Annotated in this window: 53 protein-coding genes and 1 riboswitch; of the genes, 27 read left to right on the top strand and 26 right to left on the bottom strand. The window is 64.2% G+C overall.

Annotated elements, in window-relative coordinates; translation table 11 throughout:
* Positions 1–73: 73 nt before the first annotated feature.
* The 6 genes from N5A93_RS11210 (at position 74) to N5A93_RS11185 (ending at position 6,164) form a co-directional block, all read left to right on the top strand.
* Positions 74–964, top strand: coding sequence for a 5-bromo-4-chloroindolyl phosphate hydrolysis family protein (locus N5A93_RS11210; RefSeq protein ID WP_268955182.1), 891 nt, complete (start codon positions 74–76; stop codon positions 962–964).
* A gap of 10 nt (positions 965–974) precedes the next feature.
* Positions 975–2,174, top strand: a complete 1,200-nt coding sequence (locus N5A93_RS11205; protein ID WP_268955181.1) for a toxic anion resistance protein — start codon at positions 975–977, stop codon at positions 2,172–2,174.
* A gap of 8 nt (positions 2,175–2,182) precedes the next feature.
* The gene (locus N5A93_RS11200) at positions 2,183–3,142 is read left to right on the top strand and encodes a DUF2927 domain-containing protein (RefSeq protein ID WP_268955180.1); all 960 of its coding nucleotides are present in this window, start codon (positions 2,183–2,185) and stop codon (positions 3,140–3,142) included.
* Between the two features lie 20 nt (positions 3,143–3,162).
* Entirely contained in the window at positions 3,163–4,281 is a 1,119-nt protein-coding gene (locus N5A93_RS11195) for an SPFH domain-containing protein (RefSeq protein ID WP_268955179.1), read from the top strand.
* 90 nt (positions 4,282–4,371) lie between these two features.
* Positions 4,372–5,490, top strand: coding sequence for a TFIIB-type zinc finger domain-containing protein (locus N5A93_RS11190; RefSeq protein WP_268955178.1), 1,119 nt, complete (start codon positions 4,372–4,374; stop codon positions 5,488–5,490).
* Positions 5,490–6,164, top strand: coding sequence for a nitroreductase (locus N5A93_RS11185; RefSeq protein WP_268955177.1), 675 nt, complete (start codon positions 5,490–5,492; stop codon positions 6,162–6,164). The genes N5A93_RS11190 and N5A93_RS11185 overlap by 1 nt, the downstream gene beginning before the upstream one ends.
* 8 nt (positions 6,165–6,172) lie before the next feature.
* On the opposite strand, the gene N5A93_RS11180 is transcribed toward N5A93_RS11185, so the two are convergent.
* Complete coding sequence (locus N5A93_RS11180) at positions 6,173–6,589, bottom strand: Hsp20/alpha crystallin family protein (protein WP_268955176.1); 417 nt, start codon at positions 6,587–6,589, stop codon at positions 6,173–6,175.
* 144 nt (positions 6,590–6,733) lie between these two features.
* Here N5A93_RS11180 and dtd point away from each other — a divergent pair, with 144 nt between their 5' ends.
* Positions 6,734–7,171 carry a D-aminoacyl-tRNA deacylase gene (dtd, locus tag N5A93_RS11175; RefSeq protein ID WP_268955175.1) on the top strand — a complete coding sequence of 146 codons (438 nt, stop codon included), beginning with the start codon at positions 6,734–6,736 and terminating at the stop codon, positions 7,169–7,171.
* Positions 7,172–7,180: 9 nt separating this feature from the next.
* Here dtd and N5A93_RS11170 read toward each other — a convergent pair whose 3' ends face one another.
* The 5 genes from N5A93_RS11170 to N5A93_RS11150 all read right to left on the bottom strand — a co-directional run bounded on the left by N5A93_RS11170 (position 7,181) and on the right by N5A93_RS11150 (position 16,594).
* On the bottom strand, positions 7,181–8,437 hold the full coding sequence (locus N5A93_RS11170) for a M24 family metallopeptidase (RefSeq protein ID WP_268955174.1): 1,257 nt from the start codon (positions 8,435–8,437) through the stop codon (positions 7,181–7,183).
* 78 nt (positions 8,438–8,515) lie between these two features.
* Positions 8,516–9,709 carry an HlyD family type I secretion periplasmic adaptor subunit gene (locus N5A93_RS11165; protein WP_268955173.1) on the bottom strand — a complete coding sequence of 398 codons (1,194 nt, stop codon included), beginning with the start codon at positions 9,707–9,709 and terminating at the stop codon, positions 8,516–8,518.
* 3 nt (positions 9,710–9,712) lie between these two features.
* The gene (locus N5A93_RS11160; protein ID WP_372921292.1) at positions 9,713–11,908 is read right to left on the bottom strand and encodes an ATP-binding cassette domain-containing protein; all 2,196 of its coding nucleotides are present in this window, start codon (positions 11,906–11,908) and stop codon (positions 9,713–9,715) included.
* Between the two features lie 23 nt (positions 11,909–11,931).
* The gene (locus N5A93_RS11155) at positions 11,932–13,200 is read right to left on the bottom strand and encodes a TolC family protein (protein ID WP_268955171.1); all 1,269 of its coding nucleotides are present in this window, start codon (positions 13,198–13,200) and stop codon (positions 11,932–11,934) included.
* Positions 13,201–13,318: 118 nt separating this feature from the next.
* Positions 13,319–16,594, bottom strand: a complete 3,276-nt coding sequence (locus tag N5A93_RS11150; protein ID WP_268955170.1) for an Ig-like domain-containing protein — start codon at positions 16,592–16,594, stop codon at positions 13,319–13,321.
* A gap of 319 nt (positions 16,595–16,913) precedes the next feature.
* Here N5A93_RS11150 and argE point away from each other — a divergent pair, with 319 nt between their 5' ends.
* Positions 16,914–18,077 (top strand): acetylornithine deacetylase, encoded by a 1,164-nt coding sequence (gene argE / locus N5A93_RS11145; RefSeq protein ID WP_268955169.1) that lies wholly within the window; start codon positions 16,914–16,916, stop codon positions 18,075–18,077.
* A 27-nt stretch (positions 18,078–18,104) separates the two neighbouring features.
* On the opposite strand, the gene trmB is transcribed toward argE, so the two are convergent.
* From trmB to miaB, 9 genes are all read right to left on the bottom strand, one after another.
* On the bottom strand, positions 18,105–18,818 hold the full coding sequence (gene trmB / locus N5A93_RS11140) for a tRNA (guanine(46)-N(7))-methyltransferase TrmB (protein WP_268955168.1): 714 nt from the start codon (positions 18,816–18,818) through the stop codon (positions 18,105–18,107).
* A 106-nt stretch (positions 18,819–18,924) separates the two neighbouring features.
* Positions 18,925–20,091, bottom strand: coding sequence for a methionine adenosyltransferase (metK, locus tag N5A93_RS11135; protein WP_268955167.1), 1,167 nt, complete (start codon positions 20,089–20,091; stop codon positions 18,925–18,927).
* An 8-nt stretch (positions 20,092–20,099) separates the two neighbouring features.
* Positions 20,100–20,147, bottom strand: a riboswitch (SAM-SAH riboswitch).
* Positions 20,148–20,186: 39 nt separating this feature from the next.
* A complete protein-coding gene (gene lnt, locus N5A93_RS11130) occupies positions 20,187–21,722 on the bottom strand; it encodes an apolipoprotein N-acyltransferase (protein ID WP_268955166.1) in 1,536 nt (511 codons plus the stop codon).
* The gene (locus N5A93_RS11125; RefSeq protein WP_268955165.1) at positions 21,715–22,605 is read right to left on the bottom strand and encodes a transporter associated domain-containing protein; all 891 of its coding nucleotides are present in this window, start codon (positions 22,603–22,605) and stop codon (positions 21,715–21,717) included. The genes lnt and N5A93_RS11125 overlap by 8 nt, the downstream gene beginning before the upstream one ends.
* A gap of 47 nt (positions 22,606–22,652) precedes the next feature.
* On the bottom strand, positions 22,653–23,153 hold the full coding sequence (gene ybeY / locus N5A93_RS11120) for an rRNA maturation RNase YbeY (protein ID WP_268955164.1): 501 nt from the start codon (positions 23,151–23,153) through the stop codon (positions 22,653–22,655).
* Between the two features lie 85 nt (positions 23,154–23,238).
* Positions 23,239–24,252, bottom strand: a complete 1,014-nt coding sequence (locus N5A93_RS11115) for a PhoH family protein (protein ID WP_268955163.1) — start codon at positions 24,250–24,252, stop codon at positions 23,239–23,241.
* Between the two features lie 148 nt (positions 24,253–24,400).
* Positions 24,401–24,697 (bottom strand): hypothetical protein, encoded by a 297-nt coding sequence (locus N5A93_RS11110; protein WP_268955162.1) that lies wholly within the window; start codon positions 24,695–24,697, stop codon positions 24,401–24,403.
* 13 nt (positions 24,698–24,710) lie between these two features.
* Positions 24,711–25,283, bottom strand: coding sequence for an OmpA family protein (locus N5A93_RS11105; protein ID WP_372922591.1), 573 nt, complete (start codon positions 25,281–25,283; stop codon positions 24,711–24,713).
* A 222-nt stretch (positions 25,284–25,505) separates the two neighbouring features.
* A complete protein-coding gene (gene miaB / locus N5A93_RS11100; protein ID WP_268955161.1) occupies positions 25,506–26,846 on the bottom strand; it encodes a tRNA (N6-isopentenyl adenosine(37)-C2)-methylthiotransferase MiaB in 1,341 nt (446 codons plus the stop codon).
* A 106-nt stretch (positions 26,847–26,952) separates the two neighbouring features.
* Between miaB and N5A93_RS11095 the strand changes: the two genes are divergently transcribed.
* Positions 26,953–27,822, top strand: a complete 870-nt coding sequence (locus tag N5A93_RS11095) for a glycosyltransferase family protein (RefSeq protein ID WP_268955160.1) — start codon at positions 26,953–26,955, stop codon at positions 27,820–27,822.
* Between the two features lie 378 nt (positions 27,823–28,200).
* On the opposite strand, the gene N5A93_RS11090 is transcribed toward N5A93_RS11095, so the two are convergent.
* Positions 28,201–29,310 carry a Hint domain-containing protein gene (locus N5A93_RS11090; protein ID WP_268955159.1) on the bottom strand — a complete coding sequence of 370 codons (1,110 nt, stop codon included), beginning with the start codon at positions 29,308–29,310 and terminating at the stop codon, positions 28,201–28,203.
* A gap of 369 nt (positions 29,311–29,679) precedes the next feature.
* Entirely contained in the window at positions 29,680–31,245 is a 1,566-nt protein-coding gene (locus N5A93_RS11085; protein WP_268955158.1) for a Hint domain-containing protein, read from the bottom strand.
* A 236-nt stretch (positions 31,246–31,481) separates the two neighbouring features.
* Here N5A93_RS11085 and N5A93_RS11080 point away from each other — a divergent pair, with 236 nt between their 5' ends.
* Both N5A93_RS11080 and N5A93_RS11075 read left to right on the top strand, forming a co-directional pair.
* Positions 31,482–31,847 (top strand): hypothetical protein, encoded by a 366-nt coding sequence (locus N5A93_RS11080; protein ID WP_268955285.1) that lies wholly within the window; start codon positions 31,482–31,484, stop codon positions 31,845–31,847.
* 124 nt (positions 31,848–31,971) lie between these two features.
* The gene (locus N5A93_RS11075) at positions 31,972–32,301 is read left to right on the top strand and encodes an arsenate reductase family protein (RefSeq protein WP_268955157.1); all 330 of its coding nucleotides are present in this window, start codon (positions 31,972–31,974) and stop codon (positions 32,299–32,301) included.
* A 66-nt stretch (positions 32,302–32,367) separates the two neighbouring features.
* On the opposite strand, the gene N5A93_RS11070 is transcribed toward N5A93_RS11075, so the two are convergent.
* Entirely contained in the window at positions 32,368–33,333 is a 966-nt protein-coding gene (locus tag N5A93_RS11070; RefSeq protein ID WP_268955156.1) for a LysR family transcriptional regulator, read from the bottom strand.
* 100 nt (positions 33,334–33,433) lie between these two features.
* Between N5A93_RS11070 and N5A93_RS11065 the strand changes: the two genes are divergently transcribed.
* On the top strand, positions 33,434–34,099 hold the full coding sequence (locus N5A93_RS11065) for a sulfotransferase family protein (RefSeq protein ID WP_268955155.1): 666 nt from the start codon (positions 33,434–33,436) through the stop codon (positions 34,097–34,099).
* Between the two features lie 181 nt (positions 34,100–34,280).
* Positions 34,281–34,673 (top strand): hypothetical protein, encoded by a 393-nt coding sequence (locus N5A93_RS11060; protein WP_268955154.1) that lies wholly within the window; start codon positions 34,281–34,283, stop codon positions 34,671–34,673.
* Positions 34,674–34,846: 173 nt separating this feature from the next.
* Here N5A93_RS11060 and N5A93_RS11055 read toward each other — a convergent pair whose 3' ends face one another.
* The gene (locus tag N5A93_RS11055; RefSeq protein ID WP_268955153.1) at positions 34,847–35,479 is read right to left on the bottom strand and encodes a tyrosine-type recombinase/integrase; all 633 of its coding nucleotides are present in this window, start codon (positions 35,477–35,479) and stop codon (positions 34,847–34,849) included.
* Between the two features lie 213 nt (positions 35,480–35,692).
* Between N5A93_RS11055 and N5A93_RS11050 the strand changes: the two genes are divergently transcribed.
* Positions 35,693–36,475, top strand: coding sequence for a methyltransferase domain-containing protein (locus N5A93_RS11050; RefSeq protein WP_268955152.1), 783 nt, complete (start codon positions 35,693–35,695; stop codon positions 36,473–36,475).
* Positions 36,476–36,923: 448 nt separating this feature from the next.
* Here N5A93_RS11050 and N5A93_RS11045 read toward each other — a convergent pair whose 3' ends face one another.
* The 4 genes from N5A93_RS11045 to fabA all read right to left on the bottom strand — a co-directional run bounded on the left by N5A93_RS11045 (position 36,924) and on the right by fabA (position 39,995).
* A complete protein-coding gene (locus N5A93_RS11045; protein WP_268955151.1) occupies positions 36,924–37,232 on the bottom strand; it encodes a hypothetical protein in 309 nt (102 codons plus the stop codon).
* Positions 37,233–37,427: 195 nt separating this feature from the next.
* Positions 37,428–38,219: an enoyl-ACP reductase FabI gene (locus tag N5A93_RS11040; RefSeq protein WP_268955150.1), complete on the bottom strand. Its 792-nt coding sequence runs from the start codon at positions 38,217–38,219 to the stop codon at positions 37,428–37,430.
* A 6-nt stretch (positions 38,220–38,225) separates the two neighbouring features.
* Positions 38,226–39,455: a beta-ketoacyl-ACP synthase I gene (fabB, locus tag N5A93_RS11035; RefSeq protein ID WP_268955149.1), complete on the bottom strand. Its 1,230-nt coding sequence runs from the start codon at positions 39,453–39,455 to the stop codon at positions 38,226–38,228.
* 30 nt (positions 39,456–39,485) lie between these two features.
* The gene (gene fabA / locus N5A93_RS11030) at positions 39,486–39,995 is read right to left on the bottom strand and encodes a bifunctional 3-hydroxydecanoyl-ACP dehydratase/trans-2-decenoyl-ACP isomerase (protein ID WP_085816153.1); all 510 of its coding nucleotides are present in this window, start codon (positions 39,993–39,995) and stop codon (positions 39,486–39,488) included.
* 177 nt (positions 39,996–40,172) lie between these two features.
* Here fabA and irrA point away from each other — a divergent pair, with 177 nt between their 5' ends.
* The 3 genes from irrA to N5A93_RS11015 all read left to right on the top strand — a co-directional run bounded on the left by irrA (position 40,173) and on the right by N5A93_RS11015 (position 42,848).
* Positions 40,173–40,589: an iron response transcriptional regulator IrrA gene (irrA, locus tag N5A93_RS11025; protein WP_268955280.1), complete on the top strand. Its 417-nt coding sequence runs from the start codon at positions 40,173–40,175 to the stop codon at positions 40,587–40,589.
* Between the two features lie 79 nt (positions 40,590–40,668).
* Positions 40,669–41,658 (top strand): NADPH:quinone reductase, encoded by a 990-nt coding sequence (locus N5A93_RS11020; protein WP_268955148.1) that lies wholly within the window; start codon positions 40,669–40,671, stop codon positions 41,656–41,658.
* Between the two features lie 158 nt (positions 41,659–41,816).
* Positions 41,817–42,848, top strand: a complete 1,032-nt coding sequence (locus N5A93_RS11015; protein ID WP_268955147.1) for a hypothetical protein — start codon at positions 41,817–41,819, stop codon at positions 42,846–42,848.
* Positions 42,849–42,873: 25 nt separating this feature from the next.
* Here the strand turns inward: N5A93_RS11015 and N5A93_RS11010 are convergent, their stop codons facing one another.
* Both N5A93_RS11010 and N5A93_RS11005 read right to left on the bottom strand, forming a co-directional pair.
* Positions 42,874–43,485, bottom strand: a complete 612-nt coding sequence (locus N5A93_RS11010; RefSeq protein WP_268955146.1) for a hypothetical protein — start codon at positions 43,483–43,485, stop codon at positions 42,874–42,876.
* Positions 43,486–43,656: 171 nt separating this feature from the next.
* Positions 43,657–44,085, bottom strand: a complete 429-nt coding sequence (locus N5A93_RS11005) for an FKBP-type peptidyl-prolyl cis-trans isomerase (protein WP_268955145.1) — start codon at positions 44,083–44,085, stop codon at positions 43,657–43,659.
* Between the two features lie 235 nt (positions 44,086–44,320).
* Between N5A93_RS11005 and N5A93_RS11000 the strand changes: the two genes are divergently transcribed.
* From N5A93_RS11000 to adh, 6 genes are all read left to right on the top strand, one after another.
* Positions 44,321–45,007 (top strand): haloacid dehalogenase type II, encoded by a 687-nt coding sequence (locus tag N5A93_RS11000; RefSeq protein ID WP_268955143.1) that lies wholly within the window; start codon positions 44,321–44,323, stop codon positions 45,005–45,007.
* Between the two features lie 2 nt (positions 45,008–45,009).
* A complete protein-coding gene (locus N5A93_RS10995; protein WP_268955142.1) occupies positions 45,010–45,846 on the top strand; it encodes an alpha/beta fold hydrolase in 837 nt (278 codons plus the stop codon).
* Positions 45,843–46,823 (top strand): threonine ammonia-lyase, encoded by a 981-nt coding sequence (locus N5A93_RS10990; RefSeq protein WP_268955141.1) that lies wholly within the window; start codon positions 45,843–45,845, stop codon positions 46,821–46,823. The genes N5A93_RS10995 and N5A93_RS10990 overlap by 4 nt, the downstream gene beginning before the upstream one ends.
* A gap of 212 nt (positions 46,824–47,035) precedes the next feature.
* Positions 47,036–48,205 carry a 4-hydroxybenzoate 3-monooxygenase gene (gene pobA, locus N5A93_RS10985; RefSeq protein ID WP_268955140.1) on the top strand — a complete coding sequence of 390 codons (1,170 nt, stop codon included), beginning with the start codon at positions 47,036–47,038 and terminating at the stop codon, positions 48,203–48,205.
* 162 nt (positions 48,206–48,367) lie between these two features.
* Entirely contained in the window at positions 48,368–49,318 is a 951-nt protein-coding gene (locus N5A93_RS10980; protein ID WP_328406430.1) for a GAF domain-containing protein, read from the top strand.
* Between the two features lie 103 nt (positions 49,319–49,421).
* Positions 49,422–50,942 carry an aldehyde dehydrogenase gene (gene adh / locus N5A93_RS10975; RefSeq protein WP_268955139.1) on the top strand — a complete coding sequence of 507 codons (1,521 nt, stop codon included), beginning with the start codon at positions 49,422–49,424 and terminating at the stop codon, positions 50,940–50,942.
* A 92-nt stretch (positions 50,943–51,034) separates the two neighbouring features.
* Here adh and N5A93_RS10970 read toward each other — a convergent pair whose 3' ends face one another.
* Positions 51,035–51,868: a helix-turn-helix transcriptional regulator gene (locus N5A93_RS10970; RefSeq protein ID WP_268955138.1), complete on the bottom strand. Its 834-nt coding sequence runs from the start codon at positions 51,866–51,868 to the stop codon at positions 51,035–51,037.
* Between the two features lie 124 nt (positions 51,869–51,992).
* On the opposite strand from N5A93_RS10970, the gene N5A93_RS10965 reads away from it, so the two are divergent.
* The 4 genes from N5A93_RS10965 to N5A93_RS10950 all read left to right on the top strand — a co-directional run bounded on the left by N5A93_RS10965 (position 51,993) and on the right by N5A93_RS10950 (position 55,652).
* The gene (locus N5A93_RS10965; RefSeq protein WP_268955137.1) at positions 51,993–52,889 is read left to right on the top strand and encodes a DMT family transporter; all 897 of its coding nucleotides are present in this window, start codon (positions 51,993–51,995) and stop codon (positions 52,887–52,889) included.
* Between the two features lie 54 nt (positions 52,890–52,943).
* On the top strand, positions 52,944–53,735 hold the full coding sequence (gene pcaD, locus N5A93_RS10960) for a 3-oxoadipate enol-lactonase (protein WP_268955136.1): 792 nt from the start codon (positions 52,944–52,946) through the stop codon (positions 53,733–53,735).
* On the top strand, positions 53,728–54,438 hold the full coding sequence (locus N5A93_RS10955; RefSeq protein ID WP_268955135.1) for an alpha/beta fold hydrolase: 711 nt from the start codon (positions 53,728–53,730) through the stop codon (positions 54,436–54,438). The genes pcaD and N5A93_RS10955 overlap by 8 nt, the downstream gene beginning before the upstream one ends.
* A gap of 128 nt (positions 54,439–54,566) precedes the next feature.
* Entirely contained in the window at positions 54,567–55,652 is a 1,086-nt protein-coding gene (locus N5A93_RS10950) for a zinc-binding dehydrogenase (protein WP_268955134.1), read from the top strand.
* The last annotated feature ends 121 nt before the right edge of the window (positions 55,653–55,773 follow it).

The raw sequence follows: 55,773 nt of genomic DNA, 5'->3' as shown, positions 1-55,773 counted from the left end.
CCGGTTTGCAAAAACTGGCCTTCTTCCTGCTGGTCCTGCTGATCCTCTATGTCTCGTTGACGGGGGGCGGCTGATGGCGCAGCGCTATGGCGGGAAGTTCAGCCCCGAACCGCCATCGTCAGGAACGGGCGATGGCAGTTTCAGGGGCGCGCGGCGCACCCGCGCGGGCGGGCGCGTGAACCTTCTGTTCCTGGCGCCGCTGCCGCTGATCTGGGCGGCGTTCACCGCCGGTCCGGTGGGGTTGGCGCTCAATCTTGGCGCGCTCGGCATCCTGCTGCTGGCGGCGTGGCTCACGCGCGAGGGTATCCTGGCCCAGGAAGCCTATGAGGGGCGCAAGATCGCCCGCCGTCCCGGATTTCCGCGCAAGATCGCCGCATCGGCACTGACCGGGCTGGGGCTGGCCCTGGCCGGGTTCGCGAGCGGCGGCGGGATTGTCGCGCCGCTCATCTATGCGGTGCTGGGCGCGGTGCTGCATTCCTTTGCCTTCGGGCTTGATCCCATAAAGGACAAGGGGATGGAGGGAGTGGATCTGTTCCAGACCGATCGCGTGGCGCGCGCCGTGGACGAGGCCGAAAAGCATCTTGCGGTCATGACCGAGGCGATCAGGCACGCCGGAGACCGGCAGCTGGAAGCACGGGTCGAGCAGTTTGCCGCCACCGCCCGCAAGCTATTTCGCACGGTCGAGGAAGACCCGCGCGATCTGACGGCGGCGCGCAAGTACCTGTCGGTCTACCTGATGGGCGCGCGCGACGCGACGGTGAAATTCGCCGATATCAGCGCGCGCGACCGCGACAGCAGGGCGAAGGCCGATTACACGGCGCTGCTTGACGATCTGGAGGGCAATTTCGCCGCCCGCACCGAAGCACTTCTGCGCGACGACCGGGTCGATCTCGATATCGAGATCGAGGTTCTGCGCGCGCGCCTGCAACGCGAGGGCATCCGCCCGTCCACAACAAGTGAGTAAGGGGACCACCATGTCAGATACCACCCGTCAGAAAGCCGAGGCCGCGCTGGCCGAGGTCGAGCAAGTGAGCCGCACGATCCTGCCCGAACCCGCGAAGGCCGACGAGGTCGTGACACTGGACAAGGCCGATGACGCGATCGGCGGCGAGATCCGCCGCCGCATGGACGAGATCGACATGGGCGACACCAATTCGATCGTGGCCTTCGGGTCGGGCGCGCAGGCCGAATTGCAGAACATCAGCCAGGCCATGCTGAATGGCGTGCGCAACAAGGATGTCGGCCCGGCGGGCGACAGCCTGCGCGGGATCGTCACCACGATCCGCGGCTTTTCGGTCAGTGAGCTGGATGTGCGCCGCCAGCGCAGCTGGTGGGAAAAACTGATCGGGCGCGCCGCGCCTTTCGCCAAGTTCACCGCCCGTTTCGAGACGGTGCAGGCGCAGATCGACAAGGTGACAGACGATCTGCTGCATCACGAGCACAGCCTGCTCAAGGACATCAAGTCGCTTGACCTGCTTTATGAAAAGACGCTGCAATTCTATGATGAGCTGGCACTTTACATCGCCGCGGGCGAGGAGAAGCTGCGCGAGCTCGACAACAGCACCATTCCCGCCAAGGAGGCGGAAATGCAGGCTGCCCCCGAGGCCGATCAGGTGATCCGCGCGCAGGAATTGCGCGATCTGCGCGCCGCGCGCGACGATCTGGAACGCCGGGTGCATGACCTCAAGCTGACGCGCCAGGTGACGATGCAGTCGCTGCCCTCGATCCGGCTGGTACAGGAAAACGACAAGAGCCTGGTGACCAAGATCAACTCGACGCTGGTCAATACCGTGCCGCTGTGGGAAACCCAGCTGGCGCAGGCGGTCACGATCCAGCGTTCCTCGGAGGCGGCGGCGGCGGTGCGCGACGCCAATGACCTGACCAATGACCTGCTGACAGCCAATGCGGCCAATCTGCGCGAGAGCAACAAGATGATCCGCGAGGAAATGGAACGCGGGGTGTTCGACATCGAGGCCATCAAGAAGGCCAATGCCGACCTTGTCGGGACGATCGAGGAAAGCCTTCAGATCGCCGACGAGGGCAAGGCGCGGCGCGCCGCGGCCGAAGAGGATCTCAAGAAGATGGAGGCCGATCTGCGCGACACGCTGGCCTCGGCCAAGGCCCGGCGTGACGGCGTGGGCGACAATGCCGGCACCGCCGTGCCGCAAAGCTGAGGGTAAACGTGCGCTGGACGGGACTGACAAAGGGTGTGGCAGGAGGGCTGGCGGCGCTGGCTCTCGCCGCATGCGATCTGCCCGGCGGCGCGCCCGCCCCGAGGCCCGCCGAGCGCCCGCCCGGTCTTGCCCCGCAAGATCCGGCGCCCGCGCCCGGCCCCTCGGATGCCAGCCGTGCCTTGCAGCGATATTACGCGGCCGTGCAGGCGGATCTGCTCTCGCAGGGGCTTTTGCGCACCGATGGCGGGGGACCCGACACGCCCTATACGGACAATACGCTGATGCGCAATTTCGAGCGGATCGCGTTCTATGACGAATACGAGCGCGACGCGGGGCTGAAACGCTCGGACGGCGAGGCGGTGGGGCTGCGCAAATGGACGCGCCCGGTGCGCATGTCGGTCGAGTTCGGCGACTCCGTGCCCGAGGATCAGCGCGCGGTCGATGAGGGCATGGTGCGCGATTACGCCGCGCGGCTGGGGCGGATCACCGGGCATCCGGTGTCGGTGGTGCGCGGCAATCCCAATTTCCACGTGCTCTACATGGGCGAGGACGACCGCGATCAGGCAGTGGCGCGCATCAAGGAGGTGGTGCCCAATGTGAGCCCCTCGACGCTGCGCCTGTTTCGCACGCTGCCGCGCACGATCCATTGCCTTGTCATCGCCTTTTCGGAATCGCAGAACGAAAACAGCTACGGGCGCGCCATTGCCTTCATCCGCGCCGAGCATCCCGAGCTGATGCGTCGCTCCTGCGTGCATGAGGAACTGGCGCAGGGGCTGGGGCTGGCCAATGACAGCCCCTATGCGCGCCCCTCGATCTTCAACGATGACGACGAATTCGCGCTGCTGACCACGCATGACGAGATCCTGTTGCGGCTTCTCTATCACCCCGACCTGACCCCCGGCATGACACCCGATCAGGCCCGTCCCATCGTCGCGCGCATCCTGGCGCGGCGCGACGGGCCGGTCTGACGGAATAGGAGACCTGAACCATGGGCATTTTCGACTTTCTGACCGGCGAGTTCATCGATGTCATCCACTGGACCGACGACAGCCGGGACACGATGGTCTGGCGCTTCGAGCGCGAGGGCCACGAGATCAAATACGGCGCCAAGCTGACCGTGCGCGAGGGCCAGGCGGCGGTGTTCATCCACGAGGGCCAGCTGGCCGATGTGTTCACCCCCGGCCTTTACATGCTGGAAACCAACAACATGCCGGTGCTGACCACGCTCAACCACTGGGATCACGGCTTCCGCTCGCCGTTCAAGTCCGAGATATATTTCGTCAACACCACCCGCTTCAGCAACCTGAAATGGGGCACCAAGAACCCGGTCATGCTGCGCGACCCGGAATTCGGCCCGACCCGTCTGCGCGCCTTTGGCACCTATACGGTCAGGGTCGCGGATCCGGCACGGTTCCTTGCCGAAATCGTCGGCACTGACGGCGAATTCACCATGGACGAGATCAGCTATCAGATCCGCAACATCATCGTGCAGGCGTTTTCGCGGATCATCGCGGGCGCGGGCATCCCGGTGCTGGACATGGCCGCCAACACGGCCGATCTGGGCAAGCTGGTGGCGTCCGAGATTTCAGTGGTGGTCGCGGAATACGGGCTGACCATCCCGGAATTCTATATCGAGAATATCTCACTGCCCCCCGCCGTCGAGGCGGCGCTGGACAAGCGCACCTCGATGGGGCTGGCGGGCGATCTGGGCAAGTTCACCCAGTATTCCGCCGCCGAGGCGATGACTGCCGCGTCAAAGAACCCTTCGGGGGGTGCCGGGATCGGCGCCGGGCTTGGCATGGGAATGGGCATGGCGATGGCGCAGCAGCTGCATCCGCAAGGCCCCCGGGGCACGGCCCCCGCATCCAGCGAGGCCGCAGCACCCCCGCCACCGCCACCCGTCGAGCATGTCTGGCACATCGCCGAGAAGGGCGAGACCCATGGCCCCTATTCCAGGGCCGCGATGGGGCGCATGGCCGCCGATGGCACGCTGAGCCGCACCGCGCATGTATGGACCGCCGGGCAGGATGGGTGGCAGCGGGCCGAGGACGTGGCCGAACTGGCGCAGCTGTTCACCGTTCTGCCCCCGCCCCCGCCCGAGGATTGATGGTGCGAACAGAGGCGCGCCATCATGCGCGCGCCCTGCTCCGCCCGATCCCGAGGCGACCGATTTTCATGCATTCCTGACGGCCGGTTCATGCCCCTTTCCGACGCAGCATCCCCGATCGAAGAGCACCGCTTTCCCTGCGATCAATGCGGGGCGGATTACCGGTTCGATCCGGGTTCGGGGCGGCTGGTCTGCGACCATTGCGGCCATAGCGAAGAGGCGGCGCAGCCCGGCCCCTGGGAAAGCACCATCCGCGAACTGGATTTCCGCCAGGCGCTGAACAGCCAGCTTCCGGGCGACGAGATCGAGGAGACCCGCGTCACCAGCTGCACCAATTGCGGCGCGCAGGTGGAGTTCGACGAGACCATCCACGCCGCCGAATGCCCGTTCTGCGCAACACCCCTGGTGACGGATACCGGCACGCATCGCCATATCAAGCCGCGCGGGCTGTTGCCCTTTGCACTGGATGAAGAGGCGGCACGCGGGGCGATGAACGACTGGCTGGGGCGGCTGTGGTTCGCGCCGGGCGGCTTGCAGGACTATGCCCGCAAGGGGCGCAGGATGCAGGGTATCTATGTGCCCTACTGGACCTTTGACGCCGACACGAAGTCGGCCTATCGCGGCGAGCGCGGCACGGTCTATTACGAAAGTCGTACGGTCATGCGCAACGGCAAGCGCGAGACGGTGCGTGTCGCCAAGGTACGTTGGCGGCCGGTCTCGGGACGGGTGGCACGGTTCTTTGACGATGTGCTGGTGCTGGCCTCGCGCAGCCTGCCCAAGAGGTTCACAGACGGGCTGGAGCCCTGGGACCTGTCGGCGCTGGAACCCTATGCGCCGCAATATCTGGCGGGTTTTCGCGCCGAGGGCTATGCGGTGGAACTGGAGGAAGGGTTCACCGAGGCGCGCCAGATCATGGACCGGGCGATCGCGCGCGATGTGCGTTTCGATATCGGCGGCGATCGCCAGCGCATCCATGACATCCGGACGCAGATCAGCGACGTCACCTTCAAGCATGTTTTGCTGCCGGTCTGGCTGGCGGCCTATAAGTACCGCGGCGAGACCTATCGTTTCGTCGTCAACGGGCGCACCGGGCGGGTGCAGGGCGAGCGGCCCTGGTCGGCATGGAAAATCGCGCTGGCGGTGATCGCGGGGCTGTTGGTGGCAGGCGCCGTCGGCTATGTGGTCGCCATGGAACAGGGGGCGCTGTGATGAGCGAGGCCTATGATGCACTGGACGGGCTTTTGCGGGCGCGCCATTCCTGCCGCGCCTTCAAGCCCGGGCAACTGCCCGAGGACACCATTGCGCGCATCGTCTCGGCGGCCGCGCAGACGCCGTCGTGGTGCAATGCGCAGCCATGGCAGGTGACGGTGACACGCGGCGCAGCGACAGAGAGGTTTCGCGCGGCGCTGATAAAGGCGGCGGCGTCTGACACGCCCTGCCCCGATTTGCCCTGGCCCGAGGGCTTTCCGGGTGTCTATGGCGAGCGGCGGCGCGCCTGCGGCTATCAGCTTTACGAGGCGGTCGGCATCGCGCGCGACGACCGCGCGGCGCGGGCCGAGCAATCCATGCTGAATTTCCACCTGTTCGGCGCGCCGCATGTGGCCATCGTGCATTCGGAGTCCGCACTTGGGGCTTACGGGGCGATGGATACCGGCGGGTTCGTCAGCAACTTCATGCTCGCGGCAAAGGCGCTTGGGGTGGACACGATCGCGCAGGCCTCGGTTGCGGGTCATGCGCCGATGATCCGGGCGCATTTCGGCCTGCCCGAAAACCGGATGATCCTGTGCGCGATTTCCTTCGGGATCGGCGACGCGGACCAACCGGTGAACAGCTTTCGCACCGCGCGGGCCGATCTATCGGAGATCCTCGACCCGCGCGACTGATTGGCCGTTCAGCCCTTGTTGATGGCGATCTTGCGCGCCGTGCTTTCATCGGGACCGCGTTTGGGCACCGAGAGGGACAGCACGCCGTCCTTGAGGCTGGCCGAGACCGACTCGGCATCGGCATCGGCGGGCAGGCGGAAAGTGCGGCTGAAGGCGCCGTATTGGCGTTCGGAGAAGAACCAGGTATCGCCCTTTTCCTCGCGTTCCTGGGATTTCTCGCCGCGCACCGTCACCACCCCGTCATGCACCGAGATGTCGATATCGTCCTCGGTGACGCCCGGCAGTTCCATGGTGATGCGATAATTGGCGTCATCGGCCGAGGCATCCGAGGCGGGCGAGAGCCAGTCGGCGACGCGCTGCCCGAGATGGCGGAAGGGTTCGTAAAACGAAGGCCACAAATTTGAGGATTGGGATTTTTCAACCATATCGGCAACTCCTTTGGTCAAAATGCAAGATGCAGTCTCGCGCGATCCGGGCGCGCGCGCCTTGATGCGCATCAAGGCGATGCTTGCATCATGGCGCGGTTTTGCGCATTGCAAAGGCGGGCAATGCAAGACGGGATATAGGCGATGCGCGCAGTCCTGCAACGGGTGAGCGAGGCCAGGGTCAGCGTCGCGGGCGAGGTGATCGGGCGGACGGGTCCGGGCCTGATGGTGCTGGTCTGCGCCATGCAGGGCGACAGCGAGGCCGAGGCCGACCGGCTGGCCGCGCGTATCGCCAAGCTGCGCATCTTCAAGGACGATGCGGGCAGGATGAACCGATCGCTGCGCGACACGGGCGGCGGAGCGCTGGTGGTGAGCCAGTTCACGCTGGCGGCCGATACCAGCCGCGGCAACCGCCCCGGTTTTTCAAGCGCCGCACCGCCCGAGGAGGGCAAGCGCCTTTATGAGCATTTCGCCGCCGCGCTGGCGGCTGAGGGTGTGGCGGTGGAGACCGGCGCCTTCGGGGCCGATATGCAGGTGGACCTGACCAATGACGGGCCGGTGACGATCTGGATCGAGAGCTGAGCGAGGGGGTCAGCGCAAGAGGTCATCCTCGAAGGGGAAATGCGACAGCAGTTCGATCCCCTTGTCGGTCACCAGCACCTGCTGTTCGAGCTTCACGCCCTCGCGCCCGCCTTCCGCGCCGATATAGCTTTCGACGCAGAGGGTCATGCCGGGCAGGATTTCGCCGTCATAGCCCGCATCGGGAAAATCGCCGCGATGGTAGAGATAGGGATACTCCCCGGTCATGCCGCAGCCATGGGCGCTGAGGTAATAGCGGTTGGCGTGATAGCGCGCGGGGATGTCCCAGGCGGCCTCGGCATAGTCGCGAAATGACATGTGGGGGCGCAGGATATCCATGTTGTGATGCACCTGCTCATGCGCGATCCTGTAAAGCTCGCGCTGCAAGGGGGTGGGCGCACCGGGGCCGGAATGGAAGCTGCGCGAGAAATCGGCGTAATAGCCGTGACAGCCCACCACATCGGTATCGAGAGCGATCAGTTCGTTGGGGCCGATCACATTGTCCGAGGTTTCCTGAAACCAGGGATTCGTGCGCGCGCCCGCATTGAGCAGCCGGGTTTCGACGTAATCGCCGTTCTGGGCGATCACCGACTGGTGAAGCACCGACCAGAGCTGCGCCTCGGTGAGGCCGGGGCGGATGGCGTCGCGCAGGCGGGCGACACCGATCTCGGTGGCGCGCAGCGAGGCGATGACGCATTTCATTTCCTCGTCGGACTTGATCGCGCGGGCCATTTCAACGGGTTCCTGCGCATCGACGATGCGCAGCCCCTGCCCCTGAAGCGCGATGGCGCTGCCCGCATTGAGGCGTTCAAGCCCCACTGTCGCGCCGCTGCCCACGAGTTCATGAATGAGATCGGCCATTTCCGCGGCCCATGCCTGTTCGCGCGCGGCGATATGTGGGCCTGCGGCGACGAAGCTGGCGGTGCGGGCGGGGCGCACCTCGTCAATCGTTTCAAAGCCTTCGGCCAGATGAAGGCAGCCGGTGAACTCGAACAGGATCGCGCGCGATTGCGTCAGCAGCAGGTAGCGCGAGGGCGCGTTACGCATGGAGAACACCTGCATGTTGCGGGTGCCGGTTGCGTAGCGGATGTTGACCGGGTCCGAGAGAATCACCGCATCGACCCCGCGCGCGGCCATTTCAAGGCGCACCCGGCCCTGCCGGTAAAGGCGCACGGCGGCAAGGTCGATGCCCTCGTCCTCGGGTGCGCGGTCCAGCTGGGCCAGGCCCGCAAGGTCGCCGCGTTCGGCATGCCAGTCGAATTCGGCCATCGGTCGCGCCCTTTGTGGTTCCGTTCCGAATGTCTTGCAGATTCCGCAGTCAGCGGAAAGATCGGAAATGCCGCGCGCTCAGGGCTCGTGCATCGCCTCGCGCGATTTGAAGAGCGGCTTGAGCAGATATTGCAGCACGGTCTTTTCGCCAGTGTGCAATTCGACCTGCGCCTGCATGCCGGGGCGCAGCTCGATCGCGGACTGGCGCGGCGTCAGCGCCGACATATCCAGCTTGACCGTCACCTTGTAATGAGGGTCGCCATCGGGGTCGCGGGCGTTTTCATCCTTGAAGGTATCCGCCGAGATCACCTCGACCTGGCCCTTCAGGGTGCCGTGGATGGTGTAATCATAGGCACTGAGCTTGACCGTCGCGGCCTGACCGGGGCGGATATTGGCGATGTTCTGTGGCGCGACGCGGGCCTCGACCAGAAGTTCCTCGTCAAGGGGGATGATTTCCATGATCTGTTCGCCGGGACGCACCACGCCGCCGATGGTGGTGACGTTGAGATTGTTCACGATGCCGCGCATCGGGCTGGACAGCACGGTGCGATCCAGCTGGTCGCGGCTGGCGGAGAGGTTCTGGCGCAGGGTGGCCAGTTCCTTGAGCGTGTCGGAATATTCCTGCGCGCGCTCCAGTTCGGTTTGCGTGACGATCTCGTCATAGCGTTTCTGCGCGTCAGCGTGATCCTTGCGCGCGCGCGTCACCTCGATCAGCGCGACGACATTCTTTGCAAGCAGATCCTCGAGCAGACGGCGTTCCTCGGCGGCCTGTGCCAGCACCTTGCGGGCGCCTTCGCTGCGTTTGACGAAATCCTCCTGACGGGCCTTCAGAAGCACCTTTTCCGAGGCCGCCATTTCGGGACTGCGGGCGGCGAGCGGCGCGGGAATGTCGAAATCGAACTGCCCGGCCAGTTCGGCCTCGAGGCGCAGACGGCGGATGTCATGGGCGGTGATCTGGTCGCGCAGGTCTTCGACCGAGGATTTGAACTGCATGCTGTGCAGCCGCGCCAGAAGGTCGCCGCGCACCACGATATCGCCTTCCTGCACCAGGAGTTCGGACAGGATGCCGCCTTCGAGGTTCTGGATGATCTGGGGGCGCGAAGAGGAGATGATTTCGCCATCGGCGCGCACGATCTCGTCCAGCCATGCGAAGGCCGACCAGAGCAGGAACAGCGCCACCACTGCCGCGCAAAGCCTGATCATCAGGCTGGAGCCGCGCAGCCGGGCATTGAGTTGGGCAGAAAGGTTGGTGGCGGATGCTGCTGCGGCCATGACCTATCCCTTTGCCCCGCTTGATCCACCGGCCTGCGCCAGATGCGCCAGCACCTGATCGCGCGGCCCGTCCACGGCAAGGCGGCCGCCTTGCAGGATCATGGTGCGGTCGGTCAGTCGCAGGATCGGCACCCGGTGGGTCGCGATGACGGCGGTGCGCCCGTCAAGCCAGGTTTCGAGACGGCTGACAAGGGTGCGCTCCAGCGTCTGATCAAGCGCCGCGGTCGGTTCGTCCAGAAGACAGATGGCAGGGTCCTGGAGCCAGAGCCGCGCCCAGCCGATCGACTGGCGCTGACCCTGGCTCAGTCCCTGCCCGCCATCGCGGATTTCAAGGTCCAGCCCCTTGGGGTGGGATTTGACGAAGGGGCCGAGACCCGCGAAATCCAGCGCGTCCAGAAGCCGGTCGTCTTCGCCTTCAAGCAGCGTCAGGTTGAGGTTGTCGCGCAGGGTGCCGCTGAACAGGCGCACATCCTGCCCGAGATAGCCGATGAAGCGGCGCAGGTCGCGCGGGGCGATATGGGTCATGTCGGTGCCATCCACCATCACCCGCCCCTGCGTGGCCGCATAAAGGCCCGAGAGCAGCTTGAGGAAGGTTGATTTGCCCGAGCCGTTGGCACCAAGGACCGCCAGTTTCTGCCCCGGCTGGATGGTGAGGGCCGGAATGTCCAGCACCGGCGGCAGATCCGGGTCATAGGTGAAACGGACCTCGCGCAGGTCGAACCCGCCTTGCAGCGCGTCGCGGCGCAGATAGCTGCGCTCGGGTACGGTGTCCTGCTGGGCGGTGGCGATGGAATCGAGCCCGTTGAGCGCGGATTTAACATTGCTCCAGCGGGCCATGGTGCCCGCCAGTTGCGTCAGCGGCGCCAATGTCCGGCTGGTCAGGATGCTGACCGCGATGATCGAGCCGACAGTGAATTCGCCCGCGAAGACAAGATAGGTGCCCATGATGATCGCGCCGATATAGGTCGCCTGCTGGATGCCCTGGCTCCAGAATGTCAGCGCGGATGCCAGGCGGCGCTGTGCGCTGGTGGTGAGCGACTGAAGGGTTGTCAGTTCGATCCAGAGGCGGCGGAAACGGTCCTCGGCGCGCTGCGTCTTGAGGGTGTCGAGTTCGAAGATCGATTCATGAAGCAGGCGCGAGGCCTTGGCGGATGCGCCCTGCGCGCTTTGCGTGAGGGCAACCATGCGGCGTTGCAAGAAGATGCCGGGCAGCACCATCAGCACCGCGCCCAGAACAAGCAGCCACACGACATTGCCCGCGATCAGCGCCACCAGCAGCAGAAAGACGAAGATGAAGGGCACATCGGCAAGGCTGCCGATGGTGGCCGAGGTGAAGAATTCGCGCACCGAGCCGAATTCGCGCATCGCGCTGAAGAGCTGACTGGGCGCGCGCCCGGCCAGTTCCGAGCGCATGCCCAGCACCCGGTTCATCAGCAGGGTCTGCACGTTGAGCTCGATTTGCTGGCCCGCACCGTCCATCAGCCGCGCGCGCGCCAGTTTGAGAGCGGCCTCCATCAGGAGCGCCAGCCCCGCGCCGCCCGCCAGCACCCAAAGCGTCGCCTGAGACTGGTGCGGGATGACGCGGTCATAGACCTGGAGCGCGAAAAGCGCCACGGCCACCGCCAGGAGATTGGCGACGAAAGAGCCGAGCACCACCTCGCCAAAGGCCCGGCGGAAGCCTGCGAACTCGCCCCAGAACCAATGCGTTGCGGCGCCCTGCGCGCCATGCACGCCCGAAAGCTGGCCCAAGGGAACTTCGGCGCGGATGGTCTCGCCGCTGAAGAAAGGTGCGAAGTCGGCCAGTGGCACGGTGGCGCGGTTGTCGGGGCATGTGCGGTCATAGATCACCAGCCCCGCATCGCCCTGTTCGAGCACGAGGATGGTCTGTCCGTTGGTCATGCGCGCCAGTGCGGGCCAGGCCTCGCGCTGGCAGGTCACGTCGCGCTGAACCTCGCTCAGAAATCCGGCGTCCTTCAGGGCCTCGGCAAGGGCGACGGGCGTGGGGGCGTCGGAGAGGCGAACGAGGGTTTCGGCGATGTCGCGGGATGGGACACTCTGGCCCAGCACACGGGCATAGACCGCCGCCAGCGCCGCAAGACGCTCGTTGCGGGTATGGGTGGGGGGCGCATTGCGCACCGCCGGCGGCGGGGCGTCACGGTTCGATACCGCGCGAAGGCGGCCGCCCGGGGCGGCGGGCATCCCGGTGGCGCCACCGGGCAGCCTCATATCCGGCTTCCTTGAGCCAACAGCCCCAGGTGACGCGCGATTTCAAGCTGGGTGAGTGCGCGTTCGTATTTCAGGTCGATCTTCGCGGCCTGACGCGTGGCGAAGGTTTCATAGACGCCGACCACATCCATGACCTGGCGCTGCCCGGCCTTGTACTGGCGCTGGAAGATATCGAGATTGGCCCTGGCGCGCCCTGCGAGGTCTTGCGCCTCCTGTTCCTGACGGCTGAGCGCGGCAAGCTGGCTTTGCAGGCGGCGCAGGCGGCGGGCGGAATCCTCTTCGGCCTGCGAAACGCGGCGCGCGGCGGCGTCACGCGCGGCCTCGGTGGCATTGAGGCTGTCGCCGGTACCAAGGCCCAGAAGGCGATCCGAGGAGAGGTTCAACCCGATGCCCGAGCCGTTGTCGCCCAGCGTGCCGCCCGCGGTCAGCCCCGGCAGAAGGCCCGCGCGCTCCATCCGCGCACTGGCGATGTCCCGCTCTTTCTCGGCCTCGGCGCGCAGCACGTCGAGCGGGCGCGCGGCGGGATCGCCAAGCGACAGATCGGCCAGCCCCGTGACATCGTCAAGCGGGCGGTCGGACATGGCGTTGAGTTCGGCAAAGGCGGTGGCTTCGGCCTCGTGCTGGGTGGCGAGGGTGGAGCGGATTTCGGCGAGTTTCTGGCGCAGGACGTTGAGGTCGGAGCTGTCTGAGACACCACCGCGCACACGCTCGGCCATGATCCATTCGAATTGCTCCATATCCGCCAGCGTGCGGGATTCGACCGCAGCGCGCTCACGCGCCTTCATCGCATCAAGGTAAAGCCCGAGCGCTGTGAGGATGCGCTCGTTGGTGTCCTCGACCATGGTCACGGCCGCGATTTCCACATCGGCGCGCGTGAAGGCGCGTTCGGCCTTGCGGTGGCCATTGTCAAAGAGCACCTGCTCGACCACCAACTGCGAGACGATCTCGCTCAGGCTGTTGAGGCTGATATCAGGGCCGACCTTGGGCAGCCAGTTCTTGGAAGCGGCCTCGGCCCGCAGGCGCGCGGCGCGCAATTCGGCCTCGGCGGGCCGGCTGGCGGCGGCCAGAACCGGAGCGCTGATACGCGCATAGGGGCTGTCGGGCGGCAGGATGCTGCGGCGCGCCTGAAGATCGGCGATGATGGTTGATTGCGTCTGGTTGTCGGTCGGCCCGATATTGAAGCGCGACACCTGGCCGGGGTCGCGATCAAGCGACATGCAGCCGCTCAATGCCAGTGCCGCCAGAACCCATATGCCGCGTTGCATTGATCCGCCCTTCTGCCTCGTGATCGCCTCTTGGGAGGCTTGTTGTTGTGTCCGCCGCGCGCGGGGCGGCCCTCCCCCCACCCGCGCACGGCGATTGTCATTCGTCAGCCGCCCAGCTTCAGGTGACCACCTCGATATCCTCATCGACGATGATCGTTGCATCTTCGCCCAGCGTGTAGATGTCGTAACCGTCGGGTTCGTCGGCCCCGCCATCGACCTTCTGCGCGCCGGTGGCGATCAGCGTGTCATCGGTGCCCCCTTCGACAACCAGCGTATCGGAGCTGTCCGACAGGGCGCGAATCTGGTCTTCGGTGACGGTCAGTTCGGCGTGGTCGGCAAAATGCAGGTCGATCGTTTCGATCTCGAGGCCCGCAAGATCGGGGTTATCGAGGCTCACCGAGGAGGTCGTCACCTCGTCGGGCACGAGATAGGTGCTGGAGCTGTTCCCCGCCGTATCGGTGCTGGTGACCACCAGGTGCGAGCCGTCCGGGATCGACGCCGGGTTGCCCTGCTCATCGAGGAAGATGTGATCGGTTTCGCCCAGGAAGACGTTGTCTTCAGAATGGATCGACAACGCGTTCACCGAGCCATCCGTTGCGACTTCCTGCACGGCAATCGTATCATCCGACATTTCCGTGGTGACATAGCGATAGCCGCCCCCTTCGCGGAAGTAGCCGACGATGTCGGGCTGATCGGGCGCCACGAAATCGAAGCTGAGCGATCCGGGGATGCTTTCGAAATTCCCTGCCGTGTCGGTCACGTTGATGGTCACGCCGACATCGCCCTCCTGTGCGGGCAGGTCTTCCTGAGGGACGGTGACGGACCAGTTGCCGTCTTCGTCGCTGGTCGTGAGATAGCGCCGGTTGAACAGCACCATTTCGACGGTCGAACCCGGCTCGGCTGTGCCGTTCATTTCCAACCCGCCCTGCGCGGCGGCGAGGTTGGCGACCCCGTTGAAGGATCCTGTCACCTCGCCCTGCGAGACGTCCTGCACCTCTGTGTCGATGAAGATCGTCTGTTCGAGCGTCGAGAGATTGCCAACCGGGTCCATGACTTCGATAAGAAGATCGGCATCACCCTGCCCGCCCGGGATCGCGCCCGGCTCGAAGGTGACCTGCCATTGTCCGTCATCGCCCGCCGTGAACTGACGGGTCACATCGTCGATGGAAACCCACACCACGGAATGCGGTTCAACCGTGCCGCTTATCTGGAAGCCGTTGTCGACCGAGTCGCGGTTGATCACCGTGCGCCCCTCGGTGGTGGTCGGAAGCTGCAGCGGCGCAAGCGAAAGGTCGTCCACCTGCGTATCGACAAAGAGCGTGCTGCTGACGGTTTCGCTGTTGCCATAAGGGTCGGTGATCGTGGCCGAGACGACCGGGTCATGCATGCCGGGCGTCAGGTCCTGAGTGGAGTAGAACTGCTGCCAGTTGCCGTTGCCATCGGCGCGAACGGTATATTCGACATCATCGAGACTGACATCGACCCAGGCATAGGGATCGGCGGTGCCCCGCACCATGACGCCGTCTTGATAGACATCGTGGTTGATCACGCCCTGATTGCCGATGGACCCGGCATCGAGGGTCAGCTCCCCGGCCTCGGTATCGACATTTATCATACGCGTGAGGGTCTTTGTGTTCTGCGCGGAATCCGTGGCAGTGATGGTCACCAGCTCGTTATAGGTTCCGGGGGGAAGCTGGCTTCCCGAAACAGTGGCGGTCCATGTTCCGTCCGCGAGATACTGCACCGGTATGGATTGATTGCGGAACTCCATGGAAACGGTCGACCCCGGCTCGACCGTGCCCGAAAGCGTGAAGCCGTCGCCGATCTCGTCGCCGTTGATGAAACCGTCATCGCCGCCCGGCTGCCCGGCCTGGGTAAAGTCGTTCACCTCGAGATCGATCCGGACATCTTCGGAGGCGGTGCTGACATTGCCCGCCGCATCCTGCGTATACGCGCTTATGCTGGCATCGAATTCGGTTTCGGGGAACTGGGCGGGGTCGAATGCGACCTCCCAGGTTCCGTCATCGCCAACAAGCATCTCGCGCTGCTGCCCGGCCATTTCCACGAATACGCGTACACCGGGTTCGGCCGTGCCGGTGACGACCAGCCCGTCAGGCTGCACGTCATCCCAGTTGATCAGCCCGTTCGCGCCCAGGGCGTTGGCGTTGATGGTCAGTTGCGGATGGATCGTGTCGACCGAGACCTTTTCGGTAATCGTGCTGGTGTTGCCCATGGCATCACCCGTCACAATGGTCACGTCGGAATCGTAATCGCCATCGGGCAGTTCGCCGGGAAGGAAGCTGACGGACCAGCTGCCATCCTCGCGCACGCCGGTTTCATGCGTGACATCCTGAATGGTGACGCTGACCCAGGCATCCGGTTCGCCGGTCCCCGAGATCACGACACCCTCGTCGTGATATTCGTCGTGATTGACGATATCACCTGCGGAAACGGTGCCGCCGGTCACGTCGATCTCAGGCGCTGTCGTGTCGATCACGATCTGCGGGCCGTCGAGCTCCGTCTCGGTTCCGTCGGGTTCGGTGACGGTGACCTCGACGGTATGGTCGCCATCCTCGGGGAAATCATCGCCTTCGAACACCACCTCCCAGTCGCCGTTCTCGTCGGCGGTGGTCTCGAGCTCCTCGTCGCCGATGCTGACCGTCACGTCAGAGCCCGGTTCGGCCGTGCCGGTGATGGTGATGGAATCCTGCTGATTGTCGTCGCCGCCGATAGCGATCTGACCACTTTCATTGACGCTGGGCGCGATCCCGTCATCCTTGTCGCCCTGCCCGTCGGCATCAGCGCCGCCATCGGGCGTGACGGGCGGCACGAAACCGGCAGCAGGATTGCTGCCGCCGCCAACGGCCTGCATCAGGGCGGAGGAGGCCACGAGGCCGGCCGCGCCGGCGCCCGCCGCTCCGAACAGGCCTGTGCCGCCCAATATGCCGGCGCCCAGCATCGAAACTGTTTCGTCGCCCTCGGCCTCGCCCGCGGCAACGGGCGTGATGAGCTCTGAGTTGTCAAGAAAGATCAGGTCATCCGACGGGCTCCATTTGCCCCACATCTCGGTCGGGCCGTATTGGGCATAGACGGCACCCTCTTCGCCTTCGATCAGCGTGACCTCGTTCAGATAGCCATCGGCGCTGATGAACAGGCGCGACTGAGGGGTGCCATCGGCGCCGAAATAATCCTGCAACACGACGACACGACCGTCGGCAAGGGTGATCTGAAGATCATTCCCGCTCCGGTTATACCTGTCGATTTCGAACTGTCTGAGATTGATCGAGATTTCCTGACCACCACCGGCCGAAATCCCTGTCGTTGCGTTCTCGTCTGAAATCGCCCCGCGAACGACACCGCCCGCCTCGGCGCGAGCCACATACTCGATACCCATATTCCCACCACTTGCTACCTCGTAGGTGGCGCATCAATAGGCGTCACCATTGTTATATGATCTGCATAGCGCGAGCGCGATTCAACTTCTAGTAATTTTTTGGTGCAAACCGCTAAATGCGGCATCACCCGCCAGATATCGTGGACTTTTCGCGGATTCCGGCCGGATGTGAGTCATCCGCGCAACAGTTTTGGCCATGGTCGCACGATCCTCTGGCCCGAACGCCGTGCAGGCGTGGGCCGGGGCCGTTTATGGGTTGACGCAAAGCGGGAGTGGCAACACAGTCGCTCAGGTTTTCCGACAGTTCGAAGAGGACGTAGTGACGACACAACTTTCCGATACAGTTGCGCTTCTTGGTGATCTGATCGCGTTCCCGACCGTGTCCGAGGTCAGCAATCTGGATATGATCGCCTATCTTGCCCACCGGCTCGAGAACGAAGGCGCGCGCGTCGATATCTTCCATGACGAGATCGGTCACAAGGCCAATCTTTTCGCCACGATCGGGCCGGATACCGATGGTGGGATCGTGTTGTCGGGTCATTCGGACGTGGTTCCGGTGGACGAGCAGGACTGGGCCAGCTACCCGTTCGAGATGACCGAGCACCAGGGGCTACTCTATGGGCGCGGGGCCTGCGACATGAAGGGGTTCATCGCCGCCGCCGTGGCCATGGCACCCTATTTCCGCGAGAAGGTGCGCGACCGGCCGGTGCATTTCGCCTTTACCTATGACGAGGAGGTCGGCTGTCTTGGCGGGCAGGCGCTGGTGGAAAGCCTGAAGGAACAGGGCATCCGGCCCGGCGTTGCGATCATCGGCGAGCCGACCATGATGCGCATCATCGAAGGGCATAAGGGCTGTTACGAATATACGACGCATTTTCATGGACTTGCGGGGCATGGCTCATCCCCCGACCGCGGTGTTAACGCCGTGGAATACGCGGTGCGCTATGTCAATCGCCTGCTGGAACTGAAGGACAGGTTGCGCGCCCGTGCCCCGGCGAGCAGCCGGTTCGACCCGCCCTGGACCACGATCAACACCGGCAGTCTGTCGGGCGGGGTGGCGCATAACGTGATCGCCTCGATCGCCACGCTGGAATGGGAAATGCGCCCGGTGCAGGCGTCGGATGCGCAACTCGTGAAGGACGATCTGCGCCACTATTGCGAGGATGTGCTGTTGCCGGCGATGCGGGCGGTGTGCCCGGATGCGGATATCACCACCGAGGTGATCGGCGAAGTCGAGGGGCTGGAACCGGCGGCCGCCAACGAAGCCAAGGAAATCCTTATGGAATTAACGGGTTTGCGCAGTTGCGAGCTGGTGCCGTTCGGGACCGAGGCGGGGCTTTTCCAGCAATACGGGATGTCGGCGGTGGTGTGTGGGCCGGGGTCGATCGAGCAGGCGCATAAGCCGGATGAATATGTTTCACTGGACCAGTTGCAGCAATGCGTCGATATGCTGGGCCGGTTGGGTGACAAGCTGGCGGCCTGAAATCCATTACAAAACAGGAACTTGAATTCAGGTCTTGATGAAAGTCAGGTAATGTGGCCTGCGCCCTTCGCGCAGGGCCTTTTCCTCGTAACGTGTTGAAATCCAATCATTCCAGGGCTCGCGCCAATCGGCGGGGCGCTCGGCCAGCCATTCGAAACCGTGGCGCGGAACCTGTTCGAGCGTCTGGCGCACGTAATCGGGAATATCCGTCGCCACACGGAAAATAGCACCTTTTTTCAATACCTTGGACAGGGGTTCGAGGTGCTCGGGCGTCACGAAACGGCGGCGGTGATGGCGTTTCTTGGGCCAGGGATCGGGATAGAGCAGGAAGGCGCGCGAGATGCTGCCAGCGGGCAGGACATCGAACATGTCGCGGACATCGCCGGGGTGAACCGCTATATTTTGTGCGCCGGAGTCGCGGATCTTGCCCAGGAGCATAGCGACGCCATTGATATAGGGCTCGCAGCCGATGATCCCGACATCGGGATTGGTGACGGCCTGATGGACCATGTGCTCGCCGCCGCCGAAACCGATCTCGAGCCAGACATCGCGACCCCCAAAAAGAGAAGCAAGATCAATCTCTTGGCGCTCGGGGTTCACGTCCCAACCGACAGGGCCGGGCGAGAGCTTGACGAGGTCTTCGTCAAGATAGGCCTGCTGCGAGGGGCGCAGGCCCTTGCCCTTGAAACGGCCATAGAAATTGCGCCACGGGGCGCCGGATGGGTGCTTGTCCTGGGTCATGATAACTGTACGAAACGTCCGATTTGTACATGGGTTCTGTACATAAACCCAAGGGTGTGGGCGGAATTTCGTACAAGATGAACGAAATTCCGCAAGTGCCACAAGGTCAGACGGATTTTTTCAGCGTCTCGACAAGGTCGGTTTTCTCCCAGCTGAAGCCGCCATCGGCCTCAGGCTCGCGCCCGAAATGGCCATAGGCCGCGGTGCGCTGGTAGATCGGTTTGTTGAGCTCGAGCGCCTCGCGGATACCGCGCGGGGTGAGGTCCATCGAGGCGCGGATGGCTTTCTCGATCGCCTCTTCGCCGACTTCGCCGGTGCCGTGGGTGTCGACATAGATCGACAGCGGCCTGGCGACGCCGATGGCATAGCTGAGCTGAAGGGTGCAGCGTTCGGCCATGCCGGCGGCGACCACGTTCTTGGCGAGGTAGCGCGCGGCGTAGGCGGCCGAGCGGTCGACCTTGGTCGGATCCTTGCCCGAGAAGGCCCCGCCGCCATGCGGCGCGGAGCCGCCATAGGTATCGACGATGATCTTGCGCCCGGTCAGGCCCGCGTCGCCATCGGGGCCGCCGATGACGAAGGTACCGGTCGGGTTGACCCACCATTCGGTCTTGTCGGTGATCCACTCGGCGGGCAGGACTTCGCGGATATAGGGTTCGACGATGGCGCGGATGTCGTCGCTGGTCTGGTTCTCGTCCTCGTGCTGGGTCGAGAGCACGATCTGCATGACCTCGACCGGCTTGCCACCTTCGTAACGCAGCGATAGCTGGCTTTTCGCATCGGGGCGCAGGGTCGGTTCGGCGCCGGATTTGCGGGCCTCGGCCAGACGGCGCAGGATCGCGTGGCTGAACTGGATCGGGGCGGGCATGAGCGCATCGGTTTCATTGGTGGCGTAGCCGAACATGATCCCCTGATCCCCTGCCCCGTCGCGATCGACCCCTTGGGCGATATGGGCGGATTGTTCATGCAGGAAGTTCAGCACGTGACAGGTGTTCCAGTGGAATTTCTCCTGCTCGTAGCCGATGTCGCGGATGCAGTCGCGCGCGATCTGCTGAATGCGGCCCATGTAGTTGCGCAGGATTTCCTGATCCGAGAGGCCGACCTCGCCGCCGATCACGACCATGCCGGAGGTGGCGAAGGTTTCGGCGGCAACGCGGGCGTTGGGTTCCTCGGCGATGAAGGCATCGAGGATCGCGTCCGAAATCCGGTCGCAGACCTTATCCGGGTGGCCCTCCGAAACGGATTCGGAGGTGAAGATATAGTTTTGGCGGGACATATGTGAGTTGCTCCATTGGGTTTTGCCGTCACGCCAGGAAGCCGTTGTGACGGATTGATGTCGTGGTTACGCCCCGCCCGCGGGCGCGTCAATCGCTATCTCGGTCGCAAGGCGCGCCGGTGTTGCAGGAATGACAGCCCAAGGAGGAAAGCCGCGAAAAGAAGAGCGGGCGCATCGCCCATGCGCGCATAGATTGTTTGCGCCAGCGGCGCGGGCAGTCTGACGTCGCGCCAGCCCGCCTGCCCCAGCGGGATCGAGTCCACCACCCGGCCCGCCGGGTCGATCAGGGCCGAGACCCCGGTATTGGCGACGCGGATCATCGGCAGCCCCTGTTCGGCGCTGCGCAGGCGCGCCTGCGCGAGGTGCTGATAAGGTCCGGATACCTGCCCGAACCAGGCGTCATTGGTGATGAGCAGCAGCATGTCGGGGCGCGAGCGCGCCGCGCGCACATCCTGCGGAAAGACGCCTTCGTAGCAGATCAGCGGCAGCGCCTGCCCCAGATCGCCAAGATCGACCAGCCGCGCCCCCGGCCCCGGCGAATAGCCATTGCCCGCCTGCGCGGCAAAGGCCGTGATGCCGAAGCGCTGGAGCGTGTCGCCAAAGGGGATGTATTCGCCGAAGGGCACCAGGTGATGCTTGTCGTAAAGCGCCCCGACCTGCCCGGAGGCGTCAAGCAGCACCAGCGAATTGTAAAAGCGCAGCCCCTCGGTGCGCTGCATGCCCAGCACCACCGGCACATCGCCAGCGGCATCCGAGATGGCGGCGAGCGTGGGGTCGGCGCGCTCGAGCAGCACCGGCACCGCCGTTTCCGGCCAGACGATGAGCGACGGGGGCGCGCCCGGTGTTTCGGGGGGTGCGGCGGTGAAATCGATCTGGCGCGCGAAGAAGACCGGGATCTTTTCGGGGTCCCATTTTTCATGCTGGGGGGCGTTGGGCTGAATGATGCGCACGGTGGGTGCACTGGCGCCGGCACCGGGCGCGGGTGTGAGCAGGAGCCCTGCCCCATGCAGCGCGGCGAAGGCGGTCAGCGTCAGGGCGGCAGGCAGGCGCGGGCCGGCCAGAATGTGCCAGAGGGCGGTGGCCGCGCCCGCCACAAGCGCGCTCAGCAGGAGCGCGCCACCAAGCGAGGCCCAATGCAGAAAGGGCGTGGCGATGAGCGCATGGCCCGTCTGCGCCCATGGAAAGCCGGTCAGAAGATAGGTGCGCGCAGCCTCGCCAAGCACGAGGGCGGCGACAAAGGCGGGGGCACGCCCGCCCGCAAGCCGCGCCAGCGCGAAAGCGGCGCCCCAGAAGAGGGCCAGCCCCACAGAAAGCCCGATCAGCGCGAAAGGCGCCATCCAGCAGTGGCGCGCGGCATCCACGAGGAAAGGTTCGACGATCCAGTTGAGCGAGAGGGCGAAATAGCCCGCGCCCCCGGCGAGGCCGGTCATGAAGGCCGACTTCCAGCCCGGTGCGGCAATGCGCAGGATCGCATAGAGCAGCGCAAGGCCCGCGATGGTGAGCGGCCAGATCCCCCAGGGCGCCTGCCCGAGCGCCGCCAGCGCCCCGAGAAGCCCCGAGAGGATCAGGCGGCTGCGCGGCCGCAGCCCCGCGATCCAGGCGGCAAACCGGCTGGCCGTGCTCTCAGCCATCCGTATGATCGGGCAGGCGGACGCGCAGGCGCTTGATGCGGCGCGGGTCGGCGTCGATCACCTCGATCGAGACACCGGAGGGGTGTTCGACCACCTCGCCACGCACCGGCACACGCCCGAGCAACATGAAGACAAGGCCGCCAAGGGTGTCGATCTCTTCCTCGTCGACCTCTTCGGTTTCGGTCAGCGACAGGCCGATTTCGGTTTCGAACTCCTCGAGCGGGGTCTTGGCCGCGGCGAGGTAACTGCCCGGGCTTTCACGGGTGAAATACTGATCGTCGTCGATATCGTGCTCGTCCTCGATCTCGCCGACGACCTGTTCGATCAGGTCCTCGATGGTCACGAGCCCGTCAACGCCGCCATATTCGTCGATCACCAGCGCCATGTGGCGCCGTTCGGCCTGCATCTTCTGCAGGAGGACGCCGATGGGCATCGAGGGGGGCACGAAAAGAAGCGGGCGCAGCATGTCCTTGAGCGAGAAGCGCCCGCCCTTGCCGTTGAAGCCGTGGCGCAGGGCGAAATCCTTGAGGTGGACCATGCCGATGGGACTGTCGAGCGTGCCGTCATAGACCGGCAGACGGGTCATGCCGCTGTCGCGGAACATCTCGACCAGCTCGTCGCGGGTGATGCTGGAGGGAACCGAGACGATCTCGGCCTTGGGGATGGCCACGTCCTCGACGGCCATGTCGCGCAGGTTGCGCAGGCCGGGCATGCCGACCAGCGGCGCGCCGCCGCCTGAACCCGCTTGCGCCTCGCTGTCGTCGCCGGGGCTGAGCGCCCCGATGATGCGGCGGAAGAAACCGCCATTGTCCTCGTTACTGTCCTGCCCTTCGGGCTGCGCGCCTTGCGCCGCGTTAGAGGAGTCGTCGATACTGTCGCCCATCGTCTCTTTTTTCCGTTGGCGGGGCGCGGCGCGCCCCCTGAAGTTACTCAATATGGGTCACTGACCCCCAGTTTGCCAAGTATGGCGGCTTCGGTTCGTTCCATCAAAGTGGCATCCGGGTCACGGATGTGATCATAACCCAGCAGATGCAGCACGCCATGGACGACCAGATGCGTCACATGGTCCGGCAGGGATTTGCCGCTGGCGGCGGCCTCGTGCTGGCAGGTGTCGAAGGCGATGGCGATGTCGCCAAGCGCGTTATCACCGTCCTGGCCGCTTTCTGGCGCTGGCGGGACGGGGCGCGCGCCGGGGGCCGGTGGCGCGATGTCGAGGGCGGGCCAGGAGAGGACATTGGTGGGCGCCGGACGGTCGCGGAAATCGGCGTTGAGCGCGGCGATGCGGGCATCGTCGCAGCCAAGCAGCGCGATTTCCCAGGCGTCGGGATCAAGCCCGAGATGGTCGAGCGCGGCGCGCGACGCGGTCTCGGCAAGCGTGGCGAGATCCACCGCCTGCCAGCGCTCGTCCTCGAGAATGGTATCGGTCAGCATGTGGCAGATCTCCGGGGGCGCCGCCCCCGGACCCCCGGGATATTTCAAAACAGAAGAAGACCCATCGCGCGCGGGCGCGGGGCCGTCAAGAGGGGGTGTCGGCTTCATAGGCCTCGATGATGGCCGCGACGAGCGGGTGGCGCACCACGTCGCGGGAGGTGAAGTAGTTGAAGGCGATGCCGGGAATGTCGCCGAGCAGGCGTTCGGCGTCATGCAGGCCACTGGTCACGCCGCGCGGCAGGTCGATCTGGGAGCGGTCCCCGGTGATGACCATGCGCGAACCTTCGCCGAGGCGGGTCAGGAACATCTTCATCTGCATGGAGGTGGCGTTCTGCGCCTCGTCGAGGACGACGAAGGCATTGGCCAGCGTGCGCCCGCGCATGAAGGCGAGCGGTGCGATCTCGATGCGCTTTTCCTCGATCAGCTTGGCGAGCTGCTTGCCGGGCAGGAAATCGTTGAGCGCGTCGTAGAGCGGCTGCATGTAGGGGTCGACCTTTTCCTTCATGTCGCCGGGCAGGTAGCCGAGTTTCTCGCCCGCCTCGACGGCGGGGCGGCTGAGGATGATCCGGTCCACATGGCCTTCGATGAACATCGACACGCCCACCGCCACGGCGAGATAGGTCTTGCCGGTGCCCGCCGGGCCGATGCCGAAAGCCAGTTCGCTGGCGAAGAGCGATTTCACATAGGCCTTCTGCGCGTCGGTGCGCGGTTCGACCAGTTTCTTGCGGGTCTTGATCTCGACCCGGCCGCCGCGGAACATTTCGAGCTGGTCGCCATCGCGGGTGCCGGTCTGGTCGGCGTCCGCGCCCATGCGCAATTCGCGGTCCACGTCGCCCGATTCGACCGACTTGCCGGTTTCGAGCCGTTGGTAGAGCGCCTGGAGCACCTCGATCGCGTCGCGCGCGGCGCTTTCCTCGCCGACGACGGCGAGCTGATTGCCGCGCCGCAGTATCTGCACGCCGAGATTCTGCTCTATATCCGCGAGGTTACGGTCATATTCGCCGCACAGGTCGATCAGCAACCGGTTGTCAGGGAACTCTACCAGCGCTTCGTGAAGCGCGTCGGGGCCGGGAGGCGATGGCAGTTCGGTCGTGACCAAGCAAATCTCCTGTGAAAGCGTGTCTGGAGATGATCGTGCCAAGCGGCGCGCGAAGGTGCAAGCGTGTTGGTTGAAATGTCATCGTTTCGTAACGAAAAAAGCCGCAGGCGGGTGCCCGCGGCCATTTCTTTGCGCATCCGGAAGGATGTCAGCGCGGGTCAGGCAGAGACGACCCGGACTTGAACGGACCGGTCGCCACGGTCGGCGGGGCGACGCCCGAGCAGACCGGCTTGCCGTATCTGTCGGTACGGGCCGAAAGATAGCCTTCGAGACCGTCGTCGATGATCCAGTGATCGCAGCCGTTGGGATCGACCCAGATGCCGGCCTGAAGCTGGCTGAGATGTTTGGAATCGATGCCCCGATCACGGCTTTTGTCTTCGGGGACGGCGCAGGCCGAGAGCAGGCCGATGGCGGGAAGGATCAACGCGATTTTAAAGCTTTTCATGGTTACAACCCCTTCAGCGCCAGCACATGATTTCGACACGACGGTTCTGCGCCATGCCTTCGGCAGTATCGTTCGATGCCTTGGGCATCCGTTCGCCATAGCCGCGCACCGAGGCGATCCGGGCACCCATGGAGCGGGCCACGCTGGCGACCGCATCGGCGCGGCGCTGCGAAAGGCGCATGTTGTATTCATCCGATGCGCGGCTGTCGGTATGGCCGACGATCGAGTAGGAGACCGCGTTGGCGCTGCGGAAGAACTGTTGCAGATGGGCGCGCCCCGACGCGCCGATATGGGCGCTGTCGGTCGCGAAATACTGATCGGTGTCGATGGTGCCGCAGAGATTGACCTCATGGCAGACCGGGCGGCCATCGCGGGTTACATGCGGCGACATGTAGCCTTCGGCGCCGTCATCCATGACCCAGTGTTCGCAGCCGTCGGGATCGATCCAGATGGTGGGGATATACTGCTCGCCCTTGACGGTGCGCTGCTGCGCGATCCCGGCATCGGCTGTTACCGCAAGTCCCAGGGCAATGGCGGCCAGCCCCCCCAGAACACCTCGTACGCTTTCAAAATACTCTCTCGCCACGGCCAGTGCCCCTTCTACCTTTGCAGTCGCTGCGCCGTGAGCGGGGCCATACACGCCCCGCGGCGGCAGCTGTTTCCAGTTTTATCAACCGTCGCGGCAAAGTGAAGGTTTATTATCGGGATATTGTCATTCTTGTGGCAACAATGCCCTGCAATTGCCACAATTGGGGTCAATCCGGCATCAACGCGGTTCCGCCGCGGTGGGCGCCCGTGCCAGCCCGGGTCAGCCCGTGGCGGCACCGGTCAGCCGCCCGGCCAGCGAATTGGGGCCGCTTGCGGTGATCTCGACCTCGGCAAGGTCACCGGGCGAGAGGTCGCATGCGTCCACATGGACCGCGTGCAGGTAATCGGACTTGCCCACCATCTGCCCGTCAAAGCGGCCGGGTTTTTCGAACAGCACGCCGACGCGGCGCCCGACCATGGAGTCCTGGGCGGCGCGCTGGTGATGGGTGATGCGCGCCTGAAGGCGCTGGAGGCGGTCGGATTTCACATCCTCGGAGAGCTGTTCGCGCTCGGCCGCCGGGGTGCCGGGGCGGGTGGAATACTTGAACGAGAAGGCGTAGCCGTATTTCACCTCTTCGATCAGGTCGAGCGTGGCCTGGAAATCGGCCTCGGTCTCTTCGGGGAAGCCGACGATGAAATCGCCCGACATGAGGATATCGGGGCGCGCGGCGCGGATGCATTCGATCAGGCGCAGGTAGCTTTCGGCGGTATGCTGGCGGTTCATCCGCCTGAGGATGCGGTCGGAGCCCGATTGCACCGGCAAGTGCAGGTAGGGCATCAGTTTGTCGCATGCGCCATGCGCCTCGATCAGGTCGTCGCTCATGTCGTTGGGATGCGAGGTGGTGAAGCGGATGCGCGCCAGACCGTCGATGCCGTCGAGCGCGTGGATGAGGCGCGCGAGCGACCAGTCGGCGCCGTCCGGCCCGGTGCCGTGATAGGCGTTGACGTTCTGCCCCAGAAGGGTGATTTCGCGCACGCCGCGATCCACCAGTTCGCGCGCTTCATCCAGGATGCGGGCGGCGGGGCGGCTGGCTTCGGCGCCGCGCGTATAGGGGACGACGCAGAAGGCGCAGAACTTGTCGCAGCCTTCCTGCACGGTCAGAAAGGCGGTGGGGCCGCGGCGGGCCTTTGGGCCGCGGGATTTCAGGGCCTCGAACTTGTCATCGGGCGGGAAATCGGTGTCGAGCGCCTTTTCGCCGCCACGGGTGCGGGCCTCCATCTGGGGCAGGCGGTGATAGGATTGCGGGCCGACCACGAGATCCACCAGCGGCTGGCGGCGCATGATCTCTTCGCCCTCGGCCTGGGCGACGCAACCGGCAACGCCGATCTTGAGGTCGGGATTGCCATCCTTGAGGGCGCGCAGGCGGCCAAGTTCGGAATAGACCTTTTCGGCGGCTTTCTCGCGGATATGGCAGGTGTTGAGCAGGATCATGTCGGCATCATCGGGGCGATCGGTTTCGACATAGCCCGCGCCGCCCATGGCCTCGGCCATGCGTTCGCTGTCATAGACATTCATCTGGCAGCCATAGGTCTTGATGTAGAGTTTCTTCGCCTCGGCCATGAGGGCGGCTCCTGCGTTTGAGTCAGGGGGTTGGATTACATCAGATCAGGGGTGTCTTGCAATGCGTGACGAATTGACCGAGTCTGCGCCAAAACGGATGAGTGCGATGCGGTATTCGAGCCTGGACGATTTTCTGAAATACGGTGGCGAGGCGCTGGCCAGGGGGCCGGTGGCGGTGGTGCTGGTGGAGGATGAGGTCGAGCTGGGATCGACCATGCGGCATCATCTGGATTGCGGGTTCCGCGAGATTCTGGCGCTGATGCCCGAGGCCTTCGCACTGCCCGAGGATGTGGCGCCCAAGATACGGCGGATCGACCATGACGTGACCGTGCGGGGCGATGGCATCGCCGCCATCAACCGGCTGATCGGGGCGGCACCGGGTATCTGGATGTATTACTGCTACAATGCGGAATACCTGTTCTATCCGTTCTGTGAGACGCGCACGGTGGGCGAGATGCTGGGCTTTCACACCGAAGAGAGGCGCGATGCGATGCTGACCTATGTGGTCGATCTTTATGCCGGAGACCTTGCGCGCCATCCCGGCGCGGTGTCGCTGGAGGATGCGCATCTGGACAGGTCGGGCTATTACGCGCTGGCGCGCAATGACACGGGCCAGCACAACCATCCGAAGGAACGCCAGCTCGATTTCTATGGCGGGCTGCGCTGGCGCTATGAGGAGCATATCCCCGCGCCGCGCCGCAAGATCGACCGGATCGCGCTGTTTAGGGCGCGCGAGGGGCTGACCCTGCGGGAGAACCACACGTTTTCGGACGAGGAATACAATACCTATGCCTGCCCCTGGCATCATAACCTGACGGCGGCGATCGTGTCGTTCCGCACCGCCAAGGCGCTGAAGCGAAACCCGGGATCGACCTTCGATATCGACACGTTCAAGTGGCACAACTCGACCCCTTTCGAGTGGCATTCGCGCCAGTTGCTGGACCTGGGGCTGATGGAGCCGGGGCAGTGGTTCTGAGGCAATGGCGGGCCGGTGGTCGGTTGATCATCCGCCAAGGTCCCGGTGCCAATGTGCGGATTTCCACCTGCGGCTGAACCGGCGGCAGAGCGCAGCGAAAAAGGCTCACCCCGGGAGGTGAGCCTTTCTTCAGGAGGCGGCGGGCCGTCATTCCTGGGTCGTCTCGAGGGCTTTGGGCTCACGCAAAACCCGGCGCGCGTGTTGAAAACGGCAGCAAGCGAATGACTGCTCCCAGCCCTTCCACGACATTCGTACATGGTGCAGCATGAGCCCTGAGACCGCAAGTATGGGCGGACTCCGGTCATTCGCTGCAATCGCGAAGGTCTCGTGTCAGGAAAGAAAGAGTGGACATTCACCGCCAGCACGCGGACCTATTGGTTAGGCGCTTACGCGCAATACCTGCGCCTCAAACCGTTTCAGCGTGTAACGCGCAAGTTCATAGCCGCAATTTTTCTTTTCAAGTTCAGGGAAAAGCGCGACAATCTCGTCCCGCTCGACCGGCGTAACCGCTTCAAGCGACTGCTGACCGGGGTACAGGCTTTCGACCGGACTGGCCTCGGCAAAGACGATCTGATGCTGATCGAACAGGAAATGCCAGTATTCGATAGTCTCACATTGGATGATGCGGATCGTATTGTCATTTACCAGATGTTTGGCGGCTACCAACACCTGTGCCTCACCGAACAGCAGCTCAGCCCTGGCGCCCGTGATAAGAACCCGGTGATTTTGCGACACCCAAAGATCGCGCACATTGCCGATCGCCCCGCGACGGATACGCACCGGCGCATTCGCGCCAACACCAGCGGTTTGGGTGCCGCCGATCCAGCGAATGCGCTGCGGCCCTTCATCAACTGTGTTGACCATATCGCCCGCTTTCAATGTTTCAATCGCCTGTGGACCCATGGGAGTTTCGATCAGAGTGCCCGAGGCGAAACACACTATGTTGTTCTCGGTAAGGATGTTGAGTTCGCTGGAAAATCGCCCGTCCGAAATCTCTCCGCCCGAGATTACCCCATCGCCATTCAAGTCGATATCTTCGTTGGTGGGCACCTCTAATGGTCCATTGGTGGACTCCAGCGTACCCAGAATATCCACACCCGCCACCGCCGCCATTTCACCCAGAACCGGCGCGCCGCCGTCGGTCGATGTCAGCGCGCTTGCATCAAACTCCAGATACCGGTCGCCCATCGTATTGCGCCCGACCTCTATATCTACACCCCCACCAGGCGGAGCATCGTATTCATATAGGGGCACATCGTAGAAATAATCCGAGGCGTTGTCGTAGACCGTAATGCCTACAATAACTGAATCGTCAGTTAGTACCCCATCCTCGGTCGCACCTTCGACATGATAGACGATAATATCGTCATCTTCGAAAATGGCCGTACCATCATGAATCATTAACTCACCCCCACCACTTGCATTGGTATTGGTTTGAGGGTCTCCAATGATACTGAAACCATTCAACAACAGTGTTGTATTGGCCATTACTGCACGTTTCCTGCCTCGAAGCCGGGTCTTTTGCCCGTTTTTTGTCTCTCCAGTATTAAGGCGAAAATGTGGCGCAAATAGGGCGGAGTTTGACGGCGGGGGTAGGTTGTCCGCGCTGCGGGCTTTCAAATGGCCGATAATCTTGCAACAGTTGCGATGGTCCGGAATTATGAACCATGACCCAGCGGTGGAAAGGCATGGCCAATGGCATGCTTGGGGCCTTGAGTGGCGCTGATGATTTGGTTGCGGCGAAGGTTGTCACCGCGCCTCCACATGTCGGCTCTGTGTCCAAAGCGGAGGGATCGTTACTTCGTCAAGTGTAAGCGCCGAATACCTGATGCGCCATAGATTTGGTAGTCATAGGTACTATGCGGCAAGCAGACGAGCTTCGTGCTTGCGCAGGCACGGTCGGGCGGTTTTGCCGTAGGCATTCGGGTTAGATCGAAGTTCCGGGAAAATGGTGAACATCTCTTCGCGCGACTGAGCGGAAATCGCCGAAATACCCACATCGCCTGCGTGGAAACTTTCAGTCGCCGCGCCTTCGGCATAGACCACTTCGTGCTGGTCCAGCATCACGTGGAAATACGTGACCTTTTCGCGCTCGACGACCCGCACGTCTTTGCCATTGACCAAATGTTTTGCGGCGGCAAGCACTTCGCTTTGGCCGAACAGGAGCTCTGCCTTGTATCCGGTGAAAAGCAGTCGATGTTGTGGAGACACCAAGAGCGGCCTACGCGCGTTGTCCATGACGGTGGAATTGATAGCGATGGGCGCGAAGTTGCCCCGCCCTACGACCGTGCGCTGACCGATCCAGCGGATCGGCTGCGGACCATTGTCCCTTGTTATGATCAAGTCTCCCGCCTTGAGTGTTTCAATCGCGCGCTCACCGTATGGCGTCAGGATCCGTGCACCGGGCGTAAAGCAAATAATGTTCTCAATTTCCGAGAAGGTGACGATGGTCCCGTCGGCGAGGGCGAAGTTGCCTGACAGCCCGCCTGTGGCGTCGTCGGTGTTCGTGAAGGTAATGTCGTTATAGCTGACATCTGGCGTCAGTTGCAGTGTGTCGCCATTCGTTTCACCTGTCTCGCCGCCAGTGATGGTTATCGTGGAACTTCCCGCCTCACCGAGGTCTTCCAAAACGAAAAGGTCGTCGCCGTCTCCGCCATCGGCACTGTCGCCTTCAGCGAGATATATCTCGTCGTCACCCAAGCCGCCAAAAAGCTGGTCAGCACCAGTGCCGCCGACGAGCGTGTCGTTGCCGTCCTCGCCAAATACAGTATCGTCGCCAAACCCTGACACGACATAGTCATTGCCAGCGCCTGCCGTAACCGAGTCGTTGTTGCCGCCTGCGGTACCCGGCTGCAGTGGGTTGCCATCGTTATTGTCGATCCGATCGCCTTCGAGATCCCCGGTGTAATTGACGTCAATGACATCATCACCGTTCGTGCCTTCGACGATGTAATCGGGAGCGGGTTCGGATCCGAGGTTCTGAACGTCGATCCTTCCGTTTCCGAACGCATCCATCTCGACCTGCGTCGCGTTGTCATCGGGCAAGAAGGCCAAGCGGGTCATTTCGCCTGCTAACGGATAGTCCTGAACCGTTATGACATAAACCGCATTACCTTCGAACTGGTCCGGCACTTGACCCGCGCCTTGATTGTTTTGCGTTGGAAGCTCCCCAGACAACTCAAAGGTGAAGTCATACAGTGTGCCGCCTATCTCGACCTGAGTATCGGGATCGGGCGCGCCACCATTCGTGTCGAGGATCAGATCGCCATTCGTGCCGGACTCCACCAATGTGATTTGCGTCGCCGGATCGCCCGTCAGGTTGAGCGCGGGATTGTTGGCGCTGTTGCTGTCTGTTCTGGCCCAAAAAGTCCACATATCGTAGTTCCACCCGCATTTCCGGTTAACGGCGAAAACCGTTTCCATATTGGATACAGACGGTTGATGGCGGAAAAGCGCACGGTTTTTGTCGAATGTGGGATAAGTTGTGTCACCAATACGCTGTCTTCTCAGCTTGCAACAGCGAAGGCCACATCGCCGACGAACGTGTCACCGCCCGGGACCACTGCTGGAGAATTTAATACTGCCATCACGAAGCGATGTCTCGGCCTAAGCAGAGCTCAGCGACAAATGGTGAAAAATCCCGTACTGCGTGAGTTCAAATGAGCTTTGAATTTGCTCTCACAGCAAATGACCGGTTTTGCGGGCCGCACTGCAGCGATGAAGTTTATCAGTCAACGGCGGCTACGGGCCGGAAACGGCGGGCATCACTTGGGAAAAATCAGTATCCGCTGAAAGTGTCACTTTTTCTCGCGCTCTGCTTTTTCTTCTTTGGTCAATTTGTTGTTCCAGGAATTATTGCTCAAACCCAACTCGCGTGGAAGAGGCTTGGTTTTCCCGATGCTGACCTTGCCGCCGTTGTTCAGGAATTCCTGAATAAGCGCATCATCCGTGGTTTCTTTGGGGACTTTTTTCATGAGCATATGACTACCCCATCACGCGCACTTGTGTCACGCCTCATCTGGTGAAAGATCGCCTTGGTCGCTCATCATTCGGAAGAACCAGCAGAGCTGCATCAACACCTATCGAATTAGTTGCGCTGGCGGCGTGGATGCATGCACTTGCAAGAATATCGGCAGAGGGAATTACAACATGATGATCTATGGATTGAACACCTGCGCTGTTTGTCAGAAGGCCCGAAAGGCGTTGGAGTCACACGGCAAGGACGTCAATTTCCGCGATGTCCGGGCCGACCCGCTGAGCGAAGCTGAACTGGCTGAGTTGATTGCAGAGTTCGGGGATCGGTTGGTGGATCGAAAATCGAATGACTACCGAGGGCTCAATGATTGGCTGAAGAACTCGGAGGCAGAGGCGCAAATCTCCGCCCAGCCCAAGGTGATGGCACGCCCGGTAATCCGTGATCGGGATATGCTTTACCTCGGTTGGGACAAGGCGGTTCAAAGAGCTTTGCTTCCGGTTTGATATCTCGAATTGTGAGGCATGGTTCTCGGACGGTAGATATTAAATATCAGACCTGCCCGCTTGGAATCAGGCCGGTGGCGCCAGGAGTTCCACCACTCGCGTCTCGACCTTTGCGTTGGCCTCTGCCTGGACCGTCTCGTATGTATCCATCAGCAGGGTTCTGAGCCAAAGATTTCCAGGATCGCGGCTCAGCCGTGACGACCATACGAAGCGCACTGGAAAGCGCTCCGGCGTCACTGCCGGGCGCAGCGCGCACAACTTGTGTAACTCCATTTGCTCCGCCATCAACACGGCGGGCAGCGTCGTCAGCAGGTCGGTCCCGGCAAGGGCGGCTCCGACAGCCGAAAACTCGCCGATCTTGGCGCCTATCCGCCGCGCGGTCGCCGGATCGTCCTTGCGCGCATCGACGGGGCTCAGGGTGTTGGTCGCAATCTTGACCTGCAGATGCGGCCATCGCGCCCAGGCCTCTGCTCCCCAATCCGTCACCGCCGGATGATCCGCGCGGGCGAAGCTGTACCAGCAGAACGGCTCCATCTCGCACTCATCAAGACCCTCGGGCAACCGCAGCGCGCCGCCCACGTGCGCGACGTCAATCAGCCCGTCCGCCACCGCATCGTAGATCTGTGTGCTGACATTCACCCATTCGAGTGTCACCCCGGGCGCCTCCGTCCAGACCCGGGCCAGGATCGCCGCGACCAACGACGGGGTCGACGGCATCATGATCCGGAACACCCGGTCACTGATTGCTGGATCGAACGGATGGCGCGGCGCGAGCATCCGGCGCAGGCTGCGCAGCACGGGTCGAACTTCCTCGATCAGATCGAGGGCGTAGGGGCTTGGCTGCATGCGCCCGCCGACCCGCACCAGAAGTGGATCATTCAGCTGTGTCCTGAGGCGCCCGAGCGCATGGCTCACAGCCGAGGGCGTAATCGCCAGCCGGTCGGCCGCTGCGGACAGCGTGCTCTCCTCCATCAGCGCCTCGAATGTGACAAGCAGGTTCAGGTCGATCCGATGGAGTTGAATTTCGTTCATTGGCCCTGAATCCGTTTCGTTTCCTGAAAAGAGCTTTTCGTGAGACAAAGATGACACTCCGGAGCGCAACATCAAACATCCAATCACAAGGATCAATGCGATGACTCTCAAGGTAATTGGCTCCGGTTTTGGCCGCACTGGCACGATGACGATGAAACAGGCCCTCGGAACGCTCGGCTTCGGCCCGACGCATCACATGACCGAAGTGATGGCCCATCCAGAACAACTCGCCCACTGGAAGGCGATCTTCGCCGGTCAGGATGTCGACTGGGCCGAGGTCTATGCCGGCTACAGGTCGCAGGTCGACTGGCCCGGCGCATCGGTCTGGCAGGAAGCCTCCATCGCCTTTCCTGATGCGAAGGTGATCCACACCGAACGCCCGGAAGACGACTGGTGGGCCAGCTTTAACGGCACCATCGGCAAGTTCTTCGCCCTGATGGACACATTAGAACTGCCGCCCGAATTCGCCGAAATCTTCGGAACCATGAAGGCGGGCCTCCTGCCGCGCGCCCTCGGCGACTTCACCGACCGCGACAGCGCGATCGCCAGCTACCGCGCAAACAACGCCCGCGTCCGCGAGATCATCCCCGCCGACCGGCTCCTTGTCTTCAACGTCGCCGAGGGCTGGGAGCCGCTCTGCCGCTTTCTCGATGTGCCGGTCCCGGACACACCCTTCCCGCGCAGCCACGCCCGCGACGAGTTCTGGGCGCATTTCGGCGGCGAGCCGGAGACGCCCGCCCCGCAGGCCGCCGCCGCGACAGGCTGACCGGAGTCGGTACGCGCAGGTTCGGCGTGCCCAAACGGGTGTCGAGCGCGTGCTCGACACCCCGAAAGCCGACGTTCCAAACCGCAATGTCCGGTCCGAATTCTGGAACCTGTTCGGCGGCGAACCGGCGCTCGCATGACTGTGATCCGGTGATCCGGTGATACGGAGAAGGAGCAAGTTCATGTTCACATTACAATGTCACCACATGGCGATCAGCGCCTATACCGCTCTGGCTGTGTTTTCAGCGCCAGCCGCCTGGACCCAGGAGGCTTGGATGGTCGTGACCCACGAGGTCGAAGATTTTGATCGATGGCAGGCGGCCTTTGACCACGCCCTGCCAACCCGTCGTGCGGTAGGTGAGATAGCGTCCTACATTCTGCACAATCCCAATGATCAAAATGTGGTCACCGTCTGGTTCGAATGGGACACGATGGAACGGGCGCAGTCTTGGGCGGCCGATCCCGCATTGGCAAACGGCATGACCGCAGCAGGCGTGATTTCAACTCCGGTCTTCTCTTTCCGCGACATCGAGTCGACGCCTGGCAAGAGACGAGTCGCCTTGGAACGTCGCTGAGAGCCTCGTCAAGTACAGGACCTGTTCGAAGCACGCTTTGTCCCGCAGACCGTGAGTTCGCGTCGTCCCGACCGAGCAGCCACAGCGAAAGGCTGGTTCGATGAAGCTGCATCGCGTGAGAACAGAAGCGGTGAATGTCTCCTTCGGGCCGTCAGTGAAGACGGCCCATGCCATTAGATTTCGATAGCTTCGGCGATAGCCAGCGCATCTTCGAGCTCGACGCCGAGGTATCTGACGGTGCTGTCCATCTTCGTGTGACCCAACAGAAGCTGAACCGCGCGCAGGTTGCCGGTCTTTTTGTATATTTGCGTCACCTTTGTTCTTCGCATCGAATGCGTGCCATATGCGCTGGCCTCGAGGCCAATGGATGTCACCCACTCACGGACAATCCGCGCGTACTGGCGAGTCGAGATGTGAAGCCGTTCGTGAAAACGACCAGGCCAGAGGTATTCGGATCCGACCATGAGCGGCTCCCGCATCCACCTTGAGAGCGATGCCCGCGTGCCTTCTGAGATTTCGAAGCGGACGGGTTTCTGCGTCTTGCTCTGCAGAACCGACGCGCGTTCCTTGATTTGGCCTGACGCCATGACATCGACCACCTTCATCTTCACCAGATCGCAGCCGCGCAGCTTGCTGTCGATGGCAAGATTGAAGAGGGCCAGATCACGATGGTTCTCCGCCAGCTCCAGACGCACCCTGATCGCCCAAACATGTTTGGGCTTGAGCGGCCTTTTCTGACCGACGATCCGGCCCTTGTTCCAAGCTGGGCGCAGTGCGCGGATGGCGGGTAAGTTTGATATTTCCATGACGGATCCTCCTATCCACCACGCCCTCCCCCATCGACAACCCGACGTTGACAAGGCATGATATCACAAGATGCTGCGACGCATTCGGAGTCTGCTGTGAGCCCGTAGCCGCCGCCCCCAAGCTTGTTTCGGGCCGCGTCTGGTCAACGCCAAGACATGGGCATCTCCACTTGCTATAGTGAGTTCGACAGCAACCGACATTGGATCTTCGCGATGGCTGAGCTCGAATATACCAATGCAGCGGCGCGCAAGCTGGAAGACATGTATCGGACCGGCGATGTTATCGCCCAACGTGTTGAGACGCGCCGTCTGCTCAAGCCGTGCGCGGGAGAGACGGTCATCGATATCGGATGCGGCCCGGGTTTTCTGTGCGAAGAGATCGCGGATGCTGTAGGCACATCAGGCCGGGTCATCGGCATTGATGTTTCTCAGGACTTCCTGAGTTTGGCGACAAGCCGGAACCACCGATCATTTCTTGAGTACAGGTTCGGCGACGCGACAGCGATCGATGCGCCCGACCAGAGCTTCGATGCCGCGGTGTGCGCGCAAGTTGCCGAATACATTCCAGATGTTGACCGAGTGCTGACGGAGACGTATCGCGTGCTCAGGCCGGGCGGCCGCGCCCTGTTCGTCGCTACGGACTGGGATACCCTTGTCTGGCACTCAGACAAACCCGAAAGAATGGACGTGGTGCTCAAGTCTTGGGAGGCTCATTGCGCGCACCCGCGACTGCCCCGAAAGCTGGGTCAGCGACTCAAGAGAGCTGGATTTACGGTTGCAGAAGTTAGCACCTTCCCGATCGTCAACCTTACCTGGAGCACGTCAACCTATAGCGAGGGGCTGGCCGATCTGGTTCGAAGCTTCGTATCTGCGCAAAACGAAATACCGCTGGATGTCCTCGCATTGTGGCGTGAGGAACTTGAGGAGCTGAGTTCGGCTGGAAACTACTTCTTCAGCATCTGCCGCTTCATGTTCCTGGCATGCAAGCTTGGATAGTGTCCGCTTTGTCCGGCTCTGCCGACCTTCACCCTCCGAAAATGCTGCGTGATGCATGAACGGCTGATCTGGTGAGGCTGCACTACGGCAAAGGCTTCACTCGCGAGCGGCCGCAATGGGCCGCTCACGTCTTGAACCCAGACGGTCACCTCCAACTTTCCGAACCCCGCTTCCTGCGCATCGCCGCCGTTCCCGCATCAATGGCAAATTCCGATTCCGGTCAGTTATGAGCTGCGGGTGGATCACTCGTGAATCACGGATAGCCCATCTTACCGGAGCGGCTGGAAACCTGCGAAGGTCACACGGACAGGCAGACGAAGGCGATTGCCCTGCACAACCATATACTGACGCAGCGGCATGGCGTGAATCCGGGCTCGAAACCGGAGTCCCGGGCGGTGGGGCCATCCGGCACGGGGTTTGACGGGGTGGCGCCCCTGCCTCCCCTGCCCTATTGGCTGAGTTTGCGGGTCAGGGCGTCGGCGAGGCCGGTATCGGCCGAGGCCGAGAGGCCATCGGCACCGCGCGGAAAGTAGGCTTGCAGCGTCTCCGAGCCGCCCATGAGGCCGGCGACCCGCACGGCCATTGATTGCATCTGGTCATGCACCGGCGGGGCGAGCGCGCGCTCCTGCCAGATCGCCCCCAGCACCGCCGCGAACAGCGCGACATTCACCAGCCGCGCCAGCGAGCGGGCGCGTGCGCTGCGCGCAAGGCGGCGTTCCTCGCGGGGATGGGTCAGGTGGGGCGCGTGGCGTTGCATCCCTCCGGGATGTCATCCGGACGTGTCATTTCCGTGGCGAAAACCGGGCGCCAAGCGGGCCGTGAGGTTGCGCGCCTTGAATAAGCGCATGGGCACGACATCAGATTCTGATCCGCCCAGCCGCCGCTCGCGCCGGGAGGATCACGCAGGCGCTGTGGCCGAAGCGGGTGGAAACCGTTTGCCGAAGGCCAGACTTCAGAGGTTTTCGGCCTGGGGCATGCCCAGAACGTGATAGCCGCCATCGACATGGATGATCTCGCCGCTGGTGCAGGCGCCCGCATCCGAGGCGAGGTAGACGGCGGTGCCGCCGATCGCCTCGAGCGTGGCATTGGCGCGCATCGGTGCGTTGAGGTCGGTATGCTTGTAGGTGCGCCGCGCGCCGCCGATAGCCGCGCCCGCCAGCGTCTTCATCGGGCCGGGCGAGATGGCGTTGACGCGGATACCGTCGGGGCCGAGATCGTTGGCGAGGTAGCGGGTCGCCGATTCAAGCGCGGCCTTGGCCACGCCCATGACGTTGTAATTCGGCACGACCTTGTTGGAGCCCTGATAGGTCATGGTCAGCAGCGTGCCGCCGTTTTCCTGCATCATCGGATAGGCGCGGCGCGCCACGTCGATGAAGGAATAGGCGGAAATCTCCATCGAGTGCTTGAAGTTCTTGCGGCTGGTATTGATGAAGCGGCCGGTCAGTTCGGACTTGTCCGAATAGGCGATGGCGTGGACCACAAAATCGATCGTGGGCCATGTTTCGGCCAGTTGCGCGAAGGCCGCATCGAGCGAGGCATCATCGGTCACGTCCACATCCATAAGGACGCCTGATCCAAGGCTTTCGGCCAGCGGCTGCACGCGCTTGCCAAAGGCGTCGCCCTGATAGGAGAAGGCCAGCTGTGCGCCCGCCTCGTGCATCGCACGGGCGATTCCCCAGGCGATGGAGCGGTCATTCGCCACCCCCATGATCAGGCCGCGCTTGCCTTGCATCGAATTGCTCATGTCGATTTACCCACGATATTTGCTGAGAAGCATTGATCCATTGGTGCCGCCAAAGCCGAAGCTGTTGGTCATCACCGTATCCAGCCCGGCGTCGTCAATGCGCGCGGTGGCGATTTCGCCCTCATGGATGGCGGGATCGAGCGTTTCGACATTGATGGAAGGGATGATGAAGTCGTTTTCCAGCGCGAGCAGGCAGTAGATCGCCTCCTGTGCGCCGGTGGCGCCCTGGCTGTGGCCGGTCATCGACTTGGTCGAGCTGATCGGCGGGGTGGTGCCTTCGCCGAAGATGCGGCGCACGGCCTCGACCTCGCCGACATCCCCCACCGGCGTCGAGGTGCCGTGGGCGTTGATATAGCCGACCTTGCGGTCCTTGGGCAGGGTTTCGAGGGCAAGGCGCATGGCGCGCTCGCCGCCCTCGCCTGAGGGGGCGACCATGTCATGGCCGTCCGAGGTGGCAGCATAGCCGGTGACTTCGGCATAGATGCGCGCGCCGCGCGCCAGCGCGTGACCGAGTTCCTCGAGCACGACGATCCCGCCGCCGCCCGAGATCACGAAGCCGTCGCGCTCGGCGTCGAAGGCGCGCGAGGCGCGGCCGGGCGAATCGTTGAACTTGCTGCTCATCGCGCCCATCGCATCGAACAGGCACGAGAGGGTCCAGTCGAGTTCCTCGCCGCCGCCCGCGAACATCACGTCCTGCTTGCCCATCATGATCTGTTCGGCGGCATTGCCGATGCAATGCAGCGAAGTCGAGCAGGCCGAGGTGATCGAATAGTTGATTCCCTTGATCTTGTAGGCGGTGCTGAGATTGGCCGAGATGGTCGAGCTCATGCATTTGGGCACGGCGAAGGGGCCGATCCGCTTGGGGCTGCCCTTTTCCAGCACGGTCTGATGCGCGGCCAGCATGGCCGAGGTGGACGGCCCGCCCGACCCGGCCACAAGGCCGGTGCGCGGGTTGACGATATCGCCCTCCTCAAGCCCGGAATCCGCGATCGCCTGGCCCATCGCGATATGGGCATAGGCCGCGCCCGGCCCCATGAAGCGCAGCGTGCGCTTGTCGACATGTTCGCTGACATCCAGTTTCAGCGTGCCCGCGACCTGCGAGCGAAAGCCATGCTCTTTCATTTCCTCGCTGGCGACGATTCCGGAGGTGCCGGATTTCAACGCGGCGAGAACCTCCTGGGCATTGTTGCCGATGGACGAGACGATTCCGAGACCCGTGACGACGACGCGACGCATGTTGGGCTTCTCCTTAGATTTGCGGTGGGTTCAGCTTTCGCTGAGCGCGACTTTCATGTCCTTCACCTGATATATCACCTCTCCGTCGGCTTCGACACGCCCGTCGGCGACCCCCATGGTCAGGCGTCTTGTCTGCACCGCTTTCGTGAAATCCACGTAATAGGTCAGCATCTTGCGGTCGGGGCGGACCATGCCGGTCAGCTTGACCTCGCCCACGCCCAGCGCATAGCCGCGCCCCTGCCAGCCGCGCCAGCCGAGGTTGAAGCCGGTGAGCTGCCACAGCCCGTCAAGGCCAAGGCAGCCGGGCATGATCGGATTGCCGGGGAAATGGCATTCGAAGAACCACAGGTCGGGATGGATGTCGAACTCGGCCACCACATGGCCCTTGCCATGCGGGCCGCCATCGCCGCTGATGTCGGTGATGCGGTCCATCATCAGCATCGGGGGTTCGGGAAGCTGCGCATTGCCGGGGCCGAACAGCTCGCCCCGGGCGCATTTCAGCAGGTCGTCCTTGTCGAAGCTGCTTGGATAGTCGGCCATGCAGACGGGCCCTTTCGTGGCTGATGCGTAACGGTTTGGAAACCCTGTATCATCGCCCCAAAGGGCCTTGCAAGCCTGTCGGCACGGCGCGCGCCCGGCGGGCGGATGCGGAATTTATTTGAAATCATGGGGGTCGCGGCCCTATATTCCCCGGTGACCCACGCAACCGAGGCAAAAATGGACTTGCAAGCAACGACCCTTGGAACCGAATGGCTGGCCCAGGCGGGCATGCGGCCCACGCGACAGCGCGTCGCGCTGGCGACGATGCTGGTGGGCGATGGACAGCATCGCCATGTCACCGCCGAAAGCCTGTTCGACGAAGCCCTGAGACGCGGCGACAGCGTGTCGCTCGCAACGGTCTACAACACGCTGCGCGCGTTTTGCGATGCGGGGCTGATCCAAGAAGTGACGGTGGACGGATCGAAAAGCTATTTCGACACCAACACCCATGACCACCCCCATTTCTACTGGGAGGATGAGCAGCGCCTGACCGATGCTCCGTCCGAGGAGCTGGAGATCGCGCGCCTGCCCAAGGCACCCGAGGGCGCCGAAATCTCCAGCGTGGACGTGGTGATCCGCCTGCGCCGCACCTGACACGGAGCGACAGCGGGGCGCAAGTGCCCCGGCAAACCATCCCCGGCATCCCCCGGCGAACCATTCATGGAGAACAGCGATGCGTGCGGCAAGCTATGAGCGGTTCGGCCCCGCGGCCGAAGTTATCGATATCGGCGAGATCGACACCCCGGCGCCGGGCGCGGGCGAGGTGCTGGTGCGGCTGCGCTGGTCGGGGGTGAACCCCTCGGACGCCAAGGCGCGCGCGGGAAGCCGCCCCGGTGTCACCCGTCCCGACCATGACCGGATCATCCCCCATTCCGACGGCGCGGGCGTGATCGAGGCCGTTGGCGAGGGCGTCGACACCGCGCGCATCGGCCAGCGGGTCTGGATCTGGAACGGCCAGTGGAAACGTGCCTTCGGCACCGCCGCCGAGGCCATCGCCCTGCCGCAGAATCAGGCGGTGCCGCTGCCCGAGGGAGTCGACCTTGAAACCGGCGCGACGCTGGGCATTCCGGGACTGACTGCCTGCCAGACCGTATTCGGGGGCGGGTCGGTCGAGGGGCGGACATTGCTGATTTCGGGGGGTGCGGGCGCTGTCGGGCACAACGCCGTGCAACTGGCGCGCTGGGGCGGTGCGCGGGTGATCGCAACCGCATCGCCCGATGCGGCCGGACGGGCGCGCGACGCGGGCGCCGATCACGTCTTCGATTACCGCGACCCGGCGCTTGGCGAAAAGATCATGGAGGCCAGCGGCGGACGCGGCGTGGACCGCGCGATCGAGGTCGAGTTCGGGCAGAACGCCGCCCTGCTGGCCGAGGTCATGGCGCCGCTGGGCACCATCGCGGCCTATGGTTCGGGCAAGGACATGACGCCGACCCTGCCCTTCGGCCCTTATCTTTTCAAGGCGCTCAAGATCGACATCACGCTGATCTACATCCTGCCCGATGCCGCGCGCGAGGCGGCCATCGCGAAACTGCACGCGGCGCTGAGCGAAGGCGCGCTGAAACCCGCCATCGCCGCGCGCTACCCGCTTGCGGATTGCGCCGCCGCGCAGGATGCGGTGATGAGTCCGGGGCGCGCAGGCGCGGTGCTGCTGGATATCGGCTGAAGGGCGCGGGCGGAGCAAGACTGACACTGCATCAGGGTATAACTCAGGCAGAGGTTATACATTGCAGATTGCAGATCGGACATGCTGTGCTTAGGCTTGGACAGGACCGCAATCCGCGCGATCGCGCCTTACATAAGCCACCGCAGGGGACAAAACCGATGAGCTACGCCAGCGCGCTGCGCAGGTTTCTGACGCTGCTTGGGCGCTTGGTGGAACACGTGCTTGACCGTATCAGGTCGGTGGTCGTGATCCTGATTCTGGTCGCGTCACTCGCGTTGAATGTTTCGCTGGTCGTGTTTGACAAAGTTACCGACGTCGTCAGCACGACTTATAGCACGATCACCGACGCACCGACCGTCCATGGACGCTTGAAAGCAAGACTGGCGACCACGGGCGCGGAGTTGAGCACGACCCGACGAGAGCTGAGCGCATCCCGCGGCCGCGAGCAGATTCTTGATCGCGACTTGGGCAAATCCCGAACAGAACTGGTCAGGCAGCAGACCAAGATCGACGAACTGTCCGGCCAGGTCACGAAGCTTGAGGGAGACCTGACTCGCAGCCGCACACAATCGAATGCGGAGCTGGCAAGGCGGCAGGCGCGGATCGATGAATTGTCCAGCCGTGCCAGTCGCGCCACGACAACAGATAAGGTCCGGTATCGCGGGAGAACGGTTATGATGCGCGCCGCGCTGCGCGACACGTCCGAGCGGATCAATAAGCGCGCAGTGGTCAATGCGGGGCGCAATATCGGGTCGATGGCCGGTGAAGCCTTGCCGGTGCTCGGCGTCGCGGTGATCGCCACGGTGACCGCGCTTGAAATCAGCGATCTGTGCGAGACGCTCAGGGATATGGAAGAACTGAACGCCGCACTGGACCCGCTCAATGCCAAGCCCGAAAGCGAGCGATCCAAATGCCCCTGGACGGTTCCGTCACGCGAGGAGCTTTGGGCGCAGGTAACTGAATCGCCACAAAAAGCGTGGGATTTGGCCATCGAAAATGTGCCGGACCTACCCGAGATCCAGGAGATGCACGTCGATTGGCGCGGTTACCTGAGTCTAGTCACGGGAGTGATGGATGATCTCATGGACTATGCGGGATCAACCAGTCGAAATGCATGGGATAAGACGGTGAATGGCGCGATGCAGTCTTTTGACGCGCTGGTCGAGTCGATATCGCCAAGCACCGAGTGATCAGGCTTGAGCCCCTCGTCCCCGCTCAGGCGTCGCGGTCGATCCCGGAGGGGCCGGGGCGAGTGAGGCGTTTACGCGCGGCGGCGAGGCCGGGGCCAAAGCCTTCGGCATCGCCGTAATCGACGAACTGGGCATAATAGGCATGCATCGCGCCGACGCGGGCGGCGTGTTTGATCGGGCACCAATAGGCCTCGGTGCGCCCGGCGATCTCCTGCACGTAGCCGAGCAGCCCGTTGCAATAGCCGCAATAGACGCAGTTCAGTTTCTGAAGCGCGTTGAGATAGGCCAGGTGGTGGCGGTCGATGCGGATGAAATCGGCGCGCCGGACCTTCTCGATGCGATAGACCGGAAAGCAGATCGCCTGATAGAGCGTCGCGAAAAGATCGAGCAGCGCGAAGGGCAGGATCAGCGAATAGATCACCGGAGCGGTAAGCACGACCATCGGCCGGGTCTGGCGCAGGAATGTGCCCAGGCCCACGCGCAGCGCGCGGTGGCGGCGGCGGATCTCGTTCTCGAACACCACGCGGCCATTTTCCAGCTGATAGCTGAACTCGGTGCGGCGGCGCTGGAATTCGGCGTCCAGTTCGCCCTGGAGGTCGCGGATCCGGGTGAGCAGCTTTTCGGTGGGCGAGGTCATCGGCGGGCTCCGTCAGTTGCGCCGCCATCCTAGCCCGCGCAGAAGCCTTGATGCCAGCGGATTGCGTCCAGGCACCTGCCCTGCCGGGTTTGAAACGCAAAGGCGCGCGCAGGTCTTCCTGCACGCGCCCCTGTCTCATCTGATGCGATCGGCGAAGCGACCGCGTCCCGGTCAGGAAATATCGACCAGTTCGATGGCGAAGGTCAGATCCTTGCCCGCAAGCGGGTGGTTGGCGTCAAGCGTCACCTGTTCGTCGGTCACTTCGACCACGGTCACTGGCATCACCTGCCCCTGGGGAGTCTGCACCTGAAGCTGCGTGCCCAGATCGAGCGGGATATCCTCGGGGATATCGGCGCGCGGCACCGCCTGCTGGGCGTTGGGATCGGGCTGACCATAGGCCTGGTCAGCGGGCACTTCGACGGTTTTCTTGTCGCCCACGGTCATGCCGGGCAGCGCCTGATCGAGGCCGGGGATGATCTGGCCGGAACCGACCTGGAATTCCAGAGGGTCGCGCCCCTCGCTGCTGTCGAAGGTCGCACCGTCTGTCAGCGTGCCGGTATAGTGAATGCGGACGGTATCGCCCTCTTTGACTTGCGTCATGCGTCTTTTCCAATCTGTCGTGGAGTGAGTGAGTTTGCAAGGCCGCGTCCCGCGCGGGTGCTTGTGCGTGTCCGACCTCAATTTAGTGATTCACTGCCGGGATTGCAAACCGACTTCGGTGACGGGGCTGATGAGGCGGGCGCGAGGGCATGCCGACATGCGCCCGCGCTGGCGGGCGGGGCTTTCGGTGCCGGGCGATCCGTGCCAGTGTCATGCGCAATACACCGGAGGACCCATGCCGATTACAACCTGCATATTTGACGCCTATGGCACCCTGTTCGACGTTTCCGCCGCCGCGCGGACCGCGGCCGAAGAGCCGGGGCGCGAAAAATTCGCCAAGCACTGGCCCAGCATCGCCGAGAACTGGCGCCGCAAGCAATTGCAATACACATGGCTGCGCGCCGCGATGGGCGCGCATACCGATTTCTGGAACGTCACCCAGGACGGGCTTGACTGGGCGCTGGAGGCCGAGGGGCTGGACGGCGACGACGATCTGCGCGAGCGGCTGTTGATGCTTTACCGCGAGCTTGCCCCCTATCCCGAGGTGCCCCCGATGCTCGAGGCGCTCAAGACGCAGGGCATGGCCACGGCGATCCTGTCGAACGGCGCGCCGGGGATGCTGTCGGATGCGGTGGCATCGGCGGGGATCGGCGCGCATCTCGACGATGTGCTGTCGGTCGAAAGCGTCGGCGTCTTCAAGCCCGCGCCACAGGTCTATGACATGGTGGGCGAGCGGTTCTGCTGCGACATCTCGGAGGTGCTGTTCGTGTCCTCGAATGGCTGGGATGCCTGTGCGGCGGCGGCCTATGGTTTCATCGCGGCCTGGGTCAACCGGACGGGCGCGCCGATGGAAAGGCTGCCGGGGCGGCCGCATCATGTGCTTGAGGACCTGAGCGCCATCCCCGCCCTGACCGAGGCCTGAACATGGCGCGATTCACCAGTTCGGACGGGCTGAGCCTTTATTACGAGGATGAGGGCGCGGGCCGGGCGGTCCTGTGCCTTGCGGGGCTGACGCGCAATGCGCGCGATTTCGATCCGCTGGCGCCGCATCTGCGCGCGCAGCGGATGCTGCGGCTGGATTATCGCGGGCGCGGGCGGTCGGATCACGACCCGGATTTCACGAATTACAACATCCTGCGCGAGGCGCAGGATGTGATCGACTTGCTGGATCACCTTGGCCTTGAACGGGTCACGCTGATCGGCACCTCGCGCGGCGGGCTGATCGCCATGGCGCTGGCGGCCGGTCACGGGGCGCGGCTTGCGGCGGTGTTGCTCAATGATATCGGCCCCGAGGTCGCGCCGGGGGGGCTTGCTCGGATCATGGATTATGTCGGCAAGCCGCCGCCCTTTGCCGATCTCGATGCGGCCGCGGCGGCGCTGGAGGCGGCGCATGGCGCGGATTTCCCCGGGGTGGCGCGCGCGCGCTGGCGCGCGCAGGCCGAGGCCCTGTTCGCGCCGCGCGCCGATGGCGGGTTGGCGCTGCGCTATGATCCAAGGCTGCGCGATGCGCTGGTCGGCCAGGCGGGCGCGGGCGAGACGGTGGACCTGTGGCAGCTTTTCGATGCGCTGCGCGCCACGCCGCTGGCGGTGGTGAGGGGCGCGAACTCGGACCTGCTGAGCGCCGGGACCCTGGCGCGCATGCAAGAGCGCCATCCGGGGCTGATCGCCGCGACGGTGCCCGATCGCGGGCATGTGCCCTTTCTTGACGAAGCAGAGGCGCTGGCCGCGCTGCATGAATTGCTGGAGACCTCCGAGACATGAGCGATATCGACATGATCCGCGCCGCCGCCGGGCGCCTCGAGGGCCATGCGCGGCGCACGCCGCTATTGTCCTCGCCCTTCCTTGACGAGATCGCCGGGCGCCGGGTGCTCGTCAAGCCCGAATGCCTGCAACATACCGGCAGTTTCAAGTATCGCGGCGGGCGCGCGGCGGTGTCGGCGCTGGAACCAGCGCTGCGCGCCAAGGGCGTGATCGCCTTTTCCAGCGGCAACCACGCGCAGGGCGTGGCGCTGGCGGCGCGCGAATTCGGCGTGCCGGCGGTGATCGTCATGCCTGCCGGCGCGCCGCGCCTCAAGATCGAGAACACGCGCGCATTGGGCGCCGAGGTGGTGCTTTATGACCGCGCGGGGGGCGAAAGCCGCGAGGAGATCGGCGCGGCCCTGACCAGGGAACGGGGTCTTACGCTGATCAAACCCTATGACGAACCCGAGGTGATCGCCGGTCAAGGCACCTGCGGGCTCGAGATCGCCGCGCAGGCGCGCGACGCGGGCGTGGAGCGGGGCGATGTGCTGGTCTGCTGCGGCGGCGGGGGGCTGACATCGGGAATCGCGCTGGCGCTCGAGGCCGAGGCGCCGGGCCTGCGGGCGCGGCCCTGCGAGCCCGAGGGGTTCGACGATACCGCGCGCTCGCTTGCGGCGGGGCGGATCCTTGCGAATGCACAGGGCGCGGGCGGGATCTGCGATGCGATCGTGACGCCGCAGCCCGGCGAGATCACCTTCGGGATCATGTCGCGGCTTTGCGGGCCGGGGCTGGTGGTGAGCGAGGACGAGGTGCTTGCGGCGATGGCGCTGGCGTTCCAGCGCCTCAAACTGGTGGCCGAGCCGGGCGGCGCGGTGGCGCTGGCGGCGGCGCTGTTTCATCCCGGCGAGATCGCGGGCGATGCGGTGATCTGCACCATCTCCGGGGGCAATGTGGACGCCGCCATGTTCATCCGCGCCCTGCAAACCGCCACGGACTGAGCGACGGGGGGCCAGCCCCCCGGACCCCCCGGGATATTTCTAAACAGAAGAAGCCGGATTTAGCCCCCTTGCCTTCTTTTGTTCGAAAATATCCCGGGGTGAATTGGCCGCAGGCCAAGAGGGGCAGCGCCCCTTTGCGCCAGATCATGGACAGGACTTCGGTGGTCGACTTTCCTGTTGCGGAGCGTGGACGCGACGAGGAGGGACCTATCATGCGCACACAGGTGGCTATCGTGGGGGGCGGCCCGGCCGGGCTTTTGCTGGCGCAACTTTTGCACGGATATGGAATCGATACGGTCGTGCTGGAGCGGCGTACGCGTGCGCATGTGCTGGAACGCGTGCGCGCCGGGGTGCTGGAAACCGGCTTCGTCGAGATGATGCGCGAGGCGGGCGTGGCCATGCGCATGGAGGACGAGGGCATCCCCCATCATGGTGCGCGCATCGCCTATGGCGAGGAGAGTTTCCGGATCGATTTCGCCGCACTCACCGGGGAACAGGTGATGATTTACGGCCAGTCCGAGGTCACGCGCGACCTTTACGAGGCGCGCGATGCGGCGGGTCTGGAAACATTGCATGAATGCGCCGGCCTGCGTCCGCATGACATCGACGGCGCGCAGCCTTTCATCACCTTCCTGCATGGCGGCAGGATGAACCGGCTGGATTGCGATTTCATCATCGGCTGCGACGGGTTTCACGGCCCCTGCCGGGACGCCATCCCGCAGGAGGCGCTGCAGGGTTACGAGAAGACCTACCCGTTCGGCTGGCTGGGCATTGTGTCAGAGACCCCGCCGGTGGATGACGAACTGGTCTATTGCAATTCCGAGCGTGGTTTCGCCCTGTGTTCGATGCGCGACGAGGGGCTGAGCCGCTATTACATTCAATGCCCGCTGGCGGACAGTCCGGACGATTGGAGCGACGAGATGTTCTGGGAGGAGCTTGGGCGGCGCTTGCCGGGGGAGATGCGCGCGCGCCTGGTCACCGGCCCCTCGATCTGGAAATCCATCGCGCCGATGCGCTCATATGTCTGCGAGCCGATGCGCTGGGGCAAGATGTACCTGTGCGGCGATGCCGCCCATATGGTGCCGCCGACCGGCGCCAAGGGGCTCAACACCGCCGCAAGCGACGTGCATTACCTGAGCCGGGCGCTGATGCGCCATTACCGGGAGGGCGACGATCGTGGGCTCGAGGATTACTCGGGCCAGGCGCTGGCACGGATCTGGAAGAACCAGCGGTTCGGCTGGTGGATGACCAATCTCCTGCACCGCTTTCCCGAGCAGAGCGCGTTTGATCTGCGCATGCAACAGGCAGAGCTGGCCTTTTTGCAGGAGAACGAGGCGGCGCGGCGCGCGCTGGCGCAGAACTATGTCGGCCTGCCCTATTGAGCCATGGGCGCGTGCTGGCGGCTTGCCTGAGAAGCGCCCCTCGCCTAGGCTGTGGTCATTGCGCCCGCGGCGCGCCCTGAAAGGGCGCATGGAGGAGGCCGGGCGCAAGGCGTTTGTCGACGGGAGGAGACCATTACTTTCGCCACGCAGCATATAGACCGGGTGCTTGACACCCTGTCATCGGGTTCGGCGGCGGCGCGTTCGCGTCTGGCGGCGTCTTGGCAGCGCTCGGCGCGCGCCCACGGGCTGGACCCGGCGCGCCCGGAGGGCGGGCAGCGCGTGGAGGCGCGCGAACTCAAGCAGCGCCGCGAGGCGCTCGGGGCGTTCCTGGGCGTCGCGGCACCGCAGCTGGACAGTCTGTTCGGGCTGATCGGGCATTCGGGCTGCGGGGTCTTGTTGACCGATGCCGAAGGCGTTGTGCTGGAGCAGCGCTGTTCGGATGGCGATGCGGAGGTGTTCAAGCACTGGGGCCTTTGGGCGGGGGCTGACTGGAGCGAGGCGGCAGAGGGCACCAACGGGATCGGAACCTGTCTGGCCGAAAACCGGCAGGTGACCATTCACCGCGACCAGCATTTTCTGGCGCGCAATATCGGCATGAGCTGCATGGATGCGCCGATCTACGGGCCGGACGGTGCGTTGATCGCGGCGCTGGACGTCTCTTCGGCGCGGGCCGATCAGACCGAAAGTTTCAACCGCCTGATCGCCGCCATGGTCGCGCAGACCGCGCATCAGATCGAGGCGGCGGCGTTTCGCGCGGCCTTTGCCGGTCGGCGCATCGTGGTGGCCGATGACAATGGCAACGAGCCGGCCGCGCTGCTGGCGGTGGATGGCGACGACATCGTGGTGGGCGCGACGCGCGCCGCGCGGCGCAATTTCGGGCTGTCGATCTCGGGCGGGCTGAAGCCGCTGCCCGCCAATGACCTGCTGAACGGCGAGGCGGGTACGGGCGGCTTCGAGCGCGCCGAGCGCGCCGCGGTGACGCGCGCGCTGGCACGCGCGGGGGGCAATGTCTCGAAGGCGGCGCGCGCGCTCGGGATCGGGCGCGCGACGCTTTACCGGCGCATGGCGCGGCTGGGTATCGCACCTGACGGGGGCAGACTGTCCCGGAATTGAGACAATCGCCCGCCCTGCCCTGCAAGGCGGGGCTGTCACAGCGGCCATAAGCGCGCTTACTCCATTCGCAACGGCATGACGCCGTGTGAATGGAGGAGATCACATGAACGAGATGACACAGATGGCGGGCAAGCATGCCTCGCCCTTCAAGACCCGTTATGACAATTTCATCGGCGGCACCTTCGTGCCCCCCGTGGAGGGGCGGTATTTCGACAACATCACGCCGATCACGGGCGCCAAGGTCTGCGAGGTCGCCCGCTCGGGTGCGAAGGATGTGGAACTGGCGCTTGATGCCGCGCATGCCGCGAGCACGGCATGGGGCCAGACCGCCCCGGCCGAGCGCGCCAACGTGCTGCTGAAGATCGCCGACCGGATGGAAGAGAGCCTCGATCTGCTGGCGCAGGCCGAGACCTGGGACAACGGCAAGCCGATCCGCGAGACCACCGCCGCCGACATCCCGCTGTCGGTCGATCACTTCCGCTATTTCGCGGGCGTTCTGCGCGGCCAGGAAGGCACCATGTCGGAGATCGACGCCGATACCGTGGCCTATCATTTCCACGAGCCGCTGGGCGTCGTGGGGCAGATCATCCCGTGGAATTTCTCGATCCTGATGGCGGCGTGGAAGCTGGCCCCGGCGCTGGCGGCGGGCAATTGCATCGTGCTCAAACCCGCCGAGCAGACCCCGGCCGCAATCATGGTGCTCGCCGAGCTGGTCGCCGACCTGCTGCCCGCGGGCGTTCTCAATATCGTCAACGGCTATGGCGCCGAGGTGGGCGCACCGCTGGCGCGCAGCCCGCGCATCGCCAAGATCGCCTTTACCGGCTCGACCGAGACCGGGCGCAAGATCATGCAGGCCGCGACCGAGAACCTGATCCCGGTCACGCTGGAACTGGGCGGCAAGAGCCCCAACATCTTCTTTTCGGACGTGATGGCCGAGGATGACTCGTTTCTGGACAAGGCGGTCGAGGGCTTCGTGCTGTTCGCCTTCAACCAGGGCGAGGTCTGCACCTGCCCGAGCCGCGCCCTGATCCAGGAGGATATCTACGAAGAGTTCATCGCCCGCTGCATCGACCGGGTGAAGGCGATCAAGCAGGGCGATCCGCGCGACATGGAGACCATGGTGGGCGCGCAGGCGAGCCAGGAGCAGCAGGACAAGATCATGTCCTATCTGACCATCGGGGTCGAGGAAGGCGCCGAAGTGCTGGTGGGCGGCGATGCCGCGCGGTTCAACGGCGAGCTGTCGGACGGGTTCTATATCCAGCCCACGATCCTCAAGGGCCACAACAAGATGCGGGTTTTCCAGGAGGAGATCTTCGGCCCGGTCGTGTCTGTCACCACCTTCAAGGACGAGGCAGAGGCCTTGGCGATCGCCAATGACACCATGTACGGGCTTGGCGCCGGGGTCTGGTCGCGCGACGCCAATCGCTGCTACCGGTTCGGGCGCGCGATCGAGGCCGGGCGCGTCTGGGTCAACAACTACCATGCCTATCCGGCACATGCGGCCTTCGGCGGTTACAAGCAATCCGGCATCGGGCGCGAGACCCACAAGATGATGCTGGACCACTATCAGCAGACAAAGAACATGCTGGTCAGCTACAACCCCAACAAGCTCGGCTTTTTCTAGAGCCCGCGAGAGTGGTAGCGAGTGACGGGCGGCCCCTTGCGGGCCGCCCTTTTTCATTTTGACGACAAGGAAGTGCGGCGTGGCGCCCTGCCCTAGCGCAGCGCGGCGCGGTATTGCGCCGGGGTGCGGCCCGTCTGCTTGCGGAACACGCGGGTCAGGTGGCTTTGGCTGGAAAATCCGCAGGCTGCCGCGATCCTGGCGACGGGGGCACTGCCGCGCAGCATGTCGCGGGCGCGGTCGATCCGCCGCGCGGTGATCCAGCCATGCGGCGCCATCCCCCGCGACAGGCGGAACATCCGGTGAAAGTGATATTCGGACATCGAGGCCAGCGCCGCCAGATCGGCGAGGCGGATGGTGTTTTCCATCTCCGCCGCGATCCATTCGTCCACCCGGCGCAGCACATGGGGTGCCAGACCGCGGCGCAGCGTGACGCGGCCCGGTTCAAGATGCGCCACCAGGTCGCTGGCCGCGCTGTCGGCCAGCAGGATATCCCCGTCCTGCGCCGCCAGCGCCAGTTGCCGCAGCGGCCCCGCCAGCGCGGGACGCTCGGCAAAGCTGATCTCATGCAGGTCCAGCTGGCGCGCGTCGCAGTCATGCATGCGCGCGAATGAAGCGCGCAGCGCCGCATCGGGCATGTGCAGATGCACGAAACGGAAGGGCTGGGTGATGTGCCATTCCGAGCGATGCCCCTCGGGCATGACGCAGACCGCACCGGGCCAGCCGCTTGCGCCCCCCGCATCCAGCCGGCGCGTGCCTGTGCCGCCCTGCAGATAGAGGCTGAACGTGTGGCCGCTGGTATCGTCATAGGAGACCCGGTCATCGTGGTTTTCCCAGATCGTCACACTGCGCCCGCCGCCCAGATCAAGCCGGTGGGTGGCATGTGCCGCGCGCGAACGGCCAAGGAAATCCTGCACGGTGTGACGCATGGCGCGACCCTAGCGCAGTGTCCGGCATGGCGGGAAGGGGCGCGTCCGATTTTAGCGCAAGATCGTGCAAAACCCGGCGCGGCGGATGCGCTAGAGGAAGCGCAACAAGGAGAGCGCCACCCCCATGACCACAACCATCCTGTTCGCCGCCACTGTCCTGATCTGGGGCACCACATGGATCGCCATCGCCGCACAGATCGGCGATGTGCCGGTGATGGTCTCGGTCTTCTACCGCTTTGCGCTGGCGGCGCTGCTGATGCTGGCGGGGCTGGCGGCCTTGGGTCGTCTGAAGCGTCCGGCACAGTGGCGCTTTGTCGTCGTTCAGGCGTTATGCCTGTTCTGCTTCAATTTCGTCGGGCTTTACAACGCGGCGGCCCTGATCCCGTCGGGGCTGGTCTCGGTGATCTTTTCGCTGGCCTCGATCTTCAACGCGCTGAACGCGCGGCTGATCTTCGGCGAGCCCGTCACGGGGCGCACGGTTCTGGCCGGGGCGATCGGTTTTTGCGGCCTCGTCCTGCTGTTCTGGCAGGATATCGTGGTGACGCCGGACAGCGATACACTGCGCGGAATCGGCTGGGCCGTGTCCGGGACGCTGGTGTTCTCGTGGGGCAACATGGCGTCGCGCCAGAATGCGCGGCTGGGCGTGTCGCCGATCACCGCCAATGGCTGGGGCATGGGGATCGGCGCGCTGGCTCTGCTGGGATTGATCGCGGCCACCGGGCAGCCGGTTACCGCCCCCTCGGGCACGGGTTACTGGGTGGCGCTGATTTACCTCGCCGCCATCGGCTCGGTCATCGGGTTCACCACCTACCTGCTGCTGGTGGCCCGGATCGGATCGGCCCAAGCGGGCTATGCCACGGTGCTGTTCCCGGTGGTGGCGCTGGTCATCTCGACGCTGTTCGAGGGGTATGTCTGGAGCGCAACCGCGATCGCGGGCGTGGCGCTGGCAGGATCCGGGAACGTGGTGATGTTCTGGACAGGGCGGGAGCGCCGGCGCAGCCCGGCCCGGACGCCTACTTGACCCCGGCGCCCGCTTGCCAGCATGTAGTGTGCGGGACAGCGCGAAGGAAACAGCATGCAGATGGCCGATCTGGGGGATATTTCCCTGCATTACCGCGAGGATGGCGACCGCCACGGCGCACCGGTGGTCTTTGCCAACTCATTGGGCACCGATCTGCGGCTCTGGGACAGGATCCTGCCGCTTCTGCCCGAGGGCCTGCGCATCATCCGCTATGACAAGCGCGGTCATGGCCTGAGCGATTGCCCTCCGGCGCCTTACAGGATGGGCGCGCTGGTGCGCGATGCCGAGCGGCTGCTTGACCTGCTGGAGGTGCGCGACTGCGTCTTCGTCGGCCTTTCGATCGGGGGCATGATCGCGCAGGGGCTGGCGGTGAAACGTTTCGATCAGGTGCGCGCGCTGGTGCTCAGCAACACAGCCGCAAAGATCGGCCAGCCCGAGATGTGGCAGGACCGCATCGATGCCGTGCGCGCGGGGGGCACCAAGGCACTCGCCGAATCCGTGATGGAACGCTGGTTCCCCAAGAGCTTTCGCGACACTGCCCCGGATTTCTGCGGCTGGCGCAATATGCTCTCGCATACGCCCGCCGAGGGATACATGGGCTGTTCGGCCGCCATCGCGGGCACGGATTTCTACACGCCCACAAGCGGGCTGCGCTTGCCAACGCTGGGGATCGCGGGTTCCGAGGATCGCGCCACGCCGCCGGACCTCGTGCGCGAAACCGTGGCGCTGATCCACGGGTCGCGATTCGAGCTGATCCGGGGGGCGGGCCACCTGCCCTGTGTCGACCGCCCCGAGGATTATGCCGCGCTGCTGGGCGGTTTCCTGAAAGACATCGGCCATGTCTGACTTCCTGCTGGTGCATGGATCCTGCCACGGCGCCTGGTGCTGGCGCGACGTGATCCCGGCGCTCGGGCGGCTGGGTCACACGGCGCGCGCCATCGACCTACCGGGGCATGGCGATACGCCCTGCCCGATCGAGGCGATCACGCTGGAGGCATATGCCGATGCGATCCTTGCGGCGCTCAAATCGCCGGCGATCGTGGTCGGGCACTCGATGGCGGGATTCGCGATCTCGGCCGCGGCCGAAAAGGCGCCCGAGCGGATTGCCCGGCTGGTTTACCTCTGCGCCTATGCGCCGCGTGACGGCGTCTCGCTGGTCGAGATGCGCCGCGAGGCGCCGCGCCAGCCGCTGCTCGAGGCCATCGAGAAAACCGCTGACGGGCTGGGCTTCACCTTTCGCGACACGCATCTTGGCGATGCGCTTTATCACGACTGCCCGGACGGGACCGTGGATCATGCCCGCGCGCGGCTCTGCGTGCAGGCGATCCGCCCGCAAGCGACGCCGATCAGCCTGGGGGCGAATTACGCGGGCGTGGCAAAATCCTATATCCGCTGCAGCGAGGATCGCGCGATTCCGCCCGAATACCAGACCAGCATGACCAAGGGCTGGCCCACGGGCGACCTTTACGAGATGCCCACCGGCCATTCGCCCTTCTTCGCCGATCCCGAAGGGCTGGCGCAGCGGCTCGATCTCATCGCGCGCGGCTGAATCCCGGCGCGCCGCCACTTTCGCGCGGCGCGCGTCAAAACCGGCTTGCACCACCGCGTCAGAGGCGTAACCCTGCGCGCCAGTAAAGCGGAACGGACCAAAACCGGCCCAAGCGAACGGGAGAGACCATGCAGACCATCAAGGCGGCCGTGTGCCACGACTTCGGGCAGCCCCTCGTGATCGAGGACGTGCGCCTGCGCGCGCCCGGAATGGGCGAGATCGAGGTATCGCTCGATGCGGTGGCGATCTGCCATTCCGACATCTCCTATGCCGACGGGGCCTGGGGCGGCAGCCTGCCCGCGGTCTACGGCCACGAGGCGGCGGGACGCATCAGCGCCCTTGGCGCGGGGGTCACCGGGCTGGCCGCGGGCGATCCGGTGGTGGTCACGCTGATCCGCGCCTGCGGCGCCTGCCCCAGCTGCGGCGCGGGGCGCCCCACCGGCTGCGAAGCTCCCCATGACGGCGATCACGGGCCGCTCAGCACGATCGACGGCGGCACGCTGCATCAGGCCATGGCCTGCGGCGCCTTCGCCGAAAGGATCGTGGTCCATCACGGCCAGGCGGTGAAGATCCCCGGCGACATGCCGATGGATGCCGCCAGCCTGCTGGCCTGCGGCGTGATCACCGGGGTCGGGGCGGTGGTGAACGCCGCCGCGCTGCGCGCCGGGCAGGACGTGGTGGTGATCGGCGCGGGCGGCGTGGGGCTCAACGCGATCCAGGGCGCGCGCATCGCCGGGGCGCGCCGCATCGTTGCCGTGGACATGAACGCCGGGAAACTCGAGGACGCCATCGCTTTCGGCGCCACCGACACGGTGCTCGCCTCGCAGGACCAGCCCTGGCGCGCCGCCATGGATGCCATGGGACGGGGCGCGGATGCGGTGCTGGTCACGGTGGGCGCCGCCCCGGTCTATGACCTGGCCGCGAACTACCTGGCGCCCGGCGGCAAGGTGATCATGGTGGGCATGCCCGCGAGCGGCGCCTTTTCCAGCTTCGAGGCCGGCAATCTCGCCGCTGCCGGACAATCCATGATCGGCTCCAAGATGGGCGACGTGGTGATCGCGCGCGACATCCCCTGGATGATCGACCTCTACCGCCAGGGCCGCCTGAAACTCGACGAGCTGATCTCGAACCGCTGGCGGCTCGACCAGATCAACGAGGCCATCGCCGATACCCGCTCAGGCAGCGCGCGGCGCAATGTCATCATGCTGGATTGACCCGCCCCTTCATCTGGCCCCAAATACCTCGGGGGGTGTGGGGGGCAGCGCCCCCCACCCGGGCGGATCGCCACGCGAAACGAACCAACAAAAACCGAAAGGCCCGGCCAAGAAAAACAAA

This window comes from Roseovarius salincola (assembly GCF_026891095.1).
Classification (GTDB): Bacteria; Pseudomonadota; Alphaproteobacteria; order Rhodobacterales; family Rhodobacteraceae; genus Roseovarius; species Roseovarius salincola.
Note: the sequence above shows the minus strand (reverse complement) of the source record. Positions and strands in the feature narration are given on the sequence as shown.

Bases quoted from the DNA above. Each gene is read 5' to 3' on its own strand.
- N5A93_RS11055 (WP_268955153.1), bottom strand. From the start codon at position 35,479: ATGGAAATATCAAACTTACCCGCCATCCGCGCACTGCGCCCAGCTTGG.
- lnt (WP_268955166.1), bottom strand. From the start codon at position 21,722: ATGGCTGAGAGCACGGCCAGCCGGTTTGCCGCCTGGATCGCGGGGCTG.
- pcaD (WP_268955136.1), top strand. From the start codon at position 52,944: ATGCAGATGGCCGATCTGGGGGATATTTCCCTGCATTACCGCGAGGAT.
- N5A93_RS11210 (WP_268955182.1), top strand. From the start codon at position 74: ATGGCGCAGCGCTATGGCGGGAAGTTCAGCCCCGAACCGCCATCGTCA.
- N5A93_RS11160 (WP_372921292.1), bottom strand. From the start codon at position 11,908: ATGCCCGCCGCCCCGGGCGGCCGCCTTCGCGCGGTATCGAACCGTGAC.
- N5A93_RS11015 (WP_268955147.1), top strand. From the start codon at position 41,817: ATGAGCTACGCCAGCGCGCTGCGCAGGTTTCTGACGCTGCTTGGGCGC.
- adh (WP_268955139.1), top strand. From the start codon at position 49,422: ATGAACGAGATGACACAGATGGCGGGCAAGCATGCCTCGCCCTTCAAG.
- N5A93_RS11170 (WP_268955174.1), bottom strand. From the start codon at position 8,437: ATGGCCGAATTCGACTGGCATGCCGAACGCGGCGACCTTGCGGGCCTG.
- N5A93_RS10970 (WP_268955138.1), bottom strand. From the start codon at position 51,868: ATGCGTCACACCGTGCAGGATTTCCTTGGCCGTTCGCGCGCGGCACAT.
- dtd (WP_268955175.1), top strand. From the start codon at position 6,734: ATGCGCGCAGTCCTGCAACGGGTGAGCGAGGCCAGGGTCAGCGTCGCG.
- fabB (WP_268955149.1), bottom strand. From the start codon at position 39,455: ATGCGTCGCGTCGTCGTCACGGGTCTCGGAATCGTCTCGTCCATCGGC.
- N5A93_RS10965 (WP_268955137.1), top strand. From the start codon at position 51,993: ATGACCACAACCATCCTGTTCGCCGCCACTGTCCTGATCTGGGGCACC.
- N5A93_RS10950 (WP_268955134.1), top strand. From the start codon at position 54,567: ATGCAGACCATCAAGGCGGCCGTGTGCCACGACTTCGGGCAGCCCCTC.
- N5A93_RS11085 (WP_268955158.1), bottom strand. From the start codon at position 31,245: ATGGAAACGGTTTTCGCCGTTAACCGGAAATGCGGGTGGAACTACGAT.
- N5A93_RS11010 (WP_268955146.1), bottom strand. From the start codon at position 43,485: ATGACCTCGCCCACCGAAAAGCTGCTCACCCGGATCCGCGACCTCCAG.
- N5A93_RS11075 (WP_268955157.1), top strand. From the start codon at position 31,972: ATGATGATCTATGGATTGAACACCTGCGCTGTTTGTCAGAAGGCCCGA.
- pobA (WP_268955140.1), top strand. From the start codon at position 47,036: ATGCGCACACAGGTGGCTATCGTGGGGGGCGGCCCGGCCGGGCTTTTG.
- N5A93_RS11000 (WP_268955143.1), top strand. From the start codon at position 44,321: ATGCCGATTACAACCTGCATATTTGACGCCTATGGCACCCTGTTCGAC.
- miaB (WP_268955161.1), bottom strand. From the start codon at position 26,846: ATGGCCGAGGCGAAGAAACTCTACATCAAGACCTATGGCTGCCAGATG.
- N5A93_RS10990 (WP_268955141.1), top strand. From the start codon at position 45,843: ATGAGCGATATCGACATGATCCGCGCCGCCGCCGGGCGCCTCGAGGGC.
- N5A93_RS11040 (WP_268955150.1), bottom strand. From the start codon at position 38,219: ATGAGCAATTCGATGCAAGGCAAGCGCGGCCTGATCATGGGGGTGGCG.
- N5A93_RS11195 (WP_268955179.1), top strand. From the start codon at position 3,163: ATGGGCATTTTCGACTTTCTGACCGGCGAGTTCATCGATGTCATCCAC.
- N5A93_RS11205 (WP_268955181.1), top strand. From the start codon at position 975: ATGTCAGATACCACCCGTCAGAAAGCCGAGGCCGCGCTGGCCGAGGTC.
- N5A93_RS11110 (WP_268955162.1), bottom strand. From the start codon at position 24,697: ATGAAAAGCTTTAAAATCGCGTTGATCCTTCCCGCCATCGGCCTGCTC.
- N5A93_RS11060 (WP_268955154.1), top strand. From the start codon at position 34,281: ATGTTCACATTACAATGTCACCACATGGCGATCAGCGCCTATACCGCT.
- N5A93_RS11020 (WP_268955148.1), top strand. From the start codon at position 40,669: ATGCGTGCGGCAAGCTATGAGCGGTTCGGCCCCGCGGCCGAAGTTATC.
- N5A93_RS11155 (WP_268955171.1), bottom strand. From the start codon at position 13,200: ATGCAACGCGGCATATGGGTTCTGGCGGCACTGGCATTGAGCGGCTGC.
- trmB (WP_268955168.1), bottom strand. From the start codon at position 18,818: ATGACCCAGGACAAGCACCCATCCGGCGCCCCGTGGCGCAATTTCTAT.
- N5A93_RS11165 (WP_268955173.1), bottom strand. From the start codon at position 9,709: ATGGCCGCAGCAGCATCCGCCACCAACCTTTCTGCCCAACTCAATGCC.
- metK (WP_268955167.1), bottom strand. From the start codon at position 20,091: ATGTCCCGCCAAAACTATATCTTCACCTCCGAATCCGTTTCGGAGGGC.
- ybeY (WP_268955164.1), bottom strand. From the start codon at position 23,153: ATGCTGACCGATACCATTCTCGAGGACGAGCGCTGGCAGGCGGTGGAT.
- N5A93_RS11005 (WP_268955145.1), bottom strand. From the start codon at position 44,085: ATGACGCAAGTCAAAGAGGGCGATACCGTCCGCATTCACTATACCGGC.
- N5A93_RS11185 (WP_268955177.1), top strand. From the start codon at position 5,490: ATGAGCGAGGCCTATGATGCACTGGACGGGCTTTTGCGGGCGCGCCAT.
- N5A93_RS10955 (WP_268955135.1), top strand. From the start codon at position 53,728: ATGTCTGACTTCCTGCTGGTGCATGGATCCTGCCACGGCGCCTGGTGC.
- N5A93_RS11095 (WP_268955160.1), top strand. From the start codon at position 26,953: ATGCGGTATTCGAGCCTGGACGATTTTCTGAAATACGGTGGCGAGGCG.
- N5A93_RS11070 (WP_268955156.1), bottom strand. From the start codon at position 33,333: ATGAACGAAATTCAACTCCATCGGATCGACCTGAACCTGCTTGTCACA.
- N5A93_RS11045 (WP_268955151.1), bottom strand. From the start codon at position 37,232: ATGCAACGCCACGCGCCCCACCTGACCCATCCCCGCGAGGAACGCCGC.
- N5A93_RS10995 (WP_268955142.1), top strand. From the start codon at position 45,010: ATGGCGCGATTCACCAGTTCGGACGGGCTGAGCCTTTATTACGAGGAT.
- irrA (WP_268955280.1), top strand. From the start codon at position 40,173: ATGGACTTGCAAGCAACGACCCTTGGAACCGAATGGCTGGCCCAGGCG.
- N5A93_RS11180 (WP_268955176.1), bottom strand. From the start codon at position 6,589: ATGGTTGAAAAATCCCAATCCTCAAATTTGTGGCCTTCGTTTTACGAA.
- N5A93_RS11065 (WP_268955155.1), top strand. From the start codon at position 33,434: ATGACTCTCAAGGTAATTGGCTCCGGTTTTGGCCGCACTGGCACGATG.
- N5A93_RS11190 (WP_268955178.1), top strand. From the start codon at position 4,372: ATGCCCCTTTCCGACGCAGCATCCCCGATCGAAGAGCACCGCTTTCCC.
- N5A93_RS11080 (WP_268955285.1), top strand. From the start codon at position 31,482: ATGAGCTTTGAATTTGCTCTCACAGCAAATGACCGGTTTTGCGGGCCG.
- N5A93_RS11090 (WP_268955159.1), bottom strand. From the start codon at position 29,310: ATGGCCAATACAACACTGTTGTTGAATGGTTTCAGTATCATTGGAGAC.
- N5A93_RS11125 (WP_268955165.1), bottom strand. From the start codon at position 22,605: ATGGGCGACAGTATCGACGACTCCTCTAACGCGGCGCAAGGCGCGCAG.
- N5A93_RS11050 (WP_268955152.1), top strand. From the start codon at position 35,693: ATGGCTGAGCTCGAATATACCAATGCAGCGGCGCGCAAGCTGGAAGAC.
- fabA (WP_085816153.1), bottom strand. From the start codon at position 39,995: ATGGCCGACTATCCAAGCAGCTTCGACAAGGACGACCTGCTGAAATGC.
- N5A93_RS11150 (WP_268955170.1), bottom strand. From the start codon at position 16,594: ATGGGTATCGAGTATGTGGCTCGCGCCGAGGCGGGCGGTGTCGTTCGC.